Raw genomic sequence first — 55,623 nt, forward strand, 5'->3', positions numbered from 1 at the left:
GGGAGGCTTGGCGTTCGATCTCCGCGCGCAGCTCGTCGGCGGTGCCGAGGTGCCGCAGTTCCAGGGTGCGGCCCGAGCCGCGCTGGACGGCCTCGTGGAACTGCCGCATCGACAGCACTTGACCGGCGAAACGCAGCGTGCCGGTGGCCTTCGGGTCGAGAGCGACGGCGGCGGTGTAGGCCGCGGTATCGGACACCGAGGTCAGGTCGAGCGGCTGATCGGGGTCGCCCCAGTGCGACAGGGTGCCCCGATCCCAGTCGACCAGCCCCATGAAACCGACCATCACTTCGTAGAAAGCGCCGTTGAGCACGGAGATCACCTCAAGACCGGCGTGGGCGTACTCGGCGGCGGCCCGGCGACGCCAGTCGATCATGAAGTTGTCGCCGTCCTCCAGCTTGGTCACGTCGATGGCGAAGTCGGAGGGGATGAACCGGCGGGCACCGGCCTTCGCGGCGGCGCGCGCCAGGTTGGCCTGGCCGTCCACGATCACCTCGGGGCCACCTTGCACGGCCGAGATGACGGTGGCGGCGTCGCCGACGGCCTCGGCCAGCGCCTCGGCCGAGTCGGTGACGTCGCCTTCGACCACCTCCAGGCCGCGCGACCGCAGCGCTGCGAGCGCGGTCTTCTTGTCCGCGTCGGCACCGGGCCGTACCAGGGCCCGGACGGGCGCGCCCTGGTCGAGAAGGGCGCTGATGATCTGGCTTCCGAGCAGTCCCGTGGCACCGGCCACGAAGACCTTGGGGGGAGTGGACACGTTTACTGGCTCCTTTTGTTCAGAACAGATCGGTACTTCACCCAGGCCGGTAACGGCTCTTGGGCGTCTTTGGGGAGTCCGCGCAGGACTCAGGGAATGAGCAGGGTCTTGCCGACCGTGTCGCGCGCCTCAACGGCGGCGTGCGCATCGGCTGCTTTCTCCAGGGGGAACCGCTGACCGATCACCGGCGTGAGCCGACCGGCGGCGGCCAGGTCGAGCACCTCGGTCACCAACTCGCGGGCGAAAGCGGGCCGGCTCCAGATGCGGCCCGCGCTGAATCCGCTGACGGTCAGTCCCCGGCCCATCAGCTCCATGGGCGCGACCTCCAGCGGCGTGCCGCTGGAGAAGCCGAACACGACCTGCCTACCGGAGCCCGGGGTGAGCAGCCCGAACGCCTCCTTTCCGAGCGTCCCGCCGATGTGGTCGAACACCACCTCCACCGAACCGCCCACCGCCTCACGGACCCGATCGGTCCAGCCGGGCAGCGAGTAGTCGACGGCATGGCCGACACCAAGCCCGGAGACGAGGTCGAGCTTGCGTTCACCACGCGCCGCCCCGACGACCCTCGCGCCCGCCCGCGTGAGCAACTGCACCAGAATCGTGCCGACGGCACCGGCGGCGGCCTGAACCAGCACACGCTCACCAGGGGCCACCCGCGCCGCACGAATCAGGCCCTGGGCTGTGGCCCCGTACCGGTAGAGCGCGACGGCGTCGTGCAGGCCGAGCCCCGCCGGAATCGGGATGAGCGAATCGGCGGGTACGGCGGCCATTTCGGCGTACCCGCCCGTCCCCGAGGTGCTGGCAAGGACCCGCGTGCCGACGAGGGCGGGATCGCCTCCGGGGCCGACCTCCGCGACCTCTCCGACGATCTCCTTGCCGAGAACGACCGGCATGCTCGCGCCGCCCAGCGCGCCGCGCAACGCTCCCGAACGCACCTGGGTCTCCATAAACTGGACGCCAACGGCGGCCACCCGTACGGTGACCTGCCCCGCCCCAGGCCGAGGTTCAGGCACATCCCCAATGGACAAACGGGCCGGTGGCCCGAATTCACGCAGCACAACAGCACGCATGGTGCTCACTCCGTTCAATCGTCGACGCACGGCCCTGCGGGCCGGCGGTGAAGTCATGCGCCTTTCTTGATCGCCTCGGCGAAGGCGGTGAGACCGTCGGCCAGATGCTCGATGTCGGACGGTTCCCAGCCCTCCAGGAGGGCGGCGACGGCAGTCGTCCGGGCCTTCCAGAGCTCGCGGATGGCGCGCTTGCCCTCCCGCGTGACACTCACCAACTGCGCCCGGGCGTCGGCCGGGTCGGGCTGCCGCTCAATGAACCCGCGCGCCTCCAGGCGCTTGGCGGGGGGCGAGAGCGTGGACTTGTCCACCTCCATCAGCTCGGCCAGCACCGACAACCGCACCGGCGCGTGCAGGGAGATCTGCGCGAGCAGCGTGTAGTCCCCCAGTGACAGCTCCAGCCCGGAGGCCGCCATGATCCGTCGCCGCGTCGCCGGTGCGAACATCCAGTTGCCCACCGTGGCCAGCGCCGCCGCCACCCGATCGGTGGCCTCCCGCAGCCGGTCGTCCCCGTTCCCCGCCGTACCTTCCATCCCGGCACCCTCGCCCAATTAGTTGGTTGATCCAAACCAACTATATATGAAGGCGCGACGGTGCGGGGGGTGTGACCCGGATACGCGCCAAAGCGGCGTCGCCTGGGGCTTCGGCGGCCGCGGCTATGGCGGAACGGCGGCGTGGACCGTTTATGCAGTCACTCCACGTCGGAGGCGATGTCGCCTACGTGGACCCCGGTCAGCTCCTCCTCCAGCGGGGGGCGTGATCTCGGTCCTGGCGATCATCGCCGGTCAGTCGCGTGGTGCGCTGTCGATGGTGCCGGGGGCCGTGGCCGGGTCATGGAGCAGTTCCAGCACGCGCCGCAGGTCGGGGTGTTTGCGGGTTCCCGCACGGCTGACGGTGAAGATGGTCCGGGAGACGGGATGGACCAGCGGGTGGAGGCTGAGGGACGCGGTTGTGCCCGGCAGTGCCATACGGGGAATGAGGGCGGCACCCGCTCCTGCGGCCACCAGGGCCGCCAGCACAGAGAAATCGCTGCTGCGGACCCTGATGTCCGGGACGAAACCGGCCGCGCCGCAGGCACGTTGGATCATCTCGTAGCAGGAGGTCTCCGGCCCCGGGGTCAGCCACGGCAGATGCGCCGTCCGGGACAGGTCCGCCGGTTGTCCGGCCGCCAGTCCCAGCGCGTCGGCCTGGTGGGGGTGCAGGGCGAGCAGCACCGGTTCCTCCATGAGGACGGCTTGCTCGCAGGCGGCGGGGAAGCTGCGCGGCAGCACGGTGTAGCTGTGGACCAGGGCGAGGTCGGTTGAGCGCTTGCGCAGTTCGTCGAGGGCTTCGTCGGGTTCCTGGACGGACAGTCGCAGCGACAGGGCCGGGGCGGCATCGGTGTCGGCGAGGCGTTGCCACAGGGGCGGGATGAGGGTGCGGGCTGCGGAGGCGAAGGCGGTGATCCGCACGATGCCGTGCCGGCCGCTTTGCAGGGCGGCCAGGCCGGACTCGGCTGCCGCGAGTTCCGCCAGGATGATCTCGGCGTGGGCCACCAGCAGTTCCCCGGCCGCGGTCAGTCGCAGTGTGCGTCCCCGCTTCTCCACCACAGGCATGCCGGCCTCCTTCTGCAAGGCGGCGAGGTGCTGGGAGACGGCCGGTGGAGTCAGGTGCAGGGCCTCCGCGGTGGCCGCGACGGTCCCGTATGCGGCGAGGTGCTGGAGGATGCGCAGACGGCGTACGTCAAGCACGGACGGCTCCTTGCTCGGTTCGGGGCTGGCGAGGGTTCAACGACGCAGCGGGTGCCGTGCGACCGGCGTTTTTCACCGTGTCGATACGGGGTGGTCGGCCGCTCGGCGGCCAGAGGCGGCCTTGGACGCGTCCCCGCCCTCGGGAGCGGAGGGGCGCTGCGCCTGCTTGCGCCGGTTGATCAGGATCACTCCCGCGACGCTGACCGCTCCGCCCACCAGCTCGATGGGGTGGGGTACCTCGCCCAGCCAGACGAGGGAGATGACCAGGGCCACCGGCGGCACCAGGTACAGGGCAGCCGTGGAGGCCGCGAGCGGCAGGCGGGCAACAGCATAGGCCCAGATGACGAAGCCGAGCGCGGAGGGAAGCAGGCCCAGGTAGACGGCGGAGGCCAGCGCATCGGCCGGTGCCTGCAGGGTTGCGTGCCAGGTGGCGGGGATCAGCGGCAGAGCGAAGACGGTGCCGGCGACCATCGCGTAGGTGGCGACCTCCAGGCCGGTGTAGCGGCGCAGCAGGGGCTTGGTGGCGAAGTGGTACACCCCCTGGACTATGGCGGCGGCCAGGACGATGAGAGCGGAGACGGTGAAACCTCCGGTGCCCGCGGCCAGACTGACGATGGCCGCGCCGGCGATTGCGACGATGCTGCCGAGGATGATGTTTCGGCTCAGCCGCTCTTTGAGGAAGAGGCTCCCCAGCAGCACGCTGAAGACGGGGGCGGTCGCGATCAGCAGGCTCGCCGTCCCGGCCGCCACCTCTACTTCGCCCCAGTTGAGCAGGATCTGGTAGGCGGTGATGCCGGTGGCCCCGCACAAGGCGATCATGGGCAGATCACGGCGCCGGGGCAGACGGACCTTCGCCGGCGGCGCCATCAGCAGCAGCGCCACGGCCGCGATCACGATCCGCAGGAACGACAGCGCCTCCACCCCCAGGCCGTCGATACCGACCCGGATGGCAGGGAAGGCCGAGGCCCACAGCACGACAGTGCCGGCCAGAGCAAGGATGTGGGGGGAGACGATGCGCGGGAACATGCGTCCAGCATCCTCGCCCGGAACGAAAAGATCCATTTAGTCTTTGCTGCCAAACACTTCAGTCACGCTTATCAACAGAGAGCTGGCACCCACCCCTGATCACTACCGCATGATTCCGAGACATGCCGTCCCGACAGGCTGTCGCGGTCGTCTCGTTGCAGCACCCGCACGGTCTGCCGCAGCAGCAGCCCCAGCATGTGCACGGCGAAGGTGTGCCGCAATGTGTGCGGTGACGCCTCGATCTCCAGCCCCAACCGTGCGCACCGCTCATCGGCCCGGCGGAACACCGCCTGCCACGCCGCCGGCCCCAGCGGCCTTTCCGTTCTCACCCAGCCACACCACCAACGGCCCAGCAGCCTGACCCGCCGCATCCACCTGGACCAGCCGCCGCCGCTCGGCCGCCGAGAACCCGGCACACGGCGTCCGGCCCCGACGCCCGGCCACCCGCACCCACGCACGGCCCGCGCCCTCCACCACGGTCCAACTCGCCGCACGGTAGGCACCGGCCGCCGCCCTGCGAGTGCGGTGGGCGGACCGCGAGCTTGGCCAGACTCGTAATTCGGTGCCGCGGATGGTGCGGGTGAACTGGCGCGCGCGACGGCCTCCAGCCGGAGTTCGCCTTTCTCGATGAGCCTGCACGCCAGCGCGACCCGCTCGGCGGTGAGCCAGGCCAGCGGGGTGGTGCCGAGTTCGGCTTGGAAACGGCGATGCAGCGTGGCAGCGCTGGTCGCGGCGCGGGCGGCCAGATCGGCGACGGTCAGCGGCAGATCGAGCCGTTCCTGGGCCCACGCCAGAACGGGCGCCAGCGAGGTGTCCGGGATCGCGGGGACGGGACGTTCGACGAACTGCCGCTGCCCGCCGTCGCGGTGCCCGGCGAAGACCAGCCGGCGGCCGACGGCGTTGGCGATCTCCGCACCGTGATCGCGGCGCACAATGTGCAGGCCCAGGTCGAGCGCTGCGGCACTGCCCGCAGCCGTCAGCACATCACCGTCGTCCACGAACAGCACATCAGGTTCGAGCCGCACTGACGGGAAGCGCGACTGAAAGAGATCGGCCCAGCGCCAGTGCGTGGTCGCCGGGCGGCCGTCGAGCACGCCGGCGGCTGCCAGGGTGAACGCGCCTGTGCAGAAGCTCACGAGCCGTGCACCCCGGGCGGCGGCCTCCCGGATCGCGGCGAGGACCGGCTCGGCAGGGGCATTCTCGGGGTCGGGACGATTGGGAACGATCACGGTGTCGGCCCGTTCGACCGCCTCCAGCCCGGGGATCCCCGACATCGTGAACATGCCCGCGTGCATCACCACCGGGCCCGGCGCGCAGAGCGTGAAGTCGTACCATGCGCCGTGTGATCGCCCAGGCCGACGTCCTCGTGCACGACGGCGTCTGGTGCTTCGAAGAGTGCCCCGTCGACCAGCCGCCGGTGCTCACCAGCGACACACTGGCCGTGGTCCGCGACGACCAGAGCTGGAGCCGTCTGGTCCCACTGACCCGAGATCATGAACATGTCGAACACTTCGGGATCTTCTCCTTTCACTTCCCAGCCGAGCTCGACAACAGCGGGTTCGTCGGCTGGCTGGCCGGCCAACTCAAGGTGAGGCTGGGGACCGGGGTATTCGTCATCTGCGGGAGCAACCGTGCCCGCGGCGGCATCTATGACCATTGGGGTTGTCCGATCGACCTGCTCGACGAAGCCATCGCCGTCGTTAAGGCATTGCGCGCCAGCTGACCTATGGCCCCGGCCGACATTGGTCCATCAACATCAACGATGTCCGCCCGCGTGTGGCCGTCATCGTCGACCCCGCCGGCCAAGACCAGCCCGTCGATCGCGGCCTTGTACGACGGATACCAGTTCCCCTCGTCCACGGCGGCCGTGCCGCGCGGGCCGGTACTCACCATCGATGCGGCACCGTTCCAGCCGGGGCACCTTCTGCGCGCGGGCCATCATCGCGGCCGCCTCCTTGATCTCCCAGGCGTACCGGTGCGCGGCCATGTGATGAAGCCGCTGATTGCTGTTGAGCGGTGTCAACGCCACCGGAAGGGATACCCGAATCCGTACAGCTCCGCGGTGAGCACGCCGGCGGGCGTCAGCACCCGCGAGGCGAATCCCAGCACCGGGCCGCCCCCTCGGGTCTCCAGCCCGGCCTCGTCGTGGGCCACCGATCAGGGGCTTTCTTCGTCCGTCGTGCCGGGCCCGTTCGTGCCGGGCCCGTTCGTGCCGGGCCCGTTCGTGCCGGGCCCGTTCCTGCTGGGCCCGTTCGTGCCGGGCTCGTCCGGACTGGGCGCGGGGGCGGTCGTGTCCTCCGGTGGCGATGAGGTCGCCGTCGTCGATGACGTGCGGGGCGACCCCGCGGGCCCGGTCGGCCCCTCTGGCTCGGCGGTTCGCCGCGCGGGCCCGATGATCTCGTCCCACACATCGGTCTTCGTCACGCCGACGCGCATGCACACGCGGTCAGGGCCGCACCTGGGGTCGGTGACCTCGAAATACCTCCGTACCTGAGCGCCGCCGGTCGAGGTGGCTCCCGGAGGCGCGACCCTGGCCCAGACACATGTGTCCTGCTGCGGGTGGCACTCGGTGCCGGCGTTCTCCTTCAACGTCGTTTGGATGATGTTCGCGCAGGCGCCGCCCACCTGCGGAAGATCCGTCGCCGCGCGGCAGGCGTCGGCGATCTGCCGTAGCCGGCCCTTGGTGATGCGCACTTCGGCGACATCCGTGGCCCGCGCCTGGACGTCCCCTCCGACGGCCAACCCGCTCGGCTGCATCGGCAGCGGCGTGGTCGCGAGCCGCAGCCGCCGCTCCCCGCCGCACGCCGCGGCCGCCGACGCGACCAGGCAGAGCACCGCCACGGCACTGCCCCATCGCTGGAGATCCATGGCACCCCCACGCCACCCGCCGGACACCCCGTGACGCTGGAAGGATCTCCACTGAACCTGATCGAAAACCTCCTGGCCAGGAGTGCTCGTCCGCGCACGCATCATCCCACCCGGCCGGGATGAACAGGCGCCAGTTCAGCGCGGCCGAGGCGGCGTCGGTGACCGCGTGCACGCTCACCTCGTGCACGCTCACCCCGACCTGGCGGTTGCCGACCTTGCCCAGCGTGCCCGATGCCTGCGAGCCCGCGTACGGTGCTGCGGCCGCCGTCGCAGCCGACGAGATGGTCTGCCCGGATGCGCTTCCCGTCCGAGCTCCACCGTGACACCCGTTTCGTCCTGGGTGAACGCGGCTACCTCGGCGCCGCGCCGCAACCGCGCCCCGACCTCCGCCACGCGCTCTGCCAGCAGCCGTTCCACCTCGGACTGCACGATGACGAGAACGTACGGATGCCGGGTCACGATATCGGACACGTCAAGCGGAAGGCCGGAGAAGTGGACGCCCTGCCTAACGCCGTCCGCGTTTCAGGAACCGGTCGAGCAGGCCCGCTGGTCGAGCGTCTCCATCGTGCGGACGTGCAGGCCACTGGTCCGTGACTCCACCGTCCGGGGCTCGGGAAGACGTTCGAGTACCAGCACATCGCCCCCGGCGAGCCCCAGCTCGCACGCGAGCATCAGCCCCGTCGGTCCCGGCCCGGCGATCACTACCTGCATCGGGGTCGGTTCCTCCGCTACCGGCTGATCTGGCGTGGGGTCGTCACCGCGAGCAGCTTGTCGGGGTTGCGGATGGCGTAGAAGCCGGTGATCCGCTCCTCGACGATCTCGATCAGGAAAACGCCCTCCAAGCGTTCGCCGCTGAGGACCATCGCGGGCATGTTGTTGCAGTTGGCCGTCTGGATCCGCAGGTCCCCCAGCCGTCCCTGGCGGAACATGCTGAGCAGGACCGCGGCCACCTTCTCCGCGCCGACCACCGGACGGCGTGCCGCGGTGGTCTTGCCGCCGCTGTCGGCGGTCCAGACGACGTCCGGGGCGAGCAGCGAGAGCAGCCCCCGCCAGGTCGCCGGTGGTCGCCGCGGTCATGAACCGCTCGGTGATCCGCGCGGTCGTCGCCGCGTCGGCCGGTGCGAAACGCCTGCGCCGCGCCTGCACGCGCCCGCGGGCGCGGCGCGCCATCTGGCGCACCGTCGGCACGGGCCTGCCCACCGCCGCGGCGATGTCGTGGTGGCCGAAGCCGAACACCTCGCGCAGCACGAACACCGCGCGCTCGTCGGGGGTGAGCGTCTCCAGCAGCACCAGCATCGCCATCGACACCGACTCGGCGAGGACCACGTCGGACGAGGCGTCGTCCTCCGTCAGCAGCAGCGGCTCGGGCAGCCACGAGCCGACGTAGTCCTCGCGACGGCGCGCGCCGGCCCGCAGGGCGTTGAGCGCCTGGCGGGTCACCAGCTTCGCCAGATACGACTTGGTGTCCCGCACCGTCGCGAGGTCCACCTCGGCCCACCGCAGATAGCTGTCCTGCAGCACGTCGTCGGACTCGGTCACCGAGCCGAGGATCTCGTAGACGATCGTGAACAGCAGCGGCCGCAGCAGGGTGAACCGCTCGGCGTGCTCGTCGGCGCTCATGAGGCGACCGCCCGTGCGGCCGGGCGCGGGCCGCCCTTGGGCCAGCTCATGGAACCCGGCTTGCGGGCCTCGCCGCGGATCCTCTTCGCCACCACGAACCGGCAGGTCACCTCCTTGATCAACGCACCCATGCGGCCGCCGATGTACAGGTCCACCGCGGTGTCGTCCCGGCGGGCGAGCTGCCGGACACCCGCGCGGCGTCCCAGGCTGACGCACGCCCCGGTGAAGGCCAGGTCGATGACCGCCGGCTCGGTCCCCGCGATGCGGCTCAGCACGGTGTCGGCCGCCTGCGCCCCGAGCGGCCCGGCGGCATAGCCGCTCATCCGCAACGGGTGTCCCGATGGCGCGGCGGCGTCGCCCGCCGCGACGATGCGGTCGTCGTCGACGCTGGTCAGCGTCTCGTCGGTGAGCAACCGGCCGAGCACGTCGGTGCGCAGCCCGCTCGCCGCCGCCAGCTCCGGCACGCCGAAACCGGCCGTCCAGACGGTGAGTTCGCTAGGGCGCGCGGAACCGTCGGAGAGGGTGATCGTGTCGGGCCGGACCTCGGTCACCTGGACCGCTTCGAGCACGGCGACACCGTGCCGGGTCAGCCACCTGGCGACGTACCGGCGGCCCCGCGCGCTCAGGTAGGGGGCCAGGGTCCGGCCGCACACCAGCGTGACGGCGCGTCCTCGTTCGGCCAGTTCCGCGGCCGTCTCGACGCCGGTCAGCCCGCCGCCGACCACGGTGACCGGGGCTTGGGGGGGCAACTCGTCCAGCCGGGCGCGCAACCGCTGCGCGGACTCGAGCTCGGCGATGTCGAACGCGAACTCGGCCGCGCCGGGCACCGACGACGGTGTCGCCGCGGTGCTGCCGACCGCGTAGATGACGTGGTCGTAGTCCAGCGCGCCGCCCGACGCCAGCCGCACGGTGCGGGCGGCTGTGTCGATGCGCGTGGCGCTGTCGACGACCAGCCGGACGCCCTCGCCGAGCAGGGCACCGTAGTCGATCGTGGCGTCACCGGTGCGGGCCACGAACTGGTGCAGCCGGATGCGTTCGACGAACTCCGGGCGCGGGTTGACCAGGGTGACCTCGACGTCGGGGCGCGTCCGCAGGCGGTTGGCCGCGAGCGTTCCGGCGTAACCGCCGCCGATGACCACGACCTTGTGGGGTGTGCTGTGTCCGATCATGCCCTCAGGACACCCGCCGATCACCGGAAGTGACAGGACGCGAGGTGACTTGCGTCACTGCCCCCAAGAGCACAGAGCGACAAGACCACCCATACCAACCGAAATACGGCCACGAATGCCCGCCGACCGTGCCACCCTCCGGCTGGGAAACCCGCAGGTGCCGAAGCGCGCACCTTCTGGGTGACCCAGGGGCGGACCTGGCCCCCCTGACGGCCTGCCGCTCAAGCGGGTGGCAGAGAACACGGCGGTGACATACCGGGCGTTGCGGCGGTGGCTGGCGGCTCGTTGCGTTGCCCGCGGAATCGCGGGCAACGCAACACCACAGGCCTCTACATGGGCGTGGTGATGCCGTCGAGGTCGCCCCGCCGCGCGTCTCAGGCGGATGCGGCCTCCCAGACGAACCCGTCGGGGTCGGTGAAGGGCCCGGTGGTGCTGCCGATCGCGATGCGGTGCGATCCGGTGCCCTCCGGGGAGATGCCGGTGTCCTTGGCGAGGGCACGGCGCGGATAGAGCGCCAGCGTGACAGGCGACGACGGAGTGCCGAACTCGACGTATTTGCCGCCGTAGCTCTTCGCCACGGCCAGGCCGCGGTCGAGGTAGAACCGCTTGCTCGCCTTGACGTCCGCCACTCCCAGCAGAAGCGCGACCTGGTCGATTCGTTGGGCGGCGGGGCCGGTGTCCTTCTTCTTCGAGGTGGCGATCTTGCAGATCGTCCCGTCCGGGGCGCGGACGACGCCGCCGTAGCCCCAGAACCCCTTGGTGGCCGGCTTCAGCGTCGTGGCGCCGGCGTCGAGGGCGGCGCCGATGAGGGCGTCGACGTTGCCCGGCTGGGATGCCACGAGCGACAGCGCGAACCCGCGGAAGCCGGTCGTCGGCGCATCGGAGGCGCGTACCTGCACGTAAGGGTCCAGGCCGAAGGCCTGGTAGAAGGCGTCGGCGGCCGTGGGGTCGGGAACTTCCAGGGTGACGGATTCGAAGGAGGTCATGGCAGGTCCGTTCGGGAGGTGGGTCGTTGTGGTGGCGGTGGCCAGCACGCGGCGGGGCATGGCAGGGCAAACGGATGTGGCAGGGCAGGCCGGCGCCTATCGGTCTTGCAGGAGTCCGAGGACGTTGCCGTCAGGGTCGGTGACGGTGGCGACCAGGCGGCCGCCGCCGACCTCGTGCGCGGCCTCCTTCACGGTGGCTCCCGCGGCGGTCAGCTCGGCCAGCTTCGCCTCGATGTCTGCTACGTGCCAGTAGGCCACCGGCGAGGTCATGCCCTGCGGGCCACCGCCCGGGACCAGCCCGATGTGCTGGCCCGCGGCCTCGAATCCGACGTAGTAGGACGAGTCAGTCTGCGGCGAGATGCCGAGCAGGGCCGCGTACACCGCCTTGGCCTTCGCCAGGTCGGACACGGGATGCAGCACGGTCTTGATTCCCTGGGTGGGCGAGCCGGTCATGGTCACTCCTCTGGTCGTGGGTCGCATCGACCCAGTGCATGTGCACAGCCTTTCTTCCGGCCCGGCCGATCCGCATCCGTGGTGACCACGGAGCCGCCCACGGATCGACGGCACGGATCGCGCACGGCGGTCGCCGTGGATGCGCATGGAAGTGATGCGGCAAACTATGACAGTGGTAACAGCAGTGGAGATTTCGCCTCGGGAGGCCGAGGTGCTGGAGCTGGTCGGGGCCCGACTCAGCAACGCCGAGATCGCGGCACGGCTGGTCATCTCGGTGCGTACCGTGGAGAGCCATGTCTCCTCGCTGCTGCGCAAGCTGGAGGTGCCGGATCGGCGAGCGCTCGCCCAGCATGCGCCCGAGCCGTCCGGCGCCGGCCCGTCCCAGCCGGCACCGGTTCTGCCCGCCCCGCTGACCTCGTTCATCGGCCGGGCGCGAGAGCGGGCCCAGCTCACCGAGACGATCAAGGCGCATCGCCAGGTGACCGCGATCGGTCCCGGCGGAGTGGGCAAGACCCGGCTGGCGTTGGCGGTGGCCGCGGAGATGGCCGACGAGTTCCCCGACGGGGTGTGGTTCGTCGACCTGGCTCCGGTCACCGACCCGAACATGATCGCGAGTGCGGTCGCCGACGCGGTCGGCCTCGGCGAGCAGCCCGGCCGCGACATGACCGAGTCCGTGGTCGCCGCGCTGACCGACCGCCACGCGCTGCTGGTGCTGGACAACTGCGAGCAGGTACGGGACGGGGTGGCGCTGTTGCTCGAGCGGCTGCTGGCGAACTGCCCTCGGCTGACGGTGCTGGCGACCAGCCGGGCCCGGCTGATGGTGCCGTTCGAACGGGTGTATCCGGTCCCGCCGCTGTCGCTGGCCGTCGATGGCGAGTCCGACGCGGTCGCGCTGTTCAGGGAACGGGCGGCGGCGGTCGGCTGGCCGCTGGATCCTCCGCTGTTCGATCAGATCGCCGCGATCTGCGAACGGCTGGACGGGATGGCGCTGGCGATCGAGCTGGCCGCCGCCCGGTATCCCACGCTCGGGCTCGATGGCATCACCGCCGCCCTGTCCCATCCGCTCCGGATGCTCACCGGCGGTTCCCGCGCCGATGACCGGCACCGCTCGGTGCGGGCGGCGCTGGACTGGAGCTATGCCCTGCTGGAGCCGGCCGACCGGGCGCTGCTTCGCCAGCTGGCGGTGTTCGCGGCGCCGTTCACGGCCCGCGCGGCCGCGAAGATCGCCGGGGCCGAGGAAGGCGTCGCCGCCGACGGGCTGGCCCGACTCGCCGAACAGAGCCTGCTGGTGGTGACGGCGTCCCCGGGCGGGACCACGTACCGGGCGCTGGAGACCATTCGCCAGTATGGGATCGAGCGGCTCACCGAGGCCGATGAGCTGGTCGAGGTCCGATCCCGGCACCTGCACTGGTGCCTGGCCCAGGCCTCCGCTCTGGCAGTGGCCGATCCGGCAGCGGTACGCCAGGACTGGCGGGCCCGGTTCGACCTGGTGGCCGACGACCTCCGCGCCGCCCTGGCATGGGCGGCACAGGAACCGGAGCAGCGCACGGACGCCTGCCGCCTCGCCCAGCACTTGGCGGAGCTGACCTTCACCCGCAACCTGATCGGCGAGTCCCAGCAACGGTACGAGCAGGCCGCCGCGCTCGCCGACGACCCCGCCGCCACCGCGTCGATGCTCCGGCATGCCGCGGCCGTGGCCGGCTGCCGGATGCGCGGGGATGACATGTACCGCCTGCAGCGCGCCACCGCCGACGCCGCCCGCCGCGCCGGGGACACCGCCGACGCCGCCCGCGACCTGGCGACCATCGCCACCAACGCGTACCGGTTCCTGGGCAAGTTCGCGCGGAGGCTGCCACCGCAGGAGACGGCCGCGCTCATCACCCAGGCGCGGGAACTGGCCGATCAGGACCCGGCGGCACAGGCGGCGGTGGCGTTGGCCGAGGCCGGACGGGCGCTCGACGACGCGGTCGCGGCCGCCCAGGGCCAACCCGACAGCTGCGTACCAGAGACGATCGCGCGCGCCGAACGGGCCGTCGAACTGACCCACCGCACGGGAGATCCACTCGCCGAATCCGCCGCGCTCGATGTGCTGACCGGCGCCCTGAGCTGGGCCGGTGACACCTTCGCCGCTGCCGTCACGGCCCGGCGCCGGATCACGCTGCTGTCGTCCGCACCGAACACCCCGGCCGCCACCCACGAACTGATCGAGGCGCTCGGCGAGGCCGCCGAGGCCAGCCTCGGCACCGGCGATCTGCCGGGGGCCCGCCGGTGGGCCCGACAACTCGCGGATCATCCGCTGCTGGCCGAGGTCGGCCACCGCGCCATGAGCTGGCTGCTGGTCGCCGACGCGCTGGCGGGCAACGTCGACCAGGTGCTCACCGGCAGCGTCCGGTTCCTCGACGCGTGGCGGCGGGCCGGCAGTCCCGCCGCATCAGCCCTCGGCCCGGCGGCCGCCGCCGTGGCGATGATCCACAACCTCCGCGACGACCACGACGCCCAGCGGGAATGGAGGACGGTCCTGGATCAGCTCGGCACCCCACCGGACCACACCTACGGCTACGGGGCGGTCTTCGACGCGATGCTCCTGCTCCACCACGGGCAGGCACCGCAGGCGCTGGAGCGGATGGCTCCCGAGCCCAGCGAGGTGTGGAAATGGGTCACCTGGATCTGGCTCCACTGGTACGTGGCACTGCGCGCGGAGGCCACCGTGCTCGCCGGAAGCCCCGACGCGCGCGGCCGCCTGGCCGATGCCCGGACCATCACGTCCGGAAACCCGGTCGCCAGTGCCATCGTGGAACGTGCCGAAGCACTGCTCGACCGTGACCGGCAACGGCTGCTCGCCACGACAGCCGCCTTCGACGCCGCCGGCTGCCGCTACCAGTCGGCGCGCACGCTGGTGCTCGCCGGGGGCGAGCATGCCGCCGCCGGCCAGGCCGCGCTCGCCGACCTCGGCCTCGCGCCTCAGGCCGTCCGGTAGCCGCACCACAAGGCACCCGACAGGGCGAGCAGCGCGGCCCCGGGGGGGGGCGTCAGCGGAGCCGATCTCGCCCCGCCGACCTGACGCACCCGAACGTTCACCAGGTGCGGGTCTCAGCTCGCCGCCTGCTTCACCAGCGCGGCGATCCGCGCCTCGCCCCCGGGCGTCACCTGCCCAGGTCTACGGGCACGGCACCGGCGACCGCGACCGAGAGCAGGTGTTCACCGAGGACGCCCCCGTCCGGCCGCTGAACCCGTACGCGGCGGCCAAGCTGTCTGCCGAGCACCAGACCCGGTTCCTGCTGGATGCGGCGGGTGTGGACTACACCGTGCTGCGCCCGTTCAGCGTCTACGGGGAAGGGCAGATCCCCAAGCAAGGCGCCCTCAGCTGGGCGATCGCGCAGTTGTCGATGTACGCCACGATCGGTGACCCGCTGCCGCTCAACCACGGCGGCCGCCAGATCCGCGACTTCCTGCACGCCACCGACGCCGCCACAGGCATCGTGCGCGCGCTGGTCGCCCCCGCCGCCTGCCGGCAACCCTCAATCTCGGCACCGGGCAGGTCACCTCGGTCCGAGACGTCGCCGAGATCATCGGATCCCACATCCCCAGCAGCCGCATCGTGACCGGGGCCGCCAGCGCCCACGACCCGCTCGGCGGCCGCGCCGACATCACCCGCGTGACCGCCGCCCTGCACTGGCGGCCCACCATCACCGTCGCCGACGGCACCGCCCGACTACCTGGGTGAAGGAGTGCGTTCGTCCGCGATGCCCAGGTCACGGTTCTGATCTGGGGCGCCGCCCTGGCTGGTCGGTCTGATCGTCCGGCGGGGCGAGCAGGGCTGTGCCGGGCAGGGGCTCCAGGTCGGCGGGCCGGGCGGCCGCGTCGACGATCAGGGTGTGCGGGCGGTCGAGTGGTGTCCAGTAGGCGAACGGCTCCGCGCCGATCTTGCTGTGGTCGGCGAGTACGTAGGTGGCGCGACCCGCGTGCAGCATCGCGTGCTTGAGGCGGGCCTGTTCGGGGGACGGGCAGCACAAACCGCGGGCGGTCACGCCGTCGGCGCCCAGGAACACCTTGTCGGGGCCGATCCAGCGCAGCTGTTCCTCGGCGAACGGGCCGACCACCCCCTCGCCGGGGTGGCGGACCCGCCCGCCGAGGACGATCAGTTCCACGCCGGGCGCCTCGGCCAGCAGCGCGATGGCGTTGAGCCCGGCGGCGACCACGGTGATGCCGGTGCGGTCGCGCAGCCGCCGGGCCAGCCGCGCGGTGGTGGATCCGGCGTCCAGCAGCACCACGTCGCCGGTGTCGACCAGGTCGGCGGCGACGGCGGCGATGGCCTCCTTCTCCCGTCGGCGGCCGTGCTCCTTGTCCCGCAGCGGCAGCTCCTGCGGGCCGCCCACCGCTCCGCCGTAGGTGCGGGTGATCTCTCCGGACAGTTCCAGTTCCCGCAGGTCGCGGCGGACGGTGGAGGTGGACACCCCGAAGCGGCGGGCCAGCTCGTGGATGTTGCCGTTGCCCGCCCGGACCTCCCGTACCAGTGAGTCCCGGCGTTCGGCGGTCTGTGCCCTGGGCCTGCGTCGTGCGGTCACCACTCCCCCATCAGGCGGTCCGTTGTGCGGCAACCGCATGATCCCCGACGGGGGACGCCGGGCGCAGGCAGAACCAGGACACCGCCGCACCGGCGGCCAGGAACCCGGCCAGCGCGACGAATCCGGCGTCTTGCGAGCCGGTCAGGTCGGTGAGCCACCCGACCAGGTAGGGGCCCATGAAGCCGCCCAGGTTGCCCAGCGCGTTGATCAACCCCATGGCCACGGCGATGACCTCGAACCGCAGCACCTGCGCGGGCATCGCCCAGAACGGCCCGTACGGCGCGTAGACGCCCGCGGCGACCACGCACAGCAGCGCCATCTGCGCGATGCCGCCGTGCACCAGCTGCCCGGCCAGCAGCCCGGCGATCGCCACGACCTGGGGGACCGCGACGGCGGCGCGGCGGTTGCCGGTGCGGTCGGAGCGGGCGGCGTTGTAGAGCATGGCCGCCAGCGCGACGGTGTAGGGCACGGCGGTCAGCCACCCGACGGCGGTGGCCGACGCGTCCCCGGTCATCGACTTGATCACGCTGGGCAGCCACAGGTTGAAGCCGTAGAACCCGGTGATCCAGCAGAAGTACACCAGCACCAGCAACTGGACGCGGCGGTCGCGCAGCGTCTGCCCGTAGCCGGCCTGCCCGGCCGACGGCTTGGCGGCCTCGTCCTCGGCCAGCGCCCGCTCCACGTGGGCGCGTTCCTCGGGCGACACCCAGCGCGCCTGCGACGGCCGGTCGGCGATGGCGAACCACCACACCACGGCCCAGACCAGCGGCGGCAGCCCCTGGGCGACGAACACCGTGCGCCAGTCCAAGTGGTCGAGCATCCAGCCGGACAGGGGCGCCATGAGGATCGAGGAGATCGGCAGGCACGCCATCCACAGCGCGTTGGCCCGCGCCCGTTCGCGCAGCGGGAACCAGGACGCCAGCAGGATGAGCACGGCGGGCCACACGCCGCCCTCGAACACGCCGAGGACGAACCGCGCCACGTACAGCTGCGTCTCGCTGCGCACCAGGCCGCACGCCATGGCGGCCAGGCCCCACGCGATCATCAGGATGAACACCGTCTTGCGGGCGCTCCACCGCGCCGCCAGGACCGCGGCGGGGATCTGCAGGAACATGTAGCCGACGAAGAAGATCCCGCCGGCCAGACCCTTGGCGCTGCCGGACAGCGGGAAGTCCTCGTCCATGTACGGCAGGATGATCGAGACGTTGTTGCGGTCCAGGTAGGCCAGCATGTACATGATCGCGGCGACGGGGATCACGTACGTCCAGCGGCGGGCGGGAACGGTGGCGGCGGTGGTCATCGGGGGTGGTCCTTCCGCTCGCGGGGGGCGGGACGGTCAGCGGGGGGCGTATTCGGCGCGGATGCGGTCGGCGTAGGGGGCGAACTCGACGGCGGTGCGGAACGCGGCGGCCATGGTGCCGGGCGAGGCCGTGCCGGTACCGGCGATGTCGAAGGCGGTGCCGTGGTCCACGGAGGTGCGCAGGATCGGCAGGCCGACGGTCACCGAGACGGTGCCGTCGAAATCGACGGTCTTGGCGGGAATGTGGCCCTGGTCGTGGAACTGCGACAGGACGCCGTCGTAGCGGCCCTGGAGGCCCTGGTGGAACACCGAGTCGGCGGGGACGGGGCCGGTGACGTCCAGGCCCGCGGCGCGGGCGGCCTCCACCGCGGGGGCGATCGACACGATCTCCTCATCGCCGAAGTTGCCGTTCTCGCCGCCGTGCGGGTTGACGGCGGCGACCGCCAGCCGCGGCGCCCGGTCGTCGTCGCCGAACACGCGCAGCGCGGTGTAGGCCTCGCCGATCGCCTCCTCGACGACCCGCGCGCTGAGCCTGTCCAGCGCGTCCCGCAGCGACATGTGCCGGGTGGTGAAGAAGATCTTCAGGCCGCGGACGACGAACATGGTGTTGTGCCGGGTCGAGCCGGTCAGCTCGCCGAGCATCTCGGTGTGGCCGAGGTGCTTGGATCCGGCGGCCCAGATCGCCTCCTTGTTGATGGGGGCGGTGACGATCGCGTCGGCGGCGCCGTCGAGGGCCAGCCGGGTGGCGGTCTCGATCGCGGCGATCGCCGCGCGTCCCGCGGTGGCGTCGACCTTGCCCCATTCCAGGTCGGCGCCGGCGATGCCGAGGTCGAGCACGTCGATCACCCCCTCGGCGAAACGCGCCTGCCCCGGGTCGGAGACCGCGTTGATCTCCACGTCGAGGCCGCAGACACGGGCGGCGCGGTCCAGCACGGCCGCGTCACCGACGGCCAGCCCGCGCGCGGCGCGCACCGACGCGGGGTCGGCCAGGGTACGCGCGGTGATCTCGGGACCGATACCGGCCGGGTCGCCGAGGGTGACGGCGAGCAGCGGCCTGGTCTCGGACGTGGTGTCCGGGGTCATCGCTGGACCTCTCTTTCGTCGTGAACAGTGATCATCCGCAGGTGCTCGACGCAGTCGACGGCCGCCTGCCGGTCGCCGATGAGACCGCCCTTGGCGGCGAACGGGAACCCCGCGCAGGGACCGCCGACCAGCCGTCCGGCGACGGCCAGAGGCTGCACCTCGGCGTCGACGGCCAGGCCCTCGGCGCCCAGGGCGTCGACCACGGCGACCGACACGTCCCCGCCCGTCGCGTACACCCCGCCCACGCGTCCGGAGTCCACGATGTTGCGGGCGACCGCGGCCAGAACGCGCGGGATGCGCTCGGCCAGCGCCGGGTCGAACTCGGCGGGGACCATGCGCAGTCCGGCCACGGTGGCGCCGTCGTCCAGCAGCCTCATGACCTGAACGGTCAGGGCGTCCTCGTCGAGCGCGGTCACTTCGCACAGACGGGCGCCCAGGATCTGCTCGGCCTCCCGCAGTTGCTCGGTGGTGCGGGCGGTGACGCTGCCGGCGACCACGAGGATCGGCCTGGGCGTGCCGCCGATGCCCAGCTCGGCGGCGAGCGCGGCGCCGAACGGACCGGAGTCGACCGACAGCCAGGTCTCGCCCGTGGCCGCCGCCGCGCGCGCCAACGCGGACACGTGCCCCGGGGTGACCGCGTCGCACACCAGCACGTCGGACCGGTCGGCCCGCATCGCGCGCACCAGTGCCTCCTGCCCGGCCTGCACGATGTCGAGGGCGATCTCCCCCACGCCGAGCGCGGTCTGGGCGCGCAGCAGGGTGGCGACGCGGGACGCGGCGATCGGGCTGAGCGGGTCGCGCGCGGCGTCGGTCTCGGTGAGCGGAACCCCGTCGACCAGGTGGACGCCACCGACCGTGGTGCGGCCCGCGCTGGGGAAGGCGGGCACGCACAGCGCCCGCGCGTGCGGCGCTCTGGCGCGCAGCACCTCAAGCATTCCGGTCAGTTCGGCGCCGACGTTGCCGCGCAGGGTGGTGTCGACCCGTTTGACCAGGAGCCGCACGTCCCCGCCGAGTGCCCGGGCGACCTCGGCGACCATGGCACGGGCGCGTCCGGCGGGGTGGTGCCTGCTCGCGGTGTTGACCACCACCACGTCGGCCGCGGCTCCGTGCCGCCGCCCGTGGCAGACGTCGCTGACCGTGACGGCACGCATGCCCTGCCGGGCGAACAGCGCACCCGTCGCGTTGCTTCCGGTGAGGTCGTCGGCGACGACCAGGACCTCCGCCACGACTCCCGCCTAGTTGCTCATTTCAAGCGCATTGAATGTGCTCGAAGCACCTACTTTCCGTCCCGTCAGCATGCGATCACCAGGTAGACGCTGTCAAGAGTCTGGATAGTTGCTCAATCCGCGCAACTTCACCCGGTGGCAGGATCACGCCTGGCCGACCGGGCCGCACGACACGGAACACCAGGCATGGCGCCATGCGGGACACCACAACGCAGGGCCCCAGGCAGGACGGGGAGCAAGTGAGGTCGAGCCGGATTCAGTGCCGAAAATGCCGACGCCGAGCCTGGCAGCAGACCCTCCCGGGCCGCAGCTCAACAATCACAGTTCCGAAGCTCGTCACCCCCCACCCGCCGATGACCGCCCAGCTCGGCGATCATTGACCGCACCCGGCTGGCCATGGATCGAAGGCACCCTCTAACTGCCGGCCAGAGTGCGGTGCAGGAGAGGGAGCAGGCGGTCCCAGTGGCGCTGCAGGCCAGCGGGATCGAAGGCATCGGTGTCGGACATGGTGAAGCCGTGGACGGTCCCGGGGTAGATCTCGGAGGTGTAGCTGACGCCCGCGTCGTCCAGGACCTGGTTGAGCTCGCCGAGGGCCTCGGGTGTGATGTCGGTTTCGGCATGGCCGAGGTGGACCTGAGCGGTGATCTTGGAGAGGCTGTCGGGCCCGTCGGCACCCGCGGGGGCATGGAACGCGGCGACGGCGGCCACTTGGCCGGGGTGGGCTGCGGCGGTGCGCATCGCCAGGAGGCCGCCGATGCAGTAGCCGATCACCGCGACCGGCCCGGCGGCGACCTCGGGCTGCGTGGTGAGGAACCTGAGGTAGGCATCGGCGTCGCTCAGCGAACGTTCGGCGGTGTGCGCCTCGATCATGGGCATCAACTGGGCGAAGACCGTGGACCGGTGCTCCTCTCCGATGTGCTCGGGAAGGTCCAGCACCGGCGCCGGGCCGTGCCGGTAGAAGAAGTTGGGGACGAGCACGTAGTACCCGTGCCCGGCCAGTTCGCAGGCCATTTCCCTCAGCACGGGCCGGATCCCGAAGCCGTCCGCGTACATCAGCACCCCGGGGTGCCGATCGCCACGGTCGGGGAAGGCGGCGAAGGCATCGGCCTGGCCGTCCGCGGTGGGGATCTGCAGAGCCTTGGTGGGCATGACGTCTCCTGTCGTGGTTGATGTGTCGAGCTCGTGATCAACACGACGGAGGCGGAGCCCGCGCGACAGCGCGACATCCTCGATCGAACAGCGGGGCCGCACCGGCCCGTACGGCGCTCAGAAGAGCACCGGGTCACCAATCCGTGTGTGGCGCGATGCCGTCCCGGTAATCATCGCCGCACAGCATAGCGCTGGCCGCAGCCTCCTCAACCCCGGAGTACAGCCGGTCGGTGTACAGGCCGTCGTCCTGGTACGCCTGCCACGCTTGGCTTGGGCTGCTCGCCGACACGGGCCTGACCGCCTGCCACGCCGCGGCCAAGGCCGCGCGCCGGCTGACCCCGCTTCGTCGGCGGTGTCGGCGGGGCGGGGGGCCGCCGTGCCGGCACCGACGTGGGCGCGTTGTTTCACAGGCCTTCGGCTTGTGCCGTTGCGGGCTCGCCGGGAGTGTCGCGCGGGGCCGTGCCCGCGCGGATGGCGGACAGCAGGCCGGGGAAGCGGGATTCGATGTCGTCGCGGCGCAGGCTCACGGCGGTGCGGTTCCCGTACTGCTCGACCGTGATCAGTCCCGCCTCCCGGAGCACCCGGAAGTGGTGGGTGCGCCCGGCCTTGCCGACGGGCAGGCCGAACCACGAGTACGGGCGGACGCTGCCGGGCGGCTGCCCCACCAGCGCGGCGACCACCCGCAGGCGGTTCGGGTCGGCCAGGGCGCACAGGATCTCGGTGAGGTCGAGTTCCTCCCGCCGTGGATGTCTGAGCGCCTGCGGCGGCGCGTGCTGCGGCGTCTCGGTCGTCATCGGGCGCGGGTCCACTCCTCGTCGAGGTACGACGCCCACCTTACTTTCCGGGGCGAGCATGAGGTACGGTGAGCATCGTACTAAGCAATGCCGATAGATTTAGTAGGTATCTCATGGCTCTCCAGCTCGTCGAGTTCACCGTCGAGGACGCCACCCGCGCCGCCGCCGACCGGCTCATCCTCGCCGCCGCCGACGCCCTGCGCGCCGGCGGCGCGGAACTGATCGAGGCCCAGGTCCCCGTCGGCCACGACCACGTGTTCCTGATCGCCGACGAGCCCGCCCCCGACACCGTCGCCGACGCGCTGCGGCGGGCGGGGATCGTGTTCGACGACATCGCCGAGGTCCGCCTGGTCGGCGCCGACCTCGCGGAGGTCAAGGCGCACGCCGGGCAGGCGGGCTACCTCGTGGAGTGGGACCTGCCGGCCGGTCTCAGCATGGACAGCTACCTGGCCCGCAAGGCGGAGAAGGCGCCGCTGTACGCCGAGGTGCCCGAGACCAGGTTCCTGCGCACCTACGTGCGTGAGGACATGGGCAAGTGCCTGTGCATCTACGACGCGCCCGACGCCGCGGCGGTCGAACGCGCGCGCAAGGCCGTCGACACGCCCATCGACCGGCTGCACGAACTCGACCGGCGCTCCTGAGCGGGAGCGGCGGCGATGAGCACCACGAGTACCGCCGACCTCCTCCCCCGGCAGGACGAGGAGGTCACGGCGCGATTCCTCGCCCGTGCCGCGGCCGTCGACCAAGGCGATGACGACGTCCGCCCGGGCCTGCGCTGGCTCGGCGAGCGCAACCTGCTGGACGTCGGCGCTCCCGATCACGGGGACGGGCGGCTGCTCCCGTTGCTGGGCACCGTGGAGAGCGTGGCCAGGGGCTGCCTGAGCTCGGCGTTCACCCTGTGGGCCCAGCGGATGGCGGTGGAGTACCTGAGCCGGGCGCGGCCCACCGCGCTGACCGAGGAGTTCCTCGGCGCGCTGCGTACCGGCCGCGTGACCGGGGCGAGCGCGATGGCGCCGGCCATGAAGGAACTGTCCGGCCTCGGCCGGATCCGGACGGTGGCGCGGAAGGTCCCCGGCGGGTACCGCGTCGACGGGCCGATCCCGTGGGCGTCCAACCTCTTCCCCGGCGCGATCATCGTCCTGCCCGCACGCCTGGACTCCCCCGGGCACGACGGGCGCGTGATCGTGGCGCTGCGCGTCGGGGACGAGGGAGTGCGGGTCCGCCCGTTCCCCACTCTCCTGGCGCTGAACGGCACGGCCTCGACCTCGGTCGAGCTGCGGGACGTCTTCGTCCCGCAGGAGGCGGTCCTGTCGACCGATCTTCCCTCGTTCTGCTCCAGCGTGCGCACCACCTTCCTGCTCATTCAGACGGCCTTCTGCTCGGGCCTGGCCGCCGAGTCGCTGACGCAGGCCGGGCAGTCCCTCGACGGACCCGACGTCGTGTTCGCCGACGACCTGCGCGCCCTCCAAGCCGCCCTGGCCTCGGTGCGCGAGCGGCTCGCCCGGTATGCCGCGGCACCGCCGGCACCGGCCGAGGTCACCCGGCTGCGGCTGGACGCGGCCGGCACGGCGGTCTCGGCGACCCGGCTGGAATCCGCGGTGAAGGGCGGCGCGGGGTTCCTGGCGGCCGGTCACACCGCGCGGCGGGTCCGCGAGGCGGTCTTCCTGCCCGTCCAGTCGCCCACGGAAGGACACCTGCGGTGGGATCTGGAACGCTAGAGATCCGCGCCGGGCACAAGGCGTACTCCGGACGCCGCGTTCTGAGCGACCTGAACCTGCGGGTGGAGCAGGGGCACACCCTCGCGGTCCTGGGCGCGAGCGGCAGCGGCAAGTCCACGCTGCTGCGCCTGCTGGCCGGTCTGGAGGAACTGGACGAGGGCGAACTGGTCTCCGGGGGCTCCGGCGGCACCGGCCCGTCCATCGGCATGGTGTTCCAGCGCCCCCTGCTCCTGCCGTGGCTGACCGTGCGGGAGAACGTCGAACTGGGCCTGCGTTACCGGGCCAACCGGGCCGCCGATCCCGGCCGGGTCCCCGAGATCCTCGGCTGGCTGGGCCTGGCGGAGTTCGCCGACTCGCCCTCCGACCGGCTGTCGGGAGGCCAGGCGCAGCGCGTCGCCATCGCCCGCGCGCTGGCGATCCGTCCCGACGTGCTTCTGCTGGACGAGCCGTTCAGCGCGCTGGACCCGCTGACCCGCGAGGCGCTCCAGAACCGGCTGCGCGCCCTGATCGTCGAGATGGGGCTGACCTCCGTCCTGGTGACGCACGACGTCGCCGAGGCGATCTACCTGGGTGACCGGATCGCGCTGCTGGACGGCACCGGCGCCGTCGGCCACGAGTGGAACGGCGCACCCGGAGACCGGGACTCCGTCCGGGCGGACGAGTTGCGCGCGCGGATCCTCGGCCGGTACGAGAGCGTCCTGCCCGCCAGGGCCGGAACATGAGCGGCGCCGTGGACCGCCGCGCGCTGCTCGGCGGCGGGCTGGGGCTGGGCCTGGCCGCCGGGCTGGGAGCCGCCGTCGGCGCCGGGCGCCCGGCCGGCGCGGGCACGGCGGGCGGGGCGCTGCGCATCGGCTATCTGCCGATCACCGACGCCTCCCCCTTGCTCATCGCCCATCGCCGCGGGCTCTACGACCGGTTCGGGGTCCGGGTGGCGCAGCCGGTGCGCTTCCGCAGCTGGGCGGAGCTCGCCCAGGCGTTCGTGGCGCGGAAGGTGGACGTCGTCCACCTGCTCGCCCCCTTCGCGGTGCAGCTGCGTTACGGCCTGGGCGCCCCGGTCCGGATGCTCGCCTGGAACCACACCAACGGATCGTCCATCACCCTGGCGAGCGACATCGCCGACCTCGGCGGCCTCGCCGGGCGGACGTTCGCCATCCCCTACTGGTGGTCGATCCACAACATCCTCGCGCAGCGGCTGTTCCGTGCCGGCGGGCTGCGGCCGGTGCTGCGCCGGAGCCCGACGCGGAGCAAGGGCGAGGTACGGCTGGTGGTGATGAGCCCCAGCGACATGCTTCCCGCCATGTCGAACGGCGTCATCAGCGGATACGTGGTGGCCGACCCGTTCAACGCCATGGCCGAGGTGCGCGGTGTCGGCAGGATCCACCGCTTCCTGGGCGACCTGTGGCGCGACCACGCGTGCTGCGTGGTCGTGGTGAACCAGGCGACGATCGACGCCGCTCCCGACCGGGTGCAGCGCTTCACCAACGCGCTCGCCGCCGCCCAGCTCGACATCGCCGCGAACCGGCCCGCCGCGGCGGCCGCCCTCGCCGGCGGCTACCTGCCGCAACCCCGGCCGGCCATCGGCAAGGCCCTCGGCTACCGGAGGGAGGACTACGAGCGCACCGGCGCGATCCGCCGCCGCGACTGGGAGGGGCAGCGCATCGGCTTCTCCCCCTTCCCCTTCCCCAGCTACACCTCGGCGCTGGTCGAGGCGATGGGCGGGACCCTGGTCGACGTCGACACGCGCTTCCTCGACGGGCTGGACCCGGCCCGGGTGCACGGGGACCTGGTCGACGACTCCTTCGTACGGCGGGCCATCGAGACGTCCGGGTCCCCCTCGGCGTTCGGGCTGCCCGCGTCACTCACCCGCGTCGAAGAGGTGAACGTCTCATGACCACCGGAACCGAGCGGCCCCCGCGCCGGGCGCTCCCGGTGCTGGTTCCGATCCTGGTGCTGGTCGCGCTGTGGTGGCTGCTGACCTCTGTCCTGGCCTCCGGCCACGTCGTCCTGTCGGGGTTCGCCCCGCAGCGGGCCGTGCCCGCGCTGTACGAGGCGGCCGTGCACGGTCAGCTGTTCCCTGACACCGCCGCCAGCCTGTGGCGGCTGTTCCTCGGCCTGGCGATCGCGGCCGCGTGCGGAGTACCGCTGGGGCTGTTGATCGGGCTGGTCCCCGCCGTCGAGCGGGCCACCCGGCCGCTGTTCCACTTCCTGCGGATGATCTCGCCCCTGTCGTGGGCGCCGGTCGCGATCGCGCTGTTCGGGATCGGCCACCGCCCGGTGTACTTCCTCGTCGCCGTCGCCGCCGTGTGGCCGATCATGCTGAACACCGCCGCCGGGGTGCAGGCGATCGACCCCGGTTTCCTGCTGGTGGCCCGCTCGCTGGGGGCCACGCCGGCCGAACGGCTCCGCACGATCGTCCTGCCCGGGGTGCGGATGCCGCTGCTGACGGGACTGCGCCTGGCTCTGGGAACCGCGTGGATCGTCATCGTCCCGGCAGAGATGCTCGGCGTCGACTCCGGGCTGGGCTATGCGATCCTCAACGCCCGCGACCAGCTCGCCTTCGACCGGCTCATGGCCGTCATCCTCTGGATCGGCCTTCTCGGCTACCTGATGGACTCCTGTTTCCGGACCCTGCTGTCGAGCGGCACACGGTCGCCGTCCGAGAACCGCCCCGCCGCCCGGAAGTCCGCCCGCGCCGGGCGATCGGAACCCGCCGGACGATCCGAACCGGCCGGGCGACACGCGACGCCGCCGACAGGGCGACCTTCGTCTTCAGCTACTTGACCTCGTAGACGGCGACCGCGGCTTCGGCGCGCTGTTCGGCGGTGAGCGACGGGCCGGTGTCCAGTGCCGCCTGCAGCGCGTCCCCGGCGCGGTCGGCGAGCAGCGCGGCGGTGCGGATCTTCGCTGCACACCTCCCCTCCCCACGCTCTGCAGGATGCAGGGCAGGCGTCGTCGGTCGCGCTGTCCGCTCCCGGGGTCTCCCCCGGCATCGCGTGCAGGCGCGTCCAGTCGAGCGCCTCCTCCAGCGCGCCTTCGGCGGCCCCAACGTAGAAGTTGACGAAGACCAGCTGCCAATGCCGGGTGACGAGGGGGTGAAGGTGCGCCCGGTGAGCGGGTCGGGGCCGAGGATTTCGGCGCCTACGACGCCGGTGTCGTGGAACTCGACGCCGGAGTCGGTGAGGCGCTGGCCCACGTCGTTCCAGTCGCCGAGTGCCATGCCCGCAAGCCCTCACGTCCGGCGGGCAGCGCGATGAAGACGAGCTCACCCTCATCGGCGGTCACCGACAGGTGGTCGAGCGATCAACACGGGCCGCTCCACTCAGCACCTCGCTCTGCCGAGACTGCACAAGTTCGAAGGCCGGCGCCCAGTGACCGGAACGACAACCGCCACCGAAAACACAGATCACTCGATCAACGGCTCCTGCCAGTCCCGCGGGCCTGGCGTTGCCGCGGAACAGGACCCGGCATGTGCGGTGCTCATCGCCGTCCCGTTGGCGGGGTCTTCGCCGAGGGGACGGCCAAGGCGGCGAGCTGGTCGGCGAACGCGTCCAGGACGTCCATCGCTTCCTCAGTGTTCCGGTCTGGGAGCCAGTTCAAGAACAGTCCGTCGATCACCGTCACCAGCAGGCGGGCCAGTGTGGGCATGGGCAGTGACCATTTGATCCCTGCCTGTTCGGCGACGAAGGCCAGATAGTCGGCCCCCTGCTTGTAGTAGCTCTCGTACTGCCGTCGCGCGAGTTGTGCTCTGGCTGGGTCATGCAGCGCGTACGTGGTGAGCTCGTAGGCCACGAGGTGCTCGTCGGGGCGCTCGCTGCCGGCCTCCCAGACGGCCCTGAGGCCCAACCTGAGGTTGCGGTCGAGGGGCGCGTCCGGGGACCACACGGCGCGGGCGGCTTGGACCATGTCGCTGACGATGCTTGCGGCCAGCTCGCCGAGGAGTTCGTCCTTGGACCGGAAGCAGTAGTGGAACGAGCCGCGCGGCATGCCGGCCTCGGCGGCGATGGCCCTCGTCGAGGTAGCCGCGATCCCGTCGCGGGCCATCACCCTGGCGGCCGCCGCTTGAGCAGCCAGACGGCGGCGACTGAGGCCAGTTGTCGACAGTGACGGCTCCAGCTTCTGCGGTTCGAATACGTAGGCAGCAAGGCGTCACCAGTTCGGACCAGGCCTACCTCTCTCACTGTGTAGCCGCATCACGTCCCGCCAGGTGGACGACGCAGTGGCTGAACCAGGTCATCGTCGAGTTGCAGGCGTGTGCACTGCTGCTGCGGTGGCCTTGACGACCTCACGTACCGTCCGAACACGCGGTCGGGTCTGCGGAGCGGCCAGGCGTCGCCAGAAGTAGGCCAGCATCGACGGATCGAAGGCGGTGTCATGAAGTCCCAGCCCGCACGAGCACGTTGCCCTCGCCGTGCCGCGGTGGCGGCGGGGCCGCCGCGCTCCAGGACGGTCCCCGGCAGCCCGGCGCGGGCCAGTTCGCGGCCTCGATGCCGTGCAGCGGACGCAGGTCGACCGCCGCCCCGCGCAGCACCTCCACCTCGGCGCCGCGCACCACAGTCGGGCCGGAGGGCAGCCGCTGGTCCAGCAGGTCGGAGATGGGCACCTCCAGCCCCCGCGACAGGCTGTGGTCGGGTCGCCCGCGCCCGCCTCCAGCTGCGGCAACGTGGCCTTGCCGATCTTTAATCGGCGGAACAACTCCGACAGCGACAGCCCCCACCCGACCCGGGCGCGCCGGAGGTTGGCCGCCAGCACGTCCCGCACCGGCTCCCCAGCACCGCCCAAGCGCGCGTCTCACCTCGCCTTTCGTCGTCCCGGACACGCCGCTCGTTCGCTGTCCCGAGCGGCTGTGAGGGTTCAGACCACCGAGGCCCGTGTGACGTCCCATACGGGGGTCTTGTGCTCCCAGAACAGCTCGAACAGCGCGTCCTCGTCGGCGTTCCCCACATGGGCGGCCTCCCCGGCGCTGATCGGCAGCAGGGTGATGATCTGCAGTTCCAGGCCGCCGGAGTCCTTCTCGATCAGGTCGAAGCCGTTGCGGAAGAACATGCTCGGGGCGCCGAGCAGGGCCTGCATCCCGGTTCCCTCGACGAAGGGCTCGGAGTTCTCGAAGACGAAGCCGTACTGGACGAAGGTGTCCGGGTTGCGCAGCATCATCCGCGCCATGGAGCCGACGAGGTACCGGGCGATGTGGCGCTGGTCCCCCCGCAGTGTGCAGGCCAGTTCCAGCGGCGCGAGCGCCTTGATCGGCGCGGTCCGCAGCCCGTCGGTGATCACGGTGGTGAAGCCCGGGTCGGCGAGGTGGAACTCGTGCAGGCCGAAGCCTCGGTCCTCGCCGTCGGAACCTTCCGGCCAGGTCTCCACGAGTTCGCCGAGGTGCCGCTTGAGGTGATCGAGGTAGCGGTCGTGCGCGCCGGTGTCCGTCACTGCCGTTCCCTTCGGGACGTCGATTTGAAGCCGATCATGGTAGTGGCGTCCGCAGGGCCCGCGCCCGGACCGGAGAAGTGCCTCATCATGGTGTCGTTGATCGCGCTGGCGGTGGAATGGCTGCTGACCCCTTGGTGGGCGCTCCCCGCGCTGACCGTCGCCGCAGCCGGGCTGGTCTGAGCGCACGTCCGCGTCCGGGTGCCGCGTGCCCGCGCGGCCGTGAGGTCGCAACCGGCGATGTCGGGCCCGATGCCGGCGCGGCCGATGCCGGCGAGCGCCACCATCGGCTGGCCGACCTGCAACGGCGCCACGGCGGAGGAGTGGAGGGCGACCGGCTGCGGCGGTTCAAGGTGATCGCGGAGGCTGAGATCGAGGGCGGGACCGCTGCTGCGCTCCTCCATCCGGATTGCACCTGTGGAACCTTCCTGACCTGCACCTATTGATCAGCATGAAGATCGGCCCGGAGATCGGGGCTGCCTTGTCGCCGCCGCGATGAGAACACATCAACTTCCACGGGACGTACCCGTTCAACCGTCCGAAAGTCAGCCGGTTGCGGGACCTGCGCGACCCCGCCGCCGACAACGACCCGGAGCTGTGACGATCGGCGCGGTGTTGTGGGAAGTGGTCGATGAGGACTTCGGGCCGCATGTCGACGCGTCGGCGCATCTGGCGGGGTTACGCGCGGCGGTCGGGGGTTCAACACCGAGAAGACCTACGCCGGCTGGACTGCGTTGTACTTGTCGTATTGCGTCGCCCGGGGCGGCCCGACCGGCCGCCCTTGTTCGGGGTCATTTCACGCACTCTTCGGCCCTGCTGCCTTGCGTCTGTCGTCGCTGAACGGCCCGAGGATCAGGGTCGGAGCCGGTGGAAGATCTCGATCCGCGTGTGGTGGTAGTCGAGGTCCTCCTGGTCGTGCCTGACACCGCGGGCGACGGACTGCTCGAAGTAGGCGGCCTCTCTGCGCATCTTGTGCCTGATCAACTGGGCCAGCGCCTCGTCGTCGAGGTCTCCGGCCGTTCCGCCCTCGTCCAAGTAGGCATCGACGAACCGCCGTGCCAGGTGAAGCTGGTCCTCTCCCCATTCGGTCGCGGCCGCGGCCAGTTCGTACTCGGGAGCGCCCACGAAGGACTCGTCCCAGTCCAGGATGGCGGTGAGCACGTCGCCATGGACCAGGGTGTTGCCCGCGTAGTAATCGCCGTGCAAGGGGTGACGGTTCGAATGCGTACGGTGGAACTCTGCGAGCCAGAGATCCAGATCGGGGTCGTCGAGGCCGCCGTGCCCCCCGGGACCGTCCTCGGCTCCGAAAAGCCCGTACTCCGCGAAGGACCGAACGGGGCGAGGTGCCGGGCGGGCCGTGGACAGGGCGTTGTGGAGACGGGCCAGAAGACGGGCCGCCTGGAGCGCATGCTCCGACTCCCGCGGCCAGCGCCCTTGGACATAGGGCCACAGCGATACCGGCCGTCCTTCAACCCGCGTAACGGTAGCGCCGTCGAACGTGGTCAGCGGTGCGACGGCCTCGGGTATCCGGGCGGCGGCGTGCCGACCGACCGCGTGACACCATTCCGCTTCCTCGGTGCCGCGCCACTCAGGACCGATGCGTACGACATGGTCCCCGAGTCGATACGCGACCGACTCTTCACCGCCATGCAGCCGCAGCGCCTCCCCATGGCCGTCGACTCCCCACTTCTCCTTGACAGCTCGCCGGACGGATGCGGTCAATGGGATCACCGCGTAGATCATGTGCCCACTCTACGAACGCCCGCCGGCTGGACGTTGATCGCCTGGCTCCAGGTGCAGCGGCCGGCTCATCAGCTGATGGTGCTGGTAGCTGCCGACTCCCAGGCGGGCCGGGCGAATGCCCTGCTGGTCGCCTACCCGGCGAAACTGGTGGCCACCGCGTTGAAAAAGTCTGCTGCAGGCGGCCCTCGGCACATTCGGCGGCCGCTCAGCCGGTTCCGGCAGGCCGGGCAGTGGGACGCCCAGCCGGTCCCGGAACACAACCCCGCCGAGTAGACGTCAGACCAGCCGCCTGACGGACGTTGACGGCCCCGAAACCGCCGACCGTTATGACACGGTACGGCTGTAGTACTACATCTCCAGGCCCGAGGGCTGTGTCAAGGACGCCTGCGTGATCGGGCCCGCGATCGAGGCGTAACGACGACGGAGCGCTCGATCATCTCGAGCGCGGCGGTCTTGGCGCGTTGCAACGGAGACGGGCCGGCAGCAGCGCGCCCAGCATGGCGGTACCAAGGACACCGCCGACCTGCCGAATGGTGCTGGAGACGCCGGAGGCCGCCCCCGCCAGTCGGGGATCGACGCCGTCCATGGTGGCCTGCTGCAGTGGTGCGAACGTGGCGCCGCTGGCGATCCCGATGATGGTCAAACCGGGCAGCAGGTTCCACGCGCTGCTGGTGGGGCCGGTCATGGCGACCAGCACCAGGGGGCCTACGGCCAGCAGGGTCATCCCGGCCTCAGGATGTACTTGCCGCCGAACTTGTCCGACAGCCGTCCGGCGTAGGCCGAGCCGGCCGCGGTGAGCACGACGTTCGGCAGCACCACCAGGTCGGTCTCCAGCGCCGAGTACCCGTGGGCCATCTGCAGGAACAGCACCAGCACGAACATGATGCCGATCATGCTGAACTGGCAGACGAACCCGACCTCGTACCGACCGCGAAGTTGCGCACGCCGAACAGGGCCAGGGGCATCAGCGGCTCGTCGCGCCACCGGTGCTGCCACAGGACGAACACCACCAGCAGCACGACGCCCAGGGCGATGATCAAGGGAATGGTGACCGGCCCGGTGACAGGACGCCTCCTAATTCAGTGACGTAGGAGGTCAGTTCCACAGCCGGAACAGCGTGGTGTCACCTCCCAGATTCGCGGCCAGACGGACCGCGTCAGGCAGCGGGGTCTTCAACTGCAGCAAGTGGTAGTAGAAGACGCTCACGAAGGCGATCGCGGCTGTCCCCTCCAGATAGTCCTCGGGGGCGATGTATGCCGAGCAGCCACCCCTCATGAACGCCTCGGCGAAGGCCTCGGTGCCGGTCATGCATCCCGTGCTCACCACCAAGGTGCCGGAAAGGCGAGTGAGCTCAGCCGCGTTCTCCGGGGTCAGCACGTCGTTGAAAGGCTGCGAGCGTGCGATCTCCGGGGCGAGCTCGTCGAGGAGGATGCCGCGCTCATCACCATGGCAGCACAGGACAAGGTGCTCAGCACGGCTCTGACGCCCGCCGAGCACATCAGCGAGATGCTGGGGAGCCCCGATGGGCAGCAGGCGTACGTCGGCACCGTACTCGGCCAACAGGCCCCGCAGCGCATGGGGCTCGCCGCCAGTGTGACCGATGGCGACTACATCGATGGTCGTGGAAAACAAAAATTATCCTCCTTGTGAAGCAGTTGCACGGACACGCATCCGCCGCGATGGGGGACTCAGCATGGCCGAGCAATTCATTTGATCACACAAGGGGGAACGGCGCGTCCAGACCAGGGCGAGGACGACACCGCCGGGACCGACCACCGTTCCCCCGAATGCCTGCGAGCACGCCCGGTGCTGACTGCCGCCCCCGATGGCCCCGAGTCGCACAGCAGGGCCGTCGAGGACTAGGGAGCGATGTAGCAACGGAACGGAAAGTCACGCTAAGAAGCGCGTGCGGGCCGGCCCTGACGTGACTGGGCGCTGTGGGCGATGTTGCGTGACAACAGGCCATTCACCCTCCTCTCACCGGCGTCGCCAACGGCTTGACACGACCATTGAGATCCGCCGCTTGCGCATCCGTCGGAGATCCGCAACGACATCCACGGAGTATTCATGCCCTGGCCGCCGCCATCATCTGCTGGCGACGCCTTGTGAGCTGATTCTGTTAGCACCCTCCGTGAGCAGTGGCTCGCGAGTGATCGCTCAGTCTCGTACGATTCGAGCATGGAAGAACTCATCAACCTTCGACACGACAGCCTCCGACGCTTTCTCAAACGCTGGCACGGCATTATGGAGAGCAATGGGAATCTCATTGCACCTGGGATACAAGGCATCCCCATGAAATAGCGGATGTCCGCGCTCGGCAGGTCTGGGTCGAGCGGCGCCGACAGCCCGGGCCGGCCCCTGTGCGGGCGGCTTCGAGGGCCTCGGCGCCGTTGCCGGCTTCGGCGACCACGGTCAGGTCAGGCTCGGCATCGAGGATGAGGCGCACTCCGCGGCGGACCAGTTGGTGGTCGTCGGCGAGCAGGATGCGGGTTTCGTTCGCCTCGGGCATGGTCAGTGGCTCCCGTGGTCGGTAGGAACGACCAGACGCACCTCGGTGCCGCTGCCGAGCCCGGGGCCGAGGGTGAGGTCGGCGCCGATGAGCAAGGCGCGTTCGCGCATACCGCTGATGCCGGCGCCTTCAGGAGCGCCGTGAATGCCGTGGCCATCGTCGCGGACGCTCAGCTCCACACCGGCGGGAGTGAGCTTGAGGGTGACGTCGACGGCGCGGGCGCCGGAGTGGCGGGCGGCGTTGGTCAGGCTCTCCTGGGCGACGCGGTAGACGACGAGTTCGGTGTCGTGGTCCAGGGGCGGCAGATGGGCGTCGATGTGGTGGCGTACGGACATCGACGGACCGGTGAATTCGCTGGTGAGGGCTTTGAGGGAGCTGGTCAGGCCGAGTTCTTCCAGGACGCCGGGGCGTAGGCGACGGGCGATGCGGCGGATTTCGTCCAGGCTGGCGCGGGTTGTTTCCTGGACGTCGTGCAATTGCTCGCGTACGGGGGCGGGGGCCTGGTCGGCGACGCGTTTGAGGTCGAGCAGGACGGCGGTGAGACTCTGGCCGATCTCGTCATGGAGTTCTTGGGCGATGCGATGCCGCTCGGCTTCCTGCGCTGAGAGGGCGCGGCCGCTGCTGGCGGCTCGTTCGGCTTCCAGACGGCCGATCATGGCGTTGAAGGCCGTGACCAGTTCTGCGATCTCGCCGTGCCCGGAGGCGACCGGCCTGGGACCAGGGCGCAGCAGGTCGACGGTGGCCATGCTGCGCGCCAGCCGTCCCAGCGGGCCCAGCCCGAAGCGCAGCAGGAACGCGTTGGCGATCAACATCACGGCCAGTCCCGAAACCAGGATGACCGCCTCGGTCAGCAGCACCGGGGTGGAGACGGTGACGGGGCCGAGCAGCAACAGGGCGGTGGCGGCCAGCAGGACCACCGCGTTGAGGAGGAAGATCCGCCAGAACAGGGGCATCGTCACCGACTCTCCTCCCGTCGCTCGGCCGGTGGCTGGGACCGACCCTGCTCGCGCACCGGCGTACGTGTCTTCGCTGCCGTCGAAAGGGCCGTTCAGCCTTCATGACCAGCCTGAGGGGTGCGGTGCGCTGATGTCCATCGGTGCAGACGTCCATGCGACGGCCGGTTGTGGGGGTGGAGACCTGCGGAAATGGGTGCTGGGCCCGATGGTGATCCCGCAAGGCGGCGTGTGACGGTGGATGGACCCGCTTTGCCGGGCCCTCGGAAGGAGGAGTCATGGCGCAGCCCGGTAGGAATCCACTGCACGATCTCGAAGCGCAGATGCGGCGAAGCGACCCCCGTTTCGCCCGCGGTCGGGACACAGGAAACCCGCGCCGGCCGCGACGGCGCGGCTGGGCCTGGGCTCTGCTGGCTCTCTCGTTGGCGACGCTGGCCGTGGGCATGGTGCTGCCTCACGGGATGCTCCTGGCATCGGGCCTGGTCACCGCAGGGGTGGCGACGTATCTGCTCTCGGCACCACACGCCCCGGATCGCTCCGGCCTTCACTTATGAGCCCGGTGCATCCCACTCCGGCCATGATCACTCGGGCCTGACACGCCCGGGAACAGAGGAGGACGTTCCACTCCCGTCAGTTGCGACAGCCTGCGCCCACCCCACTGCGGAAGGTGGTGACCCGTGGGACATGCTGACACCTTGCTCGCCATGGGCGGCGCCTTCCTGGCCGCCGCCGTCTTCGCCCGCCTCGGCAGGCGCATCGGCCTGCCGACCATCCCGCTGTTCATGCTCGCCGGCATCATGCTCGGCCCGCATACTCCGGGCCTGGTCCTGGTGGAGGACGCGCACGACTTCGAGATGCTCTCCGCGCTCGGGCTGGTGCTCCTGCTGTTCTACCTGGGGCTGGAGTTCCAACTCGACGATCTGAGGAGCGGCGGCAGGCGCCTGCTGACCGCCGGCGGCATCTACCTGCTGCTGAACGTCGGCGCGGGCCTGGGATTCGGGTTCGCTCTGGGGTGGGGGGTACGGGAAGCCCTGGTGCTCGCCGGCGTCCTGGGCATCTCCTCCTCCGCGATCGTCACCAAGGTCCTCATCGACCTCGGCCGCATCGGTCGCCCCGAGACCCGCTTGATCTTGGGCGTCACCGTCGTGGAGGACATCTTCCTCGCCCTGTACCTCGCCGCGCTTCAGCCCGTCATCAGCGGCGCCCAGGGCATCACGGAAACGATCCTCCAGGCGGCCAAGGCGTTCGGATTCCTGATGGTGCTGGCCATCGCCGCCCGCTACGGCACCCGCCTGATCGGACGTCTGGTCGCGGTGCGCGACAACGAACTGTTGGTCATCAGCTTCCTCGGCGCCGCGATCCTCATCGCCGGTGTCTCCGAGGTCCTCGGGGTGGTCGACGCCATCGGCGCCTTCATGGTCGGCCTGATCCTCGCCGGCACCCCCTCCGGGCCGCGGATCCGCGAACTCGTGCATCCGCTGCGCGACGCCTTCGCCGCGATCTTCTTTTTCGCCTTCGGCCTGGCCATCAACCCGGCGGACATCGCCTCCGTCGCCGTGCCGGTCGCCGCCGCCGTCATGCTGACCATCGTCATGAACGTGGCCGCGGGACTGTTCGCAGCACGCCTGTACCGCTACGGCCCCCAGCCCGCCGCGAACATCGCCACCACGCTCCTGGGACGTGGCGAGTTCGCGCTGATCCTGGCCGCCATGGCCGCCAGCGCGGGACTCGACGGCCGCCTCGCCCCGTTCATCGCCAGCTACGTCCTCGTCCTCGCCGTCCTCAGCCCCATCGTCGCCGGGCGCGCACACCTGCTCGCCCGCGCCCTGAAGGCCGCACAGTCCCTGCTACCCGGCGGCCGAGCCCGCCACACCACGGCCGCTGGCACCCACGCCGACCTGGCGCCTTCCCTGCCCGAGACCACCGCCACCGGCGACATCACGCCCTCGCCCTCATCCGCCCTGTCCGCGGAAGCGGAGCGATAGCACCAGCCCGGAACTGTCAGGACTGCTGCACCGCCTCGTGCGCATCCAGGAAGGCCGCATCCCTGTTCGCCGTGGCCGTCGGCGATCCGGCGATCCATCAGTTCCCTGACCTGGCGCATCCGCACGGCTTCCACGCCGACGGACTCCCCGGTGGTTGGTCATGTCGTTCACCAGCGCGACCTGGACGCGGAGCGGACCGAGAGCCGGTGGGCAGTCCCGCTCGCGACCGTTTTGGCGATCGCGGTCAGCAACTGATGAGCCGCCAGCGAGCCGGCGACACGCTCGGCGCGCGCCTGGGCAGGTGAGCCGCTGGTGGGGTTCACCAGCGCCCTGCCCGCGACCGCGGCATCGACGGACCCCAGTATCTCGTCCACCGCCGTGCCGTCGAGTAGGCAGACCACGACGGGCGGGCTGGCCGCCATCGCAGCCGCCGTGGCACCGGCGGCGACCAGCGGCGCGCTCCTGCTCGCGGTCCGGTTGCAGACCGTCGTGCGATATCCGCGTTCGACGAACGTCCTGGCGATCGCCGAGCCCATGGCACCGAGATCGAGCACGGCACCGAGATCGAGCACGGTGACCCGGCTCGCCCGGTGGTGGGGTGGTCGGTCCTCGCCGTCGTCGTCACGGTGATCCCTTTCGCGTCGGAGGGATGACCGCGGGCTCGACTCGGGAAGAGCGCCCAGCAGCGGTCATGCTGTGTTCGCCGGGGCGATACTCGACAGCTTGTCGGGGTTGAGGATGCTGAAGATCTCGTGGATGCGTCCGTCGCGGATGCCGAAGGTGACCAGCTGTCGCTGGCCGCCGATCACGGTCCAGATCGCGGGCTCGCCGTTGGCCTCGGTCAGGCGGGCCTCCTCCAGCGGATACCGGGACATCAGCCCGGCCACGAACGCCAGCACCTTGGCGCGGCCGACGACCGGACGCAGGGCGGCGCGCACCTTGCCGCCGCCGTCGTTGTAGGCGATGGCGTCCTCGGCCAGCAGTTCCGCCAGCGCCGTCACGTCGCCGTTCTGCGCGGCGCCCAGGAAACGCTTGAGGAGTTCGGTGTGGTCGCCGGTGGCCGGGGTGAACCGGCCGCGGCCGTCGGCCAGGCGTCCCACCGCACGGTGATGCCACTGCCGGCAGGTCGCGGACGGGCTGCCGAGGATCTCGGCGATCTCGTCGTAGGGCAGGTCGAAGGCCTCGCGCAGCACGAACACCGCGCGTTCGGGCGGCGACAGCCGCTCCATCATGTGCAGTGTCGCGTACGAGAGCGTGTCGCGCAGCTCGGCGGTGTCCAGGGGGCCGAACGCCCGGGCGTCCACCGGTTCGGGCAGCCACGGACCGGTGTAGGACTCGCGGGACGCCCGCGCGGAGCGCAGCTGGTCGAGCGCCAGTCGCGTGACGACCGTCACCAGGAACGAGCGGGGCTCGCGGACCTGCTCCCGGTCGATGTTCGTCCAGCGCAGGTAGGCCTCCTGAACCACGTCCTCGGCGTCCCACATGCTGCCCAGCAGCCGGTACGCCAGGCCGAGGAGGATCCGGCGGTGCTCTTCGAAAACCTCGACGGCACCGTCCCGTGCGCCACTGGTCATGTTCGGCTCCCTGGGCTCGGCCGTCGCAGGCCCCGCGGCGGCGGGGCCTGCGGGTTGCGCGGGCACAACGCTCACGCGGCCTGGGCCATTCCGCCGGTTGTCCGGCCGCCCAGCTCGGCGGCGAACCCGTCGGTCACCGACGCGTAGCGGGGACGCCAGTCCAGCCGCAGCCGGGCCCGGGAGTTGTCGGCGCCGCGCAGCCGGTTCATGAACGCCACGCCCCAGCTCCCGACCGCCAGCCGGGCCAGCGCGGCGGGCGCCCTCCTCGGCGCCGGGGCGCCCAGGATCGCGGCCAGCTCCGGCAGCCATTCCCGCAGCGGCGCGGGCCGGTCGTCGACGATGTTGAGCACGCCGGTGACGTCGGGCTTGTCCAGGGCGGCGGCGACGGCGGTCGCCACGTCGTCGGCGTGGGTGAAGGAGAACACCGCGTTGCCGCCGCCGACCAGCGGCACCTTCCCGGCCCGCACCCGCCGGACGAACGATCCGTCCGCGGCGTAGATCGAGCCGAGCCCGTACAGGTGGCCCAGCCGCAGTACCAGCCCGCCCGCCCGGGTGGTCAGGCGTTCCAGCTCGACCAGGGCGTCCAGCACGGACGCGAACTGCTTGGGCGTGCCCGTGCGCCACAGTGGGGCGTCCTCGTCGGCCAGGCCGTCGCCGGGCTGGTAGGCGTAGGCCAGGCCCTGGCTGATCAATCGCGCTCCGGGCGCCGCCTCGATCAGGTTCTTCGTGCCCTCGGTGCGCAGCCGGTTGGTCAGCGCGAAGTCGCGCGCCAGATGCTTGGGATCGATCTCGGCCGGGATCGCGGTGAGCATGTTCACCACCGCGTCGGGGGCGGCCTGCCGCACCGCGGTGCGCAGCCCGTCCCGGTCCAGCGCGTCGGCGACCACCACCCGCGCCCCCGCCGCCTCCAGCGCGGCGGTATCGCCTCCCGGCCGAACCAGCCCCAGCACCTCGTGTCCCACGGCCGACAGCAGCGGCACCATCTGGCCGCCGATCACTCCGGTGGCTCCCGCGACGAGAACTCGCGTGATCACTCCTTGGTCCGTCCCGGCGGCCGCGCCGGGACTACCTCGCGTACGGCAACCAGACGGGGCAAGCCCTCTCGACGTGACAACCGAGGCAGTGATCTACATCACAATCCCCGTGCACGGCGAAATGACCGGGAGCCGTACCCCCTGCTGGCTCAAGCCGAGGCACCGTCCGGCACGCGCCGCCAGCGCCGATGACTGCCAGCAGAGCACCGATGACCTGCTCGGCGAGTTCGCGAGCATGACAGTGGTTCCGCAACGCCCTGACCGAGTACATCCAGCGGCGAACATGCCTGGAGCGGGGAGCAACGCGCCGGCTACGGCGGCGAGGGCGCCTTTGGGCCACAGACGGGCACAAGGGCAACCCTCAGGAGATGACGACGGGGTCGGCGGCTCCCCGAGCATCACGGTGTCCTGCTTGCCAGGCGCCGACTGGGGTGCGCCGCTCCCAGGACGGAGACACCGGTACGGGGTATAAGCAGGCTCCAAACGAGACACCTTCTCCCCCAGCGATACGCGCCGAGCCGGCCCCCTCAATGCGTAGGCGCCTGGACCATCAGCCCGAGCAGCCGACGACGTCATCCAGCACCACTGCATACCAGCACACGTCACAGCGGTCCCCTTCCCACGCGCACAGCTGCTCCAGATGACCTACACCGCAGCAGACCTCACGTGATCCCCACCACGGAAATCACGTCGCCGCCAGGGCTTGCGAAGTTATACCCCCAGGGGGTAGTTTCCTCGCCAGTCGATACCCCCCGCCGGTAAGGAGTGAGTGATCATGTCTACCTCGTCCGCGGCGCCCGCCGCCCGCCGTTGGTGGGCGCTGGCGCTGATAGCCCTGGCGCAGTTCATGGTGATCATGGACACCTCGATCATCGGGGTGGCGCTGCCCCGGATCCAGGAGGACCTCGGGTTCTCCCAGGAGGACCTGTCCTGGGTCTTCAACGCCTATGTCGTCGCCTTCGGTGGCCTGCTGCTGCTCGGCGGCCGCCTGTCGGACCTGTTCGGCGCTCGGCGGCTGTTCGTCGCCGGCTGGGTCATCCTGCTGGTGGGCTCGGCCGTGGCCGGAGCCGCCGGAAGCGTGGCGGTCGAGCTGACCGGCCGCGCCGTGCAGGGTGTGGGCGCGGCGCTCATCGCGCCTTCGGCGCTGACCCTGCTGATGATGCTGTTCGGCGCCAACCCGCGCGAGCTCACCAAGGCCCTGGCCCTGTACGGGGCGGCGGCCCCCGCCGGAGGCACCGCCGGCGTCTTCCTGGGCGGCGTCATCACCGAATACGTGTCCTGGCCCTGGGTCTTCTACATCAACATTCCGATCGCCGTGCTGGCACTGGTCGCGGCGCCGATGCTGATGCCCGCCGGCGGCGCCGGGGCACGCGGCTCGGTGGACGTGCTGGGCGCGCTGACCGTCACCCTCGGCCTGGGCGCCGTGGTCTACGCGATCGTCCGCGCCCCGGAGGTCGGCTGGGCGTCGGCGCAGACCTGGGGTGTGATGGCCGCCGGTCTGGTGCTGCTGGCGGTGTTCCTGGGAATCCAGGCGGCCCGCCGGGAGCCGCTGATGCCGCTGTCGATCTTCCGTACGCCCAACCTGGGCGCGGCCAACCTCGCCCAGCTCCTGCTGGGCGGCGCGTGGATTCCGATGTGGTTCTTCCTGAACCTGTACCTGCAGCAGGTACTCGGCTACAGCGCCTTCCCCTCCGGCGCGGCGCTGCTGCCGATGACCGTGCTGATCATGATCGGGATGATCACCCTGGCGCCGCGCGCCATCGGCCGGTTCGGCGCCAAGGCCATGACCGTGGCCGGCCTGGCCGTGCTGGCGGTGGGCATGGGCTGGCTGTCGCTCGTCCGGCCTGATGGAAACTTCTGGGTCGACGTCCTGCCGGCCTCGCTGGTGGCGGCGCTGGGCATGTCGCTGGCCTTCATCCCCTCCCTGGGCACGGCCATCTCCTCGGCCCGTCCCGAGGAGGGCGGCCTGGCCTCCGGCATCGTCAACACCAGCTACCAGGTCGGCTCGGCACTGGGCCTGGCCGCGATGACCGCCATCGCCGCCTCCCAGGGCGCCGACGAACTGGGGAACCTGCCCGCGCTCACCGACGGCTTCTCCGCCGCCTTCCTCGGCGCCGGTCTCATCGCCTTGACCGGAGCGGTGCTGGCCGCCGTCACCCTGCGGTCCCCCCGCCCCGAGCCCGAGCCGGCGTCCCCGGCCGGACGCCCGGCGGAACGCGGCAGCAAGGCAGGCCGCTGACCGCCGACACCCCGGGGGCCGCACCCAGCGGCCCCCGGTCCCATGGGGAGAACATCCATGCCGAAACCGACATCCGTCCCCACGCGGGTCCTACGTTCGCCGGTGGTACGGCGCGCCCCCGCTGGGCCCTGGACGCCGCGCTCACCGACACCTCCTCAGCCTTCCCACAGCCTCGGACCGATTCCCGCCGATAAGACAACTCCACCGACCTCAGCGATCAACGCCGACCACGCCCCCAAGGAGTGACCCCATGTCGAACCTGCCAGCGCTGACACCGGACGAAGCCCCCGCCAAGTCCAGGGACATCCTCAACGACATCATCGGCCGCCACGGATCCGTCGGCCCCATGGTCAGCACCATGGCGCACTCGCCCGCCCTGCTGCAGGGCTACCTCGACCTCTCCCGCGCGATGAAGCGCACCAAGATCCCCCGAGCCCTGAGCGAGAAGATCTCCCTCGCGGTACAGGAGCAGATCGGCTGCGGCCTCTGCCTTGCCGCCCACACCGAAGCAGGCCGAGCCGCAGGACTGACCGACACCGACATCGCCCTGGCCCGGCAGGGCACCGCGACCGACGCCCGCGAGGCGGCTCTCGTCGCCTTCGCCGTCCGCGTGCTGACCGAACCGGCCTCCTTGACCGGCGACGACATCGCCCTGCTCCGCGCCCACGGCTGGAGCGACCGCGTCATCGCCGAGATCCCCGGCCTGGTCAGCCTCAACCTGCTCACCGGCGCCTTCAACCTCGTCGCCGGCCTCGAACCAGCCCGTCAGTGACGTCTGAACTGTGGGACATGTCCATCCCATGCGGCAGTATACGGGTGGGGGGTACGATCCTGTGGATCGTGGTGAGGCCCATGAGGGCGGTTGTGCTGGCCGGTGTGGCAGTTGGCCGACAGTGATGGCGCGGGTCACCGCGCGCGGTACTGATTACGGAGGAGGCGTGTATGACGCACGTTGAGGGATTTGCCGCGGACGGATACGAAGAGGTGCAGCGGGTCTTCCAGCAGCTGGTGGACAGCGGGCTGGAGACCGGGGCGGGCCTGTCGGTCTGGCGCGAAGGCCGCGAGGTCGTCCGCCTGAACGCGGGCTGGGCCGATGCCGGACGGAGCCGTCCGTGGCGCGAAGACACCCTCGTCATGCCGTACTCCCTGTCGAAGTCGTTCGTCACGCTCGCGGCTCTGGTCGCGGTCCGCGAGGGTGCGCTGGCACTGGACGACCCGATCGCCGAGTACTGGAAGGAGTACGGAGTCCGCGGCAAGGAACGGACCACCCTGCGTCAGGTGCTCACCCACCGGGCGGGCCAGCCGCGGTTCCCAGCCGAAGCCGCGAACCTGGACCTGCTGGACGACGCCGGGCTGCGGGACAGCCTCGCGCAGGCGGCACCGGAGTACGTTCCCGGGACGTCACTCGGGGAGCACGCACTGACCTACGGCCACCTGGTCGACGGCATCCTGCGAGCCGCGGCCGGGACGACGCTGGGGGCGATGTTCAACGACGTCGTGCGGCCCGCGCTGGACCTCGACGCCTGGTTCGGGGTCCCGGCGCAGGAGCTGGACCGCGTCGCCGACCTCGAGTACGCGCACCCCCACTGGCCACAGCAGCTCCATGCCGCACCCTGGCTCGCCATACCTGACGGTGCCCTGGACACGGGGCGGACGAACTCCCGGGACTGGCGTCAGGCGGTGTTCGGCGCGGTGAACATGCACACGACGGCAAGCGCGATGGCGGCGTTCTTCTCCCACCTCACCAGCGAGGACGGACCGGTACGCCAACTGCTGGGGCCGCAACTGCACACCGAACTCCTCACCTCCCAAGTCACCGACTACGACGAGGTCTTCGGCACCCGGATCACCTGGACGCTGGGCTTCGTACGCGACAAAGGAAAGATCGCCAAGGGCGGCATCGGAGGCTCCGCCGCCTGGTGGTCCCTCCGACACCACCACGCCTGCGCCTACCTCACCCGCCGACTGGACGATCACTCCCGTGCCGCCCGGATCGCCGCAGCCCTGGGTGACGACCTGGCCGTCGTGGGCGAAGACTGAGCATCTCAGCCACCCCGCAACAACCTTGACCGATTAGCCCACCTACTCGGAGGGAACTGGGCCGATGGGTGGTCAGCCAAGCGAGTTCGTACACTCACCCCCGTAGGCCAGCACATCCGCAGTGGCCTCCAACTCCACGCCGGGCCACAGTTGCGACCGGGACCGTGCGGTCTCCAACGCCGCGGTCATGGCCGCCCGCAGCCACGCGTGATGTTCCTCCAACACCAGGCGTACCTGCGCGTGTTCGCCGTCGGGGCCCTCGGCGCCGGAACCGAGGCCGGCCCCGGCGTGCGCATTGGACACCATGCGGCCCCAGCGGGCGCGCGGCCCCTCGCAACGGGCCTGGATCAGCCGGTCGAAGAAATAGGCGCCGCCACTATCCCGCGGTCGTCGACGGCCAGCGCGTCCAGCACCGGCCGGGACCGCTGCTCGACATACCGGCGCAACGGCGCCACGTACAACTCCCGCTTGCCCCCGAAGGTGGCGGGTGCCGGCCGCCACGCACCAGTGTGGACGGTGAGCGACGACCGCGCAGCCGACGACGCGGTGACTCTGTGGCAGCTTCGTCGGATGTATCCGCACTGGGCCTTCCTGTACGACACGTGCACTTCGACCTGGACCGCACTGCGTGAGCGAAAGGAGGCGATCGTGCGTTGCGACCCCACGTCGTTGTGGTTCGCCGTGCGCGCGGCGCAGAGCCGATACAGGACGCCATGACGGGGCTTCATATGGCTGCGCGGAGTCGCGGGAACTCGCGTGCTCCTACGGTTCGAGATAACCTCGGAAACAGGTTTTCTCCTTTCATATCGGTCTATCGCGCGGTAAGTAGGAGGTAATCACGGTGCACCCGGTCTTACGACAGCCCCAATCCCGGGGCGTCACGGAGCCGAAAGGTGACCGTATGAGCAAGACCGACAGGACCCGGCCGTGGTGGGTGCGGATGGCCGACGCGCCGATGGTGACCTGCGTTCCCGTGCATGACCATCGCTTCGGGCCGTGCAGCTGCCGGACGAGATCACCGCCGGGAGCGCGTCGCTGAACCGCCGCACAAGCGGCTGTTACTGGGGCCCCTCCGCCTCTTACGCGTTCGCGTTCGGGTGCCTCACCAAGAGCTGCAACCGGGACTGCCAGGGCACCCGGCGCGAAGACCGCCACCGCAGCCGCCGCCAGGCACGCCGCGAACTGCGGGCGTATCGCGGCGAAGACCGACCTGGGCCGCGCCTGACAATTCGTGGTGGCGGAGCCACATGATCAGGCTGGCCAGTAGCACGCCACAGCGGCAGCGGCTGGCCGGCTTGTCAAAGCGGGTGGCGATGGCGCGGAACTGCTTGAGCTGGTTGAAGCAGCGTTCGACCACGTTGCGGCGTTTGTAGAGCTCGGCGTCGAAGGCCGGTGGGCGGCCGCCACGGCTGCCCTTGCGGACTCGGTTGGCGCGCTGGTCGGCGACTCGCGGTTCGCGGTCGTGGTGTACGCCGAGTCGTTGAGCCTGCCCCATGGCGACCGCGGTGCCGAAGTAATGGCCGCCCTGCGCCGCCCCAGCGCCCAGCGTGCTCGCCGCGGCAGCAGACGAAGCCGGTGCCACCAGAGCGACGGTCGCGCCGAGAACCCCGAACGCCTGCGACGAGTGCTCGCTTTCGGATCCCGCACCTCGACATGGCGTTCGTACGCACGTCTGTTCCCCCGCGAACGAAGGATGGAAGCACGGAACACGGCCCGTGCAACAGACGCCGCGCTCCATCGCCGAGAACGCGCACACCGCCAGGGCGTCCGCGGACACTCAGTGTGCGGCCCCTCCCAGCCCCCGTCAATAGTCACGAAAATTTCAACGCCTATATCCAGCCGCCGGGTTGCATACGCGATCTAGCAGCCGACCTGCGCTCGAAACTTTTCGACGGTCCGGGGCCCTTGACGATGTCGCTCTGCCTCGTATTTACTCCGGCTACCACCGCCCCCCGATCACCCTTGGAGAGAGAAGGTCCCATTCGGGCAAAAATGTTAGCGCTAACACTCACGCCGACCGAAAGGAGGAAGTTCATGTTGAGAATCGGCGCGGTGCTGGCATCGCTCCTGCTGTCGGTGCTCCTGTCCGTGACGAACACACAGACCGCCCAGGCCGCGACTGTGGATGTGAACAAGTGGTACGTCCTGGTCAACCGCAACAGCGGCAAGGCCCTGGACGTCTACAACCTGGCGACCAACGACGGCGCCCGCATCACCCAGTGGACCAGGAACGATCAGAACCAGCAGCAGTGGCAGTTCGTCGACTCCGGCGACGGTTACTACCGCATCAAGTCCCGCCACTCCGGCAAGGTGCTGGACGTCCACAACTTCTCCACCGCCAACGGCGGCTCGATCGTCCAGTGGGCGGACCTGAACGGCACCAACCAACAGTGGCGGCTGGCCGACAGCCCAGGTGGCTACGTGAGGTTCGTCGCGCGCCACAGCAACAAGGCCCTCGAAGTACAAGGCGGCTCCACCGCCGACAACGCGAACATCGTCCAGTACGACAACTGGGGCGGCGACAACCAGCAGTGGCAGCTCGTCCCGGTCGGCGACGGCGGCCCTACTGCCCCGTGCGATCTCCCGTCGACATACCGCTGGACGTCAACGGGCCCGCTGGCGCAACCCAAGTCGGGATGGGTCTCGCTCAAGGACTTCACCGTCGCACCCTACAACGGCAGGCATCTCGTCTATGCGACGACGCACGACACTGGGACGAGATGGGGTTCGATGAACTTCGGCCTGTTCACCAACTGGTCGGAGATGGCCTCGGCCAGCCAGAACACGATGTCGAATTCCACCGTCGCGCCCACGCTCTTCTACTTCGCGCCGAAGAATATCTGGGTGCTCGCCTACCAATGGGGTAGGACCGCCTTCTCCTACCGGACGTCGAGCGACCCCACCAACCCGAACGGCTGGTCATCAGAGCAGGTGCTCTTCTCCGGAAGCATCACCGGCTCCGGAACAGGACCCATCGACCAGACGCTCATCGGTGACGGCACGAACATGTACCTGTTCTTCGCCGGCGACAACGGCAAGATCTACCGGGCCAGTATGCCGATCGGCAACTTCCCGGGCAGTTTCGGCACGAACTCGACAGTCATCATGAGCGACACGACGAACAACCTGTTCGAAGCCGTTCAGGTCTACAAGCTCCAGGGCCAGAACCGCTACCTCATGATCGTCGAGGCGATCGGCTCGCAGGGTCGGTACTTCCGCTCGTTCACGGCCACCAGTCTGAACGGTTCGTGGACACCGCAGGCCGCCACCGAGAGCAACCCCTTCGCCGGCAAGGCCAACAGCGGCGCCACCTGGACCAACGACATCAGCCATGGTGAGTTGATCCGCACCAGCGCCGATCAGACCTTCACCGTCGACCCCTGCAATCTGCAGCTGCTCTACCAGGGGCGCAGCCCCAACTCCGGCGGCGACTACGGCCTCCTGCCCTACCGGCCGGGTCTGCTGACGCTGCAGCGCTGACGGCGTGACACGGGTCCGGCTCCGGTGCGGACCCGGCGTGGCGGGCTCGGCGGAAGGCGGAGCCCGCCCAGGTCACCATAGACAGGACGACCCTCGGCCTTGTCGCCGACCGCAGCGCGGCCACGACGGTCGTCTGAGCCCCGGGCATCGGGTTCCATGGGGTGGCCGGCCCACCCCATGGACCCGGCCTTCGAATCACTGCGGAGAGATCTCCATGAGCAGGAAACGAATCCGCGCGCTGCTGACCATGGTGGCCCTGGCCGTGGCGCTCAGCCCAGCCCCCCAGGCTCAAGCACTGGACAACGGCGTGGCCCGCACCCCGCCGATGGGGTGGAACACCTGGAACACGTTCGGCTGCAACATCAACGAGACACTGATCCGGCAGACGGCCGACGCGCTCGTCAGCACCGGCATGCGCGACCTCGGATATCAGTACGTCGTGGTCGACGACTGCTGGTTCGATCCCAACCGCGACTCGGCCGGCAACCTGAGGGCCAATCCGTCGAGATTCCCGAGCGGCATGAAGGCGCTCGGCGACTACCTGCACGCCAGGGGTCTGAAGTTCGGTCTCTACCAAGCGCCCCTGGACCGTACCTGCGCCCAGTACTTCGGTTCCTATCCGGGTGCCACCGGCAGTCTCAACCACGAGGTCCAGGACGCCCGGCAGTTCGCCGCCTGGGGCGTCGACTATCTCAAGTACGACTGGTGCTCTCCCACCGGCACCATCGACGACCAGGTACGCACCTTCGCGAAGATGCGCGACGCCCTGGCGGCCACCGGCCGGCCGATCCTCTACAGCATCAACCCCAACAGCATCCACGAGAAGACCGGCCCGCAGCGGAACTGGGGTGACGTCGCCAACATCTGGCGCACGACCGAGGACATCACCAACGTCTGGAACTCCGGTCAGACCAACGGCTACCCGATGGGCATCCAGAACATCGTCAACGTCAACGTGCCCCTGTCGGGCTACGCCAAGCCGGGCCAGTTCAACGACCCCGACATGATGGTGGTCGGCCGGGGCGGCATGACCGACACCGAGATGCGCAGCCACTTCGCCCTGTGGGCCATCATGGCCGCGCCGCTGATCGCGGGAAACGACGTGAGGAACATGGACGCCGCGACCGCCACGATCCTGAAGAACCCGAATCTGATCGCCATCAACCAGGACCCGCTCGGCCTCCAAGCGACCCAGATCAGCAACGACGGCACCCGCCGCGTCCTGGCCAAACGGCTGAGCAACGGCGACATCGCGGTCGCGCTGTTCAACCAGGGCGGCAGCACGACGACGATCAGCACCACCGCCTCGGCGATCGGTCTGTCCGGCAACTCCTTCAGCCTCCGTGACGCATGGACGAACACCGTCACCTCGACCACCGGGGCCATCTCGGCGAGCGTGCCTTCTCACGGCACCGTCGTGTACCGGGTCAGCGGCGGAACGCCCAACCCCGTGTCCCAGATCCAGGGCGCAGGGTCGGGAAAATGCCTCGACGTCACCGGAGCTTCCCAGGCCAACGGAACGCGGGTGGAGATCTGGGACTGCCACGGTCAGAGCAACCAGCAGTGGACCTCCACGGCGGCCGGTGAACTGCGGGTCTACGGAAGCAAGTGCCTCGACGTGAACAACAACGGCACCGCCGACGGAACCAGCGTGATCATCTGGGACTGCAACGGCCAGAACAACCAGAAGTGGCGCGTCAACTCCGACGGAAGCATCACCGCCCTCGGCGCGAACAAGTGCCTGGACGTACCCGGCAACTCAACGGCCAACGGTGTCTACGTCCAGATCTGGACGTGCAACGGTGCCGCCAACCAACGGTGGACCCGCATCTGATCGTCTTCTCACCTGGGGCTGGTCGGTCCCTTGAGGATCGCCCAGCCCCAGGTGGCGCCTGACAGCGCGCCGCTATGGTCGCCCGGCCGCCCGCTAAGCGGCGGCCACGGCGGCGCGCATCGTGGCGTCGTCTGGGGCCAGGTGGGCTGTGATGTCCTTGGTGACCAAAAGCTGTGGAGGCGGGTTGTTGCGGCGGGGCCGGAACGCAGATGCGTGTCGAAGGCCGGGCGGCCAAGGAAGGGGACGACCGATCTTTGGCCATGAGGTGTCCGACAGTGGACACCACGCCCGCGGGGCATCGACTCCCTGAAAAATCGATCCCGACACGACGGGGCGACATGCTGCACAGTGTGACGACGGCATGAGGGATGGTCATTCTTGGATAGCGAAGACCGGCTGAGCAATGGGGTGCTGTCTTCCCGTCCGGGGACCGTTTTGGGCGGGGCGAGGTCGTTCACCGGGCTGCCCGCGGGGGCGACGGCACCGGTGTGTGAGTACGCCGTCGTGGGTGTGCTGGCGCTCGCCGGGCGTCTGGTGGCCCGGCACCTGGCCGCGTTGAGCCTGCCCGTCCTGATGCTTGTGGTCCCAGCCGCGATCGTGGGCGAGGTGGCGATCGTCGCAGTCGTCGGAGACGACGCCCTGATCGTCAATGGTGCTCTCGCACCGTTGACGACGGCACCGCGCCTGGTGTGGACGGCGGCGACCGTGGTGCTGCTGGGGGTGGTCGTCCAGCTGGTCGCGGTGGCGGCGGTGAGCGTCGTCGCCGCGGGTGTGCTGCTTGACCGTGCTGTCGGGGCCGCGGCCGCCCTGAGGGCGGCTGCAAGACGTCTTCCTGCCCTGGTCGTGCTGTTCGTGATCGGGTCGGTGATCTCGCTGGTGACGGTGGCCGCGGGTGTGGCGGTGATCTACGCGGGCGGGGAGTTGTGGGCGGCGGTGGCGGCCATGGCCGCGCCGGTGCTGGCGAGTTGCTGGCTGGCGTGGGCGGTGCCGCTCGCGGTACTGGAGGGGCTGGGCCCGATTGCCGCGATAGGGCGCGCGTTCACCGCAACGCGGCATCGCCGCTACCGTGCGTGCCTCGTGGTGATGGTCGGCTGCGTCCTGGCGCCAGGCGCCCTGGTGGTAGGTGCGCGGTGGGTGTTGTCGCCTTGGGAGGGCGTGGCCGCCACGACGATCGAGGCCGTCCTGATGGGCATGGTCGGAGTGCTGGCGACGGTGGTGCAGGGCACGGTCCTGGCGGTGGCGTCGCTGAACCATTGGTATCCGCCAGTGCAGCACGCCAACGAGCGCTACCGCCCTGTGGACCTGGATGCGCTGGCGACCCGGCTGCCATCCAGGACACCGCCGCAGGTCTCGCCGCCCCGGGCAGTGGTGACGGCCGGAGCGCTGGCCGCGGCGATGGCGGTGCCCGGCCTGGTCTACGGCGGCTACCTGTCGGTCAATCCCATGCGTCTGACCCGCGTGGCCGACCATAGGATCACCAGTTCGGTGACCGGGTATCCGATCACCCTCCATCTCGGTAACCGAGACCGCCCACTGCTCGTGGCGGAGTCCACCCACGCAGGTTTCGTCGCGCAGGCGTGCGAAGACCGGTCCTGCGCGAACGGCACACCGTTCGAACCGATCGGCAAGGCGGTCGAGAGCACCCAGGTGGGGTCGGCGACCTTGCCGGACGGTTCGGTCGCCGTGGCGGCCTGGGCGATCGATCGCAAAGCCCGCACTGAACCGCTTTCACGGCCCCGGGTGCTGCGGTTGGTGCGTTGCACGGTGGACGGTTGCCAGGACGTGGACGACGCCCCGATCGTGGCCCGGGCCGGGTCAGAGGCCTTCACCCACGCGGCAGCCGCGGCCCGGTCGGGCAACGGCCTGGTGATCGCCGCGACCGGTGCCGCCTTCGACGGTCGCGGCGATTTCACCCCGCAGTTGCTGCGGCTGATCCACTGTCCGGACGTCCGGTGCGCCCGCCCACGGCAGCTGTGGTCGACGCGGCTGGCCTACGACCATGCGATGGTCGACAGCCGGTCGCTGGCGGTGGCCGTCGGCCGGTCGGGTCGGCCGATCATCGCGCACCAGGACCGTTGGACGGGCGCGGTCACACTGGTCAGCTGCCCAGACGCCGACTGCCGCGCCCCTTCGCGCAGGAAGGTCGTGGCGCCTCAACAGGATCACCCGCTCCTGGATCGTCCGCACAGAAACGGCGTCGACCTGGCCGTCACCGCCGACGATCGCCCAGTGCTGACCTACCGGGACGCCCGCACCGGCGCCGCCCGGCTGCTGCGCTGCCAGGACACCGACTGCGCACGGAACCAAGCGGTGACGCTCACCGGCCCCGACGTCCTGCGCCCCTGGCCGGCGCTGGCTCTCGGCCCCGCCGACCTGCCCGTGGTGGCCACCTACGATCTGGACCGCGGCCGGGTGCTGCTCATCACCTGCCACGACGCGGCGTGCGCCCGTCGCACCATGGTGCCGATCGCCGCGCTGCGGCACGATCCGGGACGGCTGGAGGTCACCGTCGACGGCGACGGACGCCCGTGGGTGCTGTGGAGCGACATGAGTCCGTACTCGAACGCCTTGCATCTCACCCGGTGCCTGCGGCCGGGATGCCGGGCGTAGCCAGAATGTGAAAGCGAAGTAGTGAGCCGGCCCCGGGCCAGGTCGAACGCCACCGCCAACGCCGGCTCCCCGTCCCAGAAAACTCGCAGGTGAGTCCGAGACTCCCGCCGCGCTCCCAGGAAGAAAGCCGCCCATATCCAACCCGGCAGCGCCGAGGCCGCCTCACCGAAGCAAGCCGTTCGACACCGCCAGGAATGCCGACTGGGCAGATCCGTCTGGAGGTGTGGCACGGTGACCGGGCCGACCACTCCACCGAACAGGACCCGTGGCGCGCCGCCGCCTCCGCAGATCTGCCACCCGCCGAGCCCACCGGGCCGGTGACGTGGGACACCTTCCAGGAGGAGTTGGCCCGCGCGCTGGAGAAACTCACCGAGGATGCCCCGTGCTTCCCCGCGCGGTTCATCCTGCATCTGCAGTCCGGCCGGGATCCGCGCCGGTTGGTCCAGGCGTGGAACGAGGGGGCCGACCTGCGGATCGAGGCCACCGGCCTGTTCAACGACCCCACCCTGGCGGATACGGATCGGCTGGCCGCACTGGGCTGGCACTCGAACAGCGGGATGTGGCAGCGGCGCTTCCCCGGCGCCATGGACAGTGCCGAAGAAGACGCAGCCACCGCGGCGCACATGCTGGTCAGCGCCCTGCAGATGCTGCAGGTGGAACCGGCCGAGCTGACCTACGACGGGACGCTGACACCCCGCGAGGGACAACTCCACCTGGACCTGCCCCGTTTGGGCATCGCACGTGGCGACGCCCAAACGTAGATCGGCCTTACCACACGCCAGGAACCGGTGATGTCCGCCGAGCGGAGCGGGAGGAGCCTCACACAGGGCACCGGAATCACGGAACTGGGCCAGCGTCAGCCGGGGCGGCCGCCTGACGCGACTTTTTCCGAGGCCGGCTGCCCCCCCGATTCGGTGTATCGCGGGCGTATCAAAAATCGCATACGGCACCGCAACAGACTCCCGCCTTCAGTGGAGGCATGAACCACAGCGCATCACTGTCAGCGCCAGCCCGTCGGACGCGCAGGATCGTGCTCGCCCGTCCGGCGATCCTCGGTGTACACCAGCGTCGCAGATCGGGTCGGCCTTCCCGCCGAAGTGCGGGCGGGCGGTATCGGCTCGGCGATCGCCGCTGGCGCGATCGCAGGCCTGATGCCCGCCCGGCTCTGGCCAGTCCGGGCGCTGCCTACGACCCGGCCCTTCGGCGGTGAGTCGTGGCCGATTCACTCTTGACGATCAAAGCGCGCGTCCTCGCGACCGCGACTCGGCTCGTCGCGGTGCTGCTGGTGCCGGTCGCCTTCTGCCGCGCACCGGGCCGCGCCCGCTTCCTGGCCTGCCAGTGGGCGTTGGGCCTGCGCTTCCCCGCCGAGGATCTCCGCGGGCTGGCACCGGAAACGCTGGCGGCGTTCACGCACGCGCGGGCCGAGGCGTTCTGGCGCGACGGGCAGCTGATCGGCCTCACCTCGGGATATCGCGACGCGGCGGAACAGCACCGGATCTTCACCGCGGAGGTGCGGCGTACCGGCTCGGTGTCCGCGGCGCGGCGCCGGGTGCTGCCGCCGGAGGAGTCCAGCCACGTGCGGGGGCTCGCGCTCGACGTCCGGCCGACCGAGGGCGCGCGGTGGCTCGAACGGCATGGTGGGCGGTACGGGCTCTACCGGGTCTACGACAACGAGTGGTGGCACTTCGAGTACCGCACGGTGGAGCCGGTCCGGCTGCCGCATCCGGGTGCCGCGGCTTGGCTGTCTGAGCACGGTGCCGCGTACGGGCTGTGCCAGGTCTATGGCGACGGGTCTTGGCGTTACGAACTGCGTCCCGAGGCTGTCGACGACGGTTGCCCGCCGATGTGCGCGGATCCGGCCGTGGACCCGAGGAGACGGCCGTGAATCGGGTCCCGGTCGCACTTCACCGCCGGGCAGGTGCCTTTCGACCGCCGACCTTGCAGACGCTGCCTGTGGCGGTGACCGCGAACGTGGCGCGGATTCGTGCGCGGACCCGGAGCACGATCATGGCCGTGGTCAAGGCCGACGGTTACGGCCACGGCGCCGTCACGGTCGCCCAAGCCGCAGTTGCCGCCGGTGCGGGGTGGCTCGGGACGACGAGTGTCGCGGAGGCTTGTGCGTTGCGCGCCGCGGGGTTGGCGGTGCCGATCCTCACCTGGCTGCACCCCTCCGGGATCGACGCTGAGGCGGCGGCAGCCGCCAAGGTCGATATCGCGGTCGGGTCGGTGGACGAGCTCGGCGCACTCCTTGCGCAGACCGCGCAGACGGTGCGGGTTCACCTACATGTGGACACCGGAATGTCCCGTGGCGGCTGCCCCCGCGGGCAGTGGGACGAACTGATCGGTCTCGCCCGGCGTGGTCAGCAGGCTCGGAGGGTCCGCGTCGTGGGCGTCATGGGGCATCTCCCGCTGGCCGACCGGGCCGACCCCGCGGCGAACGCACCGGCGGTTGCTCGTATGCACGAGGCGCTGAAGGCGGTCCGGGCGGCGGGTCTCGGTTCGCCGATTGCCCATCTCGCGGCCACGTCGGGGACGATGACCGACCCGGCGACTCATTTCGGCATGGTCCGTGTCGGGGCGGGACTGGTCGGTATCGATCCCTCCGGGACCGTGGAGATGCACGGCGCGTCCCGTCTGACCGCGCCGATCGTGCACACCACGGCGGCGCCGGCCGGCACGCCGGTCGGTTACGCCGGCACGTATGTCACCGATCGCGCCACCCATCTGAGCGTCCTCCCCGTCGGGTACGCCGATGGGATCCCGCGAGAGCTGTCGCCCCAGGCCGGCGTTGAGATCCGCGGGCGCCGTTTCCCGGTCGTCGGACGGGTCTCGATGGACCAGATCGTGATCGATACCGGTGCCGCGTCCTTCCCGGTCGGCACGTCCGCGACCGTGTTCGGCCCGGACGGGGGCGCGACCCCGACCATCCAGGACTGGGCTCGTTGGGCCCGCACCATTCCGCACACCATCGTCACCGGCATCGGGCCGCGTGTGAGAAGGAGCATCGCATGACACGGCGAATCGTGGTGATCGGCGGCGGACAGAACGCCGAGCACGACGTCTCCCTGGCCACTGCCAGGGCGGTCGCACAGGCACTGCGTTCCAGCGGATTCGACGTTGACGAGCTGACCATCGACCGCGACGGAACGTGGCGGCAAGGAGCGGACGCGCTCGGGTCGCAGGCCATCAGTTCCCTGGCGGCGGCACTGAACGTCATCGAACGCGCCGACGTCGTGTTCCCCGCCGTCCACGGCCCGTCCGGCGAGGATGGGACCCTCGCGGCGTTGTGTGCCCTCACACACACGCCGATGGTCGGTTCGGGCCTGCGCGCCGGAGCTGTTGGCATGGACAAGTGGACGACCAAGCTCGTGGCGGAGGCCGTCGGAATCCACACCGCCCCCGGCCGACTGGTGGCGGCGGCAGAGAGCGCCGACATCGAGTTCAAGACCGATGTGGTGGTGAAGCCGGCCTCGGCCGGGTCGAGTTACGGTGTCGCCCTGGCACGCGACGCCTCCCAGCTACGCGAAGCGCTGCGCTGTGCGGCACGATTCGACGACCGGATCCTGATCGAGGACGTCGTCGCGGGCCGGGAGATCGACGTGGCCGTCCTGCGTGAAGCCGATGGCCGTCGATGGGCGTCGCCGCCGCTGGAGATCCAGACCAGCGGCCTGTTCGACACCCGGTCGAAGTACGACGGTTCAGCCCGGTTCAGTGTGCCCGCCGACATCGACGGCGCAGACCGGGCGGCCCTGACCGGGGCGGCGCTGCGGATGTTCGACGCGCTCGGCTGCGCCGGTGTCGCCCGCATCGACTTCTTTCTCACCGACCACGGACCCGTCCTCAACGAAGTCAACACCATGCCGGGAATGACGGCCGCCTCCCAGGTACCGAGAATGTTCGCCGCCGCCGGACTGCCCTACGAGCAGCTGGTCGCACGCCTGGTCGACGCCGCCACCGTGCCCGCACCCACGAGCCCGGGGGTGAACGTGTGAAGCCATGGCCCTACCGGCCCGACAAGGCTGGGCAGACGTCGCGAAGGCAGAGGAGATCGCGGTCACCGGGCCGGTGGGGCGTGCCCGGTTTGCATATGCCGACGATATGCCGTGCTGCTTAGCCTTCAGGCATGCGCGTTCTGATCGTGGAGGATGAGCCCTACATGGCCGAAGCCATCCGCGATGGCCTGCGGCTGGAGGCGATCGCGGCCGACATCGCAGGCGACGGCGACACCGCTCTGGAACTGCTCGGCATCAACACCTACGACATCGCCGTCCTGGACCGCGACGTCCCCGGCCCCTCCGGCGACGAGATCGCCAAACACATCGTCGCCTCCGGCAGCGGCATGCCGATCCTCATGCTCACCGCCGCCGACCGGATCGACGACAAGGCCTCAGGATTCGAACTCGGCGCCGACGACTACCTCACCAAACCGTTCCACCTTCGCGAACTCGTCCTACGCCTGAGAGCACTGGACCGCCGACGCGCACACACCCGCCCCCCGATCCGCGAAATCGCAGGCCTGCGAGTGGACCCCTTCCGCCGAGAGGTCTTCCGCGACGGACGCTACATCGCCCTCACCCGCAAACAGTTCGCCGTCCTCGAAGTCCTCGTCGCCGCCGACGGCGGCGTCGTCAGCGCCGAAGAACTCCTGGAACGAGCCTGGGACGCCAACGCCGACCCCTTCACCAACGCCGTCCGC

The 55,623-nt window shown here is 70.5% G+C and carries 52 protein-coding genes and 4 pseudogenes (1 of these 56 running past the window's edge); 24 read left to right on the top strand and 32 right to left on the bottom strand.

Going from position 1 to position 55,623, the window contains the following annotated elements:
• The 6 genes and pseudogenes from ABZ801_RS35165 to ABZ801_RS35190 all read right to left on the bottom strand — a co-directional run.
• Positions 1-754, bottom strand: partial view of an NmrA family NAD(P)-binding protein gene (locus ABZ801_RS35165; protein ID WP_360706480.1) — the 5' portion only. It extends 155 nt beyond the left edge of the window; only the first 754 of its 909 coding nucleotides appear in the window; it begins with the start codon at positions 752-754; its stop codon lies off the left edge, out of view.
• A gap of 89 nt (positions 755-843) precedes the next feature.
• Positions 844-1,881, bottom strand: coding sequence for a zinc-binding dehydrogenase (locus tag ABZ801_RS35170; RefSeq protein WP_360706483.1), 1,038 nt, complete (start codon positions 1,879-1,881; stop codon positions 844-846).
• Positions 1,878-2,354, bottom strand: a complete 477-nt coding sequence (locus ABZ801_RS35175) for a MarR family transcriptional regulator (RefSeq protein ID WP_360706485.1) — start codon at positions 2,352-2,354, stop codon at positions 1,878-1,880. Before ABZ801_RS35175 ends, ABZ801_RS35170 begins: the two co-directional genes overlap by 4 nt.
• A gap of 252 nt (positions 2,355-2,606) precedes the next feature.
• Positions 2,607-3,551: a LysR family transcriptional regulator gene (locus ABZ801_RS35180; RefSeq protein ID WP_360706488.1), complete on the bottom strand. Its 945-nt coding sequence runs from the start codon at positions 3,549-3,551 to the stop codon at positions 2,607-2,609.
• A gap of 72 nt (positions 3,552-3,623) precedes the next feature.
• Positions 3,624-4,613 carry an EamA family transporter gene (locus tag ABZ801_RS35185; protein WP_360706491.1) on the bottom strand — a complete coding sequence of 330 codons (990 nt, stop codon included), beginning with the start codon at positions 4,611-4,613 and terminating at the stop codon, positions 3,624-3,626.
• Positions 4,614-5,161: 548 nt separating this feature from the next.
• Positions 5,162-5,911: pseudogene (locus tag ABZ801_RS35190) on the bottom strand (DJ-1/PfpI family protein); the annotation flags it as partial.
• Between the two features lie 8 nt (positions 5,912-5,919).
• On the opposite strand from ABZ801_RS35190, the gene ABZ801_RS35195 reads away from it, so the two are divergent.
• Both ABZ801_RS35195 and ABZ801_RS35200 read left to right on the top strand, forming a co-directional pair.
• Positions 5,920-6,300, top strand: a complete 381-nt coding sequence (locus tag ABZ801_RS35195; RefSeq protein ID WP_360706494.1) for a DUF6196 family protein — start codon at positions 5,920-5,922, stop codon at positions 6,298-6,300.
• A 39-nt stretch (positions 6,301-6,339) separates the two neighbouring features.
• The gene (locus tag ABZ801_RS35200) at positions 6,340-7,071 is read left to right on the top strand and encodes a hypothetical protein (RefSeq protein WP_360706497.1); all 732 of its coding nucleotides are present in this window, start codon (positions 6,340-6,342) and stop codon (positions 7,069-7,071) included.
• A 475-nt stretch (positions 7,072-7,546) separates the two neighbouring features.
• On the opposite strand, the pseudogene ABZ801_RS35205 reads toward ABZ801_RS35200, so the two are convergent.
• From ABZ801_RS35205 to ABZ801_RS35220, 4 genes and pseudogenes are all read right to left on the bottom strand, one after another.
• Positions 7,547-9,065: pseudogene (locus ABZ801_RS35205) on the bottom strand (sigma-70 family RNA polymerase sigma factor).
• Positions 9,062-10,234 (bottom strand): FAD-dependent oxidoreductase, encoded by a 1,173-nt coding sequence (locus tag ABZ801_RS35210; RefSeq protein ID WP_360706499.1) that lies wholly within the window; start codon positions 10,232-10,234, stop codon positions 9,062-9,064. Before ABZ801_RS35210 ends, ABZ801_RS35205 begins: the two are co-directional and overlap by 4 nt.
• Positions 10,235-10,608: 374 nt before the next feature.
• On the bottom strand, positions 10,609-11,220 hold the full coding sequence (locus tag ABZ801_RS35215; RefSeq protein ID WP_360706502.1) for a glyoxalase: 612 nt from the start codon (positions 11,218-11,220) through the stop codon (positions 10,609-10,611).
• Positions 11,221-11,316: 96 nt separating this feature from the next.
• Positions 11,317-11,673 (bottom strand): VOC family protein, encoded by a 357-nt coding sequence (locus ABZ801_RS35220; RefSeq protein WP_360706505.1) that lies wholly within the window; start codon positions 11,671-11,673, stop codon positions 11,317-11,319.
• A gap of 184 nt (positions 11,674-11,857) precedes the next feature.
• On the opposite strand from ABZ801_RS35220, the gene ABZ801_RS35225 reads away from it, so the two are divergent.
• Genes ABZ801_RS35225 through ABZ801_RS35235 form a run of 3 tightly spaced genes read left to right on the top strand, consistent with a single transcriptional unit; the run spans position 11,858 to position 15,397 of the window.
• Positions 11,858-14,650: a LuxR C-terminal-related transcriptional regulator gene (locus ABZ801_RS35225; protein WP_360706507.1), complete on the top strand. Its 2,793-nt coding sequence runs from the start codon at positions 11,858-11,860 to the stop codon at positions 14,648-14,650.
• Positions 14,589-15,275, top strand: a complete 687-nt coding sequence (locus ABZ801_RS35230) for an NAD-dependent epimerase/dehydratase family protein (protein ID WP_360706510.1) — start codon at positions 14,589-14,591, stop codon at positions 15,273-15,275. Before ABZ801_RS35225 ends, ABZ801_RS35230 begins: the two co-directional genes overlap by 62 nt.
• Positions 15,272-15,397: a hypothetical protein gene (locus ABZ801_RS35235; RefSeq protein WP_360706513.1), complete on the top strand. Its 126-nt coding sequence runs from the start codon at positions 15,272-15,274 to the stop codon at positions 15,395-15,397. The genes ABZ801_RS35230 and ABZ801_RS35235 overlap by 4 nt, the downstream gene beginning before the upstream one ends.
• 28 nt (positions 15,398-15,425) lie before the next feature.
• Here the strand turns inward: ABZ801_RS35235 and ABZ801_RS35240 are convergent, their stop codons facing one another.
• From ABZ801_RS35240 to ABZ801_RS35265, 6 genes are all read right to left on the bottom strand, one after another.
• On the bottom strand, positions 15,426-16,238 hold the full coding sequence (locus ABZ801_RS35240) for a DeoR/GlpR family DNA-binding transcription regulator (RefSeq protein WP_360706516.1): 813 nt from the start codon (positions 16,236-16,238) through the stop codon (positions 15,426-15,428).
• Positions 16,239-16,248: 10 nt separating this feature from the next.
• Positions 16,249-17,538 carry an MFS transporter gene (locus ABZ801_RS35245; protein WP_360706518.1) on the bottom strand — a complete coding sequence of 430 codons (1,290 nt, stop codon included), beginning with the start codon at positions 17,536-17,538 and terminating at the stop codon, positions 16,249-16,251.
• 36 nt (positions 17,539-17,574) lie between these two features.
• Positions 17,575-18,621, bottom strand: coding sequence for a 4-hydroxythreonine-4-phosphate dehydrogenase PdxA (gene pdxA, locus ABZ801_RS35250; RefSeq protein ID WP_360706521.1), 1,047 nt, complete (start codon positions 18,619-18,621; stop codon positions 17,575-17,577).
• Complete coding sequence (locus tag ABZ801_RS35255) at positions 18,618-19,847, bottom strand: four-carbon acid sugar kinase family protein (RefSeq protein ID WP_360706524.1); 1,230 nt, start codon at positions 19,845-19,847, stop codon at positions 18,618-18,620. Before ABZ801_RS35255 ends, pdxA begins: the two co-directional genes overlap by 4 nt.
• A gap of 414 nt (positions 19,848-20,261) precedes the next feature.
• Positions 20,262-20,996: a dienelactone hydrolase family protein gene (locus ABZ801_RS35260; RefSeq protein WP_360706527.1), complete on the bottom strand. Its 735-nt coding sequence runs from the start codon at positions 20,994-20,996 to the stop codon at positions 20,262-20,264.
• A 404-nt stretch (positions 20,997-21,400) separates the two neighbouring features.
• Positions 21,401-21,790, bottom strand: a complete 390-nt coding sequence (locus tag ABZ801_RS35265) for a helix-turn-helix transcriptional regulator (protein ID WP_360706530.1) — start codon at positions 21,788-21,790, stop codon at positions 21,401-21,403.
• A gap of 113 nt (positions 21,791-21,903) precedes the next feature.
• Here ABZ801_RS35265 and ABZ801_RS35270 point away from each other — a divergent pair, with 113 nt between their 5' ends.
• From ABZ801_RS35270 to ABZ801_RS35290, 5 genes are read left to right on the top strand one after another with little or no spacing between them, the layout of a single operon-like run.
• Positions 21,904-22,431, top strand: coding sequence for a DUF4242 domain-containing protein (locus ABZ801_RS35270; RefSeq protein WP_360706533.1), 528 nt, complete (start codon positions 21,904-21,906; stop codon positions 22,429-22,431).
• Positions 22,432-22,446: 15 nt separating this feature from the next.
• A complete protein-coding gene (locus tag ABZ801_RS35275; RefSeq protein WP_360706536.1) occupies positions 22,447-23,508 on the top strand; it encodes an acyl-CoA dehydrogenase family protein in 1,062 nt (353 codons plus the stop codon).
• The gene (locus tag ABZ801_RS35280) at positions 23,490-24,230 is read left to right on the top strand and encodes an ABC transporter ATP-binding protein (RefSeq protein WP_360706538.1); all 741 of its coding nucleotides are present in this window, start codon (positions 23,490-23,492) and stop codon (positions 24,228-24,230) included. The genes ABZ801_RS35275 and ABZ801_RS35280 overlap by 19 nt, the downstream gene beginning before the upstream one ends.
• Positions 24,227-25,399 carry an ABC transporter substrate-binding protein gene (locus ABZ801_RS35285; protein WP_360706541.1) on the top strand — a complete coding sequence of 391 codons (1,173 nt, stop codon included), beginning with the start codon at positions 24,227-24,229 and terminating at the stop codon, positions 25,397-25,399. Before ABZ801_RS35280 ends, ABZ801_RS35285 begins: the two co-directional genes overlap by 4 nt.
• Entirely contained in the window at positions 25,396-26,289 is an 894-nt protein-coding gene (locus tag ABZ801_RS35290; protein WP_360706543.1) for an ABC transporter permease, read from the top strand. Before ABZ801_RS35285 ends, ABZ801_RS35290 begins: the two co-directional genes overlap by 4 nt.
• Here the strand turns inward: ABZ801_RS35290 and ABZ801_RS35295 are convergent.
• From ABZ801_RS35295 to ABZ801_RS35320, 6 genes are all read right to left on the bottom strand, one after another.
• Complete coding sequence (locus ABZ801_RS35295; RefSeq protein ID WP_360706546.1) at positions 26,282-26,725, bottom strand: hypothetical protein; 444 nt, start codon at positions 26,723-26,725, stop codon at positions 26,282-26,284. The two genes, ABZ801_RS35290 and ABZ801_RS35295, sit on opposite strands and share 8 nt — an antisense overlap.
• Before the next feature lie 260 nt (positions 26,726-26,985).
• Entirely contained in the window at positions 26,986-27,621 is a 636-nt protein-coding gene (locus ABZ801_RS35300; protein ID WP_360706630.1) for a TetR/AcrR family transcriptional regulator, read from the bottom strand.
• 256 nt (positions 27,622-27,877) lie between these two features.
• Positions 27,878-28,108: a hypothetical protein gene (locus tag ABZ801_RS35305; protein WP_360706548.1), complete on the bottom strand. Its 231-nt coding sequence runs from the start codon at positions 28,106-28,108 to the stop codon at positions 27,878-27,880.
• 251 nt (positions 28,109-28,359) lie between these two features.
• Entirely contained in the window at positions 28,360-28,929 is a 570-nt protein-coding gene (locus ABZ801_RS35310) for a suppressor of fused domain protein (protein ID WP_360706551.1), read from the bottom strand.
• Positions 28,926-29,330: a hypothetical protein gene (locus ABZ801_RS35315; protein ID WP_360706553.1), complete on the bottom strand. Its 405-nt coding sequence runs from the start codon at positions 29,328-29,330 to the stop codon at positions 28,926-28,928. Before ABZ801_RS35315 ends, ABZ801_RS35310 begins: the two co-directional genes overlap by 4 nt.
• A gap of 448 nt (positions 29,331-29,778) precedes the next feature.
• Positions 29,779-30,669: a phosphotransferase gene (locus tag ABZ801_RS35320; RefSeq protein WP_360706556.1), complete on the bottom strand. Its 891-nt coding sequence runs from the start codon at positions 30,667-30,669 to the stop codon at positions 29,779-29,781.
• Between the two features lie 75 nt (positions 30,670-30,744).
• On the opposite strand from ABZ801_RS35320, the gene ABZ801_RS35325 reads away from it, so the two are divergent.
• Entirely contained in the window at positions 30,745-30,942 is a 198-nt protein-coding gene (locus ABZ801_RS35325) for a hypothetical protein (protein ID WP_360706559.1), read from the top strand.
• A 160-nt stretch (positions 30,943-31,102) separates the two neighbouring features.
• Here the strand turns inward: ABZ801_RS35325 and ABZ801_RS35330 are convergent, their stop codons facing one another.
• From ABZ801_RS35330 to ABZ801_RS35355, 6 genes and pseudogenes are all read right to left on the bottom strand, one after another.
• Positions 31,103-31,393 carry an MFS transporter gene (locus ABZ801_RS35330; RefSeq protein WP_360706562.1) on the bottom strand — a complete coding sequence of 97 codons (291 nt, stop codon included), beginning with the start codon at positions 31,391-31,393 and terminating at the stop codon, positions 31,103-31,105.
• Positions 31,390-31,563 (bottom strand): hypothetical protein, encoded by a 174-nt coding sequence (locus ABZ801_RS35335; RefSeq protein WP_360706564.1) that lies wholly within the window; start codon positions 31,561-31,563, stop codon positions 31,390-31,392. The genes ABZ801_RS35330 and ABZ801_RS35335 overlap by 4 nt, the downstream gene beginning before the upstream one ends.
• Complete coding sequence (locus ABZ801_RS35340) at positions 31,560-31,709, bottom strand: hypothetical protein (RefSeq protein ID WP_360706566.1); 150 nt, start codon at positions 31,707-31,709, stop codon at positions 31,560-31,562. The genes ABZ801_RS35335 and ABZ801_RS35340 overlap by 4 nt, the downstream gene beginning before the upstream one ends.
• A gap of 55 nt (positions 31,710-31,764) precedes the next feature.
• Positions 31,765-32,301: a hypothetical protein gene (locus tag ABZ801_RS35345; protein WP_360706569.1), complete on the bottom strand. Its 537-nt coding sequence runs from the start codon at positions 32,299-32,301 to the stop codon at positions 31,765-31,767.
• A gap of 733 nt (positions 32,302-33,034) precedes the next feature.
• Positions 33,035-33,178, bottom strand: a pseudogene (locus ABZ801_RS35350) (DNA-binding response regulator); the annotation flags it as partial.
• A gap of 2 nt (positions 33,179-33,180) precedes the next feature.
• Positions 33,181-34,131, bottom strand: a complete 951-nt coding sequence (locus ABZ801_RS35355) for a histidine kinase (protein ID WP_360706633.1) — start codon at positions 34,129-34,131, stop codon at positions 33,181-33,183.
• Between the two features lie 278 nt (positions 34,132-34,409).
• Here ABZ801_RS35355 and ABZ801_RS35360 point away from each other — a divergent pair, with 278 nt between their 5' ends.
• Together ABZ801_RS35360 and ABZ801_RS35365 are read left to right on the top strand one after the other, a co-directional pair.
• The gene (locus tag ABZ801_RS35360) at positions 34,410-34,685 is read left to right on the top strand and encodes a DUF3040 domain-containing protein (RefSeq protein WP_360706572.1); all 276 of its coding nucleotides are present in this window, start codon (positions 34,410-34,412) and stop codon (positions 34,683-34,685) included.
• Between the two features lie 123 nt (positions 34,686-34,808).
• Positions 34,809-36,116 carry a cation:proton antiporter gene (locus ABZ801_RS35365; RefSeq protein WP_360706575.1) on the top strand — a complete coding sequence of 436 codons (1,308 nt, stop codon included), beginning with the start codon at positions 34,809-34,811 and terminating at the stop codon, positions 36,114-36,116.
• A gap of 167 nt (positions 36,117-36,283) precedes the next feature.
• On the opposite strand, the gene ABZ801_RS35370 is transcribed toward ABZ801_RS35365, so the two are convergent.
• From ABZ801_RS35370 to ABZ801_RS35380, 3 genes are all read right to left on the bottom strand, one after another.
• Positions 36,284-36,688, bottom strand: a complete 405-nt coding sequence (locus ABZ801_RS35370) for an NAD(P)-binding domain-containing protein (protein ID WP_360706578.1) — start codon at positions 36,686-36,688, stop codon at positions 36,284-36,286.
• A gap of 117 nt (positions 36,689-36,805) precedes the next feature.
• Positions 36,806-37,690 (bottom strand): RNA polymerase sigma-70 factor, encoded by an 885-nt coding sequence (locus ABZ801_RS35375; protein WP_360706581.1) that lies wholly within the window; start codon positions 37,688-37,690, stop codon positions 36,806-36,808.
• A gap of 71 nt (positions 37,691-37,761) precedes the next feature.
• Positions 37,762-38,724 (bottom strand): NAD(P)-dependent oxidoreductase, encoded by a 963-nt coding sequence (locus ABZ801_RS35380; RefSeq protein ID WP_360706584.1) that lies wholly within the window; start codon positions 38,722-38,724, stop codon positions 37,762-37,764.
• Between the two features lie 775 nt (positions 38,725-39,499).
• Here ABZ801_RS35380 and ABZ801_RS35385 point away from each other — a divergent pair.
• The 3 genes from ABZ801_RS35385 to ABZ801_RS35395 all read left to right on the top strand — a co-directional run bounded on the left by ABZ801_RS35385 (position 39,500) and on the right by ABZ801_RS35395 (position 43,003).
• Positions 39,500-40,963, top strand: a complete 1,464-nt coding sequence (locus ABZ801_RS35385; RefSeq protein ID WP_360706587.1) for an MFS transporter — start codon at positions 39,500-39,502, stop codon at positions 40,961-40,963.
• 250 nt (positions 40,964-41,213) lie between these two features.
• Positions 41,214-41,735: a carboxymuconolactone decarboxylase family protein gene (locus ABZ801_RS35390; RefSeq protein ID WP_360706590.1), complete on the top strand. Its 522-nt coding sequence runs from the start codon at positions 41,214-41,216 to the stop codon at positions 41,733-41,735.
• A 170-nt stretch (positions 41,736-41,905) separates the two neighbouring features.
• Positions 41,906-43,003 (top strand): serine hydrolase domain-containing protein, encoded by a 1,098-nt coding sequence (locus ABZ801_RS35395; protein ID WP_360706592.1) that lies wholly within the window; start codon positions 41,906-41,908, stop codon positions 43,001-43,003.
• Positions 43,004-44,288: 1,285 nt separating this feature from the next.
• Here ABZ801_RS35395 and ABZ801_RS35400 read toward each other — a convergent pair.
• A pseudogene (locus ABZ801_RS35400) lies at positions 44,289-44,378 on the bottom strand (IS5/IS1182 family transposase); the annotation flags it as partial.
• 659 nt (positions 44,379-45,037) lie between these two features.
• On the opposite strand from ABZ801_RS35400, the gene ABZ801_RS35405 reads away from it, so the two are divergent.
• From ABZ801_RS35405 to ABZ801_RS35440, 8 genes are all read left to right on the top strand, one after another.
• Entirely contained in the window at positions 45,038-46,483 is a 1,446-nt protein-coding gene (locus tag ABZ801_RS35405; protein WP_360706595.1) for a non-reducing end alpha-L-arabinofuranosidase family hydrolase, read from the top strand.
• A 214-nt stretch (positions 46,484-46,697) separates the two neighbouring features.
• Complete coding sequence (locus ABZ801_RS35410; protein ID WP_360706597.1) at positions 46,698-48,317, top strand: lectin; 1,620 nt, start codon at positions 46,698-46,700, stop codon at positions 48,315-48,317.
• A 378-nt stretch (positions 48,318-48,695) separates the two neighbouring features.
• A complete protein-coding gene (locus ABZ801_RS35415) occupies positions 48,696-50,927 on the top strand; it encodes a hypothetical protein (protein WP_360706600.1) in 2,232 nt (743 codons plus the stop codon).
• A 194-nt stretch (positions 50,928-51,121) separates the two neighbouring features.
• Complete coding sequence (locus tag ABZ801_RS35420; RefSeq protein ID WP_360706603.1) at positions 51,122-51,688, top strand: hypothetical protein; 567 nt, start codon at positions 51,122-51,124, stop codon at positions 51,686-51,688.
• A gap of 467 nt (positions 51,689-52,155) precedes the next feature.
• Positions 52,156-52,812: a M15 family metallopeptidase gene (locus tag ABZ801_RS35425; protein WP_360706606.1), complete on the top strand. Its 657-nt coding sequence runs from the start codon at positions 52,156-52,158 to the stop codon at positions 52,810-52,812.
• 74 nt (positions 52,813-52,886) lie between these two features.
• On the top strand, positions 52,887-53,939 hold the full coding sequence (gene alr, locus ABZ801_RS35430) for an alanine racemase (RefSeq protein WP_360706609.1): 1,053 nt from the start codon (positions 52,887-52,889) through the stop codon (positions 53,937-53,939).
• The gene (locus tag ABZ801_RS35435; RefSeq protein ID WP_360706612.1) at positions 53,936-54,919 is read left to right on the top strand and encodes a D-alanine--D-alanine ligase family protein; all 984 of its coding nucleotides are present in this window, start codon (positions 53,936-53,938) and stop codon (positions 54,917-54,919) included. The genes alr and ABZ801_RS35435 overlap by 4 nt, the downstream gene beginning before the upstream one ends.
• 131 nt (positions 54,920-55,050) lie before the next feature.
• The coding region (locus ABZ801_RS35440; protein ID WP_360706613.1) for a response regulator transcription factor at positions 55,051-55,623 on the top strand (573 nt) is incomplete at its 3' end.

It is taken from the genome of Actinomadura sp. NPDC047616 (genome assembly GCF_040642915.1).
GTDB lineage: Bacteria > Actinomycetota > Actinomycetes > Streptosporangiales > Streptosporangiaceae > Spirillospora > Spirillospora miaoliensis.

Coding starts and splice junctions, on each gene's coding strand:
- ABZ801_RS35170 (WP_360706483.1), bottom strand. CDS start 1,881: ATGACTTCACCGCCGGCCCGCAGGGCCGTGCGTCGACGATTGAACGGA.
- ABZ801_RS35175 (WP_360706485.1), bottom strand. CDS start 2,354: ATGGAAGGTACGGCGGGGAACGGGGACGACCGGCTGCGGGAGGCCACC.
- ABZ801_RS35185 (WP_360706491.1), bottom strand. CDS start 4,613: ATGGATCTTTTCGTTCCGGGCGAGGATGCTGGACGCATGTTCCCGCGC.
- ABZ801_RS35200 (WP_360706497.1), top strand. CDS start 6,340: ATGTCCGCCCGCGTGTGGCCGTCATCGTCGACCCCGCCGGCCAAGACC.
- ABZ801_RS35210 (WP_360706499.1), bottom strand. CDS start 10,234: ATGATCGGACACAGCACACCCCACAAGGTCGTGGTCATCGGCGGCGGT.
- ABZ801_RS35215 (WP_360706502.1), bottom strand. CDS start 11,220: ATGACCTCCTTCGAATCCGTCACCCTGGAAGTTCCCGACCCCACGGCC.
- ABZ801_RS35220 (WP_360706505.1), bottom strand. CDS start 11,673: ATGACCGGCTCGCCCACCCAGGGAATCAAGACCGTGCTGCATCCCGTG.
- ABZ801_RS35230 (WP_360706510.1), top strand. CDS start 14,589: ATGCCGCCGCCGGCCAGGCCGCGCTCGCCGACCTCGGCCTCGCGCCTC.
- ABZ801_RS35245 (WP_360706518.1), bottom strand. CDS start 17,538: ATGACCACCGCCGCCACCGTTCCCGCCCGCCGCTGGACGTACGTGATC.
- pdxA (WP_360706521.1), bottom strand. CDS start 18,621: ATGACCCCGGACACCACGTCCGAGACCAGGCCGCTGCTCGCCGTCACC.
- ABZ801_RS35260 (WP_360706527.1), bottom strand. CDS start 20,996: ATGCCCACCAAGGCTCTGCAGATCCCCACCGCGGACGGCCAGGCCGAT.
- ABZ801_RS35265 (WP_360706530.1), bottom strand. CDS start 21,790: ATGACGACCGAGACGCCGCAGCACGCGCCGCCGCAGGCGCTCAGACAT.
- ABZ801_RS35270 (WP_360706533.1), top strand. CDS start 21,904: ATGGCTCTCCAGCTCGTCGAGTTCACCGTCGAGGACGCCACCCGCGCC.
- ABZ801_RS35275 (WP_360706536.1), top strand. CDS start 22,447: ATGAGCACCACGAGTACCGCCGACCTCCTCCCCCGGCAGGACGAGGAG.
- ABZ801_RS35285 (WP_360706541.1), top strand. CDS start 24,227: ATGAGCGGCGCCGTGGACCGCCGCGCGCTGCTCGGCGGCGGGCTGGGG.
- ABZ801_RS35290 (WP_360706543.1), top strand. CDS start 25,396: ATGACCACCGGAACCGAGCGGCCCCCGCGCCGGGCGCTCCCGGTGCTG.
- ABZ801_RS35295 (WP_360706546.1), bottom strand. CDS start 26,725: ATGGCACTCGGCGACTGGAACGACGTGGGCCAGCGCCTCACCGACTCC.
- ABZ801_RS35315 (WP_360706553.1), bottom strand. CDS start 29,330: ATGGAGGAGCGCAGCAGCGGTCCCGCCCTCGATCTCAGCCTCCGCGAT.
- ABZ801_RS35320 (WP_360706556.1), bottom strand. CDS start 30,669: ATGATCTACGCGGTGATCCCATTGACCGCATCCGTCCGGCGAGCTGTC.
- ABZ801_RS35325 (WP_360706559.1), top strand. CDS start 30,745: ATGGTGCTGGTAGCTGCCGACTCCCAGGCGGGCCGGGCGAATGCCCTG.
- ABZ801_RS35330 (WP_360706562.1), bottom strand. CDS start 31,393: ATGACCCTGCTGGCCGTAGGCCCCCTGGTGCTGGTCGCCATGACCGGC.
- ABZ801_RS35335 (WP_360706564.1), bottom strand. CDS start 31,563: ATGATCGGCATCATGTTCGTGCTGGTGCTGTTCCTGCAGATGGCCCAC.
- ABZ801_RS35355 (WP_360706633.1), bottom strand. CDS start 34,131: ATGCCCCTGTTCTGGCGGATCTTCCTCCTCAACGCGGTGGTCCTGCTG.
- ABZ801_RS35360 (WP_360706572.1), top strand. CDS start 34,410: ATGGCGCAGCCCGGTAGGAATCCACTGCACGATCTCGAAGCGCAGATG.
- ABZ801_RS35375 (WP_360706581.1), bottom strand. CDS start 37,690: ATGACCAGTGGCGCACGGGACGGTGCCGTCGAGGTTTTCGAAGAGCAC.
- ABZ801_RS35385 (WP_360706587.1), top strand. CDS start 39,500: ATGTCTACCTCGTCCGCGGCGCCCGCCGCCCGCCGTTGGTGGGCGCTG.
- ABZ801_RS35390 (WP_360706590.1), top strand. CDS start 41,214: ATGTCGAACCTGCCAGCGCTGACACCGGACGAAGCCCCCGCCAAGTCC.
- ABZ801_RS35395 (WP_360706592.1), top strand. CDS start 41,906: ATGACGCACGTTGAGGGATTTGCCGCGGACGGATACGAAGAGGTGCAG.
- ABZ801_RS35405 (WP_360706595.1), top strand. CDS start 45,038: ATGTTGAGAATCGGCGCGGTGCTGGCATCGCTCCTGCTGTCGGTGCTC.
- ABZ801_RS35410 (WP_360706597.1), top strand. CDS start 46,698: ATGAGCAGGAAACGAATCCGCGCGCTGCTGACCATGGTGGCCCTGGCC.
- ABZ801_RS35420 (WP_360706603.1), top strand. CDS start 51,122: ATGCCGACTGGGCAGATCCGTCTGGAGGTGTGGCACGGTGACCGGGCC.
- ABZ801_RS35435 (WP_360706612.1), top strand. CDS start 53,936: ATGACACGGCGAATCGTGGTGATCGGCGGCGGACAGAACGCCGAGCAC.